This is a genomic window from Pseudomonas sp. FSL R10-2189, assembly GCF_009600325.1.
Lineage (GTDB): Bacteria > Pseudomonadota > Gammaproteobacteria > Pseudomonadales > Pseudomonadaceae > Aquipseudomonas > Aquipseudomonas helleri.
The window spans coordinates 1-44991 of sequence record NZ_WIVZ01000042.1; the positions used below are offsets into that span (position 1 = coordinate 1).

Genomic DNA, 44991 nt, shown 5'->3' on the forward strand with positions numbered 1-44991 from the left:
GCCTAAGCCCTGTGGGATACAGGACTCAGGCTGCGCTGGGCGCTAGTTAATCTGTCCAACTTTTGGGGGGCAGTTCACCATAAGCCACCCGGGCTTAAATTTACTCCCGGGCAGCTCGTTCTATACAGGTCTCCAGCTCATTGATGGGTGCTCTCCATGTCTCCCGCAGCTTTGGTGCAAACTCTGCGCAAACGGCTCAGCAAACCGACCGGCTATCAACTGTTCGACATTCACCTCAAGCAGCGCATTGCCTTGAGTCCTTCGCTCACACGCTTTGTGTTTACGGGCGAGGATGTGGCGCTGATGCACACGCTGGCCCCCGATCAGCGGGTCAAGCTGTTCTTCCCCAGCGCCACTGGCAGCGCGCCCGACTTGCCCAAGGTTGGCGACTGGCAAGCCGCGCGCCGCACACTGAAGCCCGAGCACGCACCGCCAATGCGCACTTACACCATTCGCGCTTTACGCCCCGACATAAACGAACTGGACATCGACTTTGTGCTGCATGGCGAAACCGGCCCCGCTTCGCGCTGGGCGGTGCATGCAAGGCCAGGCGACCCCTTACAAATAGTCGCCCCCAACGCCGCCTATCACGCCGACCCTGGCGGCTATGAATGGATGCCGCCGCAGGGCGTACGCAAAATCCTGCTGATTGGCGACGAAACAGCCCTGCCGGCCATCGCCGGCATCCTCGAACAACTGGCCAGCCATCCCGACGCGCCCCAAGTCCAGGCGTTTATCGAAGTGCCCGAAGAGGCCGATTGCATACCGCTGCTCTGCGGCGTGCACACCAAAGTGCACTGGCTGCCCCGCCTCACCCTGCACAAGCAGCATGGCGATGGCATGATCCTCGCGGCCCGCGAACTGGCGAACTTGCCGCCCACGCGGGCCAACCTCAACGACAGCGCAGCATTGCAAGAGCTGGACCTGAACAGCCAGCGCCTGTGGGAACTGGCCAGCGCCAAGCGCAGCGAGTTCTATGCCTGGGTGGCCGGAGAATCCGCAGCGGTCATGGATATTCGGCGGTTTTTCATCAATGAATGCGGGCTTGATCGCAAAGGGCTGACGTTGATGGGCTACTGGAAACTGGGGCGTTCGCTCGAGTAACACTTTGCTGCAACCGCGCTAAAACCTCCTCTCCCAAACCCACAAAACTGCGCCCGGCACACCTGCCGGGCGCAGCTTCGTGGTGTCTTCACATGGTCAATCAGCACACACTCAAGGGCCTTTCGCAAAGCGGTGCCCGTGGTTTTTAAGAATCGTCTGATTACTCCTGGTGGTGATTTTTCTTACTGTTGTCAGGCCTGGTCAAGGCCCGCTTATGCCAAGCAAGGCGAGTGCGGGACAGCGTCAGCACATCAGCACCACTACCTCATTTCATCAGGAGTTTCATCGTGAAGCGCATTGCTTTGATCCTAGCTACTACCTTCCCAGTCATGGCTTTCGCAGCCTCCCAGAACACCATCACCTTCAAAGGTCAGGTTTCCGCTCAAACCTGTTCCGTCACTGTCAACGGTAACGCTGCCAACCCAGTGATTCTGATGCCTACCGTCAGCACTGCTGCGCTGGCCGCTGTAAACAGCAAAGCCGGGGAAACACCTTTCACCATCGGTGTCAGCGGTTGCCAGGCTCCGGGTGCAGGTAACACCTTGGCCATTAAAACTGCATTTCTGGGCAGCAACGTGACCAGCGCCGGCAACCTCGTCAACGCAGGCACCGCAGCCAATGTGCAGGTTCAATTGCTCGACGGCGCGGGCGGTGCTGCCGTAACGCTCAATGGCATCACTTCAGTCGCTGGCCTGGTCCTGAACGGCACAGATACCAGTGCCAGCCACGATTTCGCCGTGCAATACGTCAGTGAAGCCGGCACTGCTGGCGCCGGTACCGTTTCTGCTACCGCGCAATACGCACTGGATTACCTGTAAGCGAAATACATTGCCGGGCCTCTGCGCCCGGCAGTTCCAGCCCCGCCCTTTCACGTCGCAAGTTTTGCGCCTGATGGACGAAAAACCCATGACTCGCCTCAATAAAATTGCCTTAAGCCTGGCTTTGGTACTGGGGGCCGCTATGCCCCATTTTGCCAATGCCAGTGTCGTAATGACCGGCACCCGCGTGATCTATCCGGCTCAAGCCCAAGAAAAAGTGGTGCAACTGACCAGCCAGGATGCCTACCCCAATCTGGTGCAAATGTGGGTCGACAGCGGTAACCCCGAGGCCACTGCACAAACGGCCGAGGCTCCCTTTATCGTCAGCCCGCAAGTCTTTCGCATGAACCCCAATGCCGGCCAGGTCGTGCGCGTGGTGTTTACCGGCAGCAACCTGCCAAAGGACCGGGAGTCCTTGTATTACCTGAGTTTCTTGCAGGTACCTGCGATGAAGGCCAGCGAACTGCAAGCCAACAAGTTGCTGCTCAGTGTCAGCAGCCGAATGAAGCTGTTTTATCGGCCTCAAGGGTTGGCCGGTGACCCCGAGAATTTGAGCAAGTCTCTGGATTTCAAAGTACAGGGCCAATCAATCATCACCACAAACAACAGTGGCTACTTCGCCATCGTGCGCAACGCACAGGTGGTCAGCCAAGGCAAAAAACAGCCGCTTAAAACCGCTGAAATCGTGGCCCCGCTTAGCCAGGCGCAATGGACGCTGCCCGCTGGCACCAACGCTCACGCGGGCGACTCGCTGCAACTGACCTTGGTGAATGACTTTGGTGCCGATGTAACCACAGTTGTGCCTCTGCATTGATACCCCAGGACGAACGTCATGACTGCGTATCACGTTTCAAAACTCAAGAAGGACCTCAGGGTTACGAAACTCCGCCATGTTCGCGGTTTCGCTGAGATAGTGACGCTCGCAACCGCCAGCCTGCTGTTTAGCGAGCTGGCGCAGGCTCAGACAGACAGCCTGGCTTCGAATGACCCTTATGTGTTTGACGACAACATGCTGTTTGGTGGTGGTTCGCTGTCGCGGTTCAACAAGGTCAATGCCATGGAGCCCGGGCAATACAAGGTTGACCTGTTTCTTAACGGGCATTTTGTCGACCGTGTCGAGCTTAAATTTGCCGATCAGGGCCAGGGCGACGTTGAACCGTGCCTGCCCGCTTCATTGCTGGAGAGTTCAGGCGTTCTCGCCAGCTCGATTGATAATGCCGACAACAGCCAATGCCTGGTGCTGTCCAAGGTCGTGAAAGGCGGCACCACAGCCTTCGACTTTGGCCAAATGCGCCTCGACCTGAGCGTTCCGCAGAGCTTGATGCTCAATACTCCGCGTGGATACGTGGCCCCGCAAAACCTTGATGCGGGCAGCACCCTTGGCTTCGTCAATTACAGCGCCAGCCAATACCACGTCACCCGCACCGGCAGCTATGGCGGCCACTCTGACTCTTCTTACCTGGCGCTCAACAGTGGCTTGAACGTCGGTATGTGGCGTTTTCGCCAGCAAGGCAACCTGCGTTACGACACCGACGCCGGTAAACACTGGAACACCACGCGCACATATGTGCAGCGGGCTCTGCCGGATATAAAAGGCGACATGACCGCTGGCCAGGGCTTTACTTCGGGCCGGTTCTTTTCGGGCCTGAGCTATACCGGCGTGGAGGTTGCCTCCGACGATCGCATGCTGCCCGAGTCCATGCGCGGGTATGCGCCCACGGTGCGCGGCATTGCCAAGACCAACGCCCAGGTGATCGTGCGCCAGAACGGTAACGACATCTATCAGACCACTGTGGCGCCAGGTCCCTTCGAGATCAGCGACCTGTACTCGACCAGCTACAACGGCGACTTGCAAGTGTCGGTCATCGAAGCTGACGGCACCGTCAGCACGTTCACCGTGCCGTTTTCGGCCATTCCAGAATCACTACGCCCCGGCCTCTCCCGCTATAGCGTGGCGGTGGGCCGCACCCGGGATTTGGGCGACCACGACCCGTTCGGTGAAATGACCTATCAGTACGGTCTGACCAATAGCATCACCGCCAACAGCGGCCTGCGGGTTGCCGAGGGCTATCAGGCGTTCGTGGTCGGTGGTGTCTATGCCAGCAGCATTGGCGCATTCGGCCTGGACACAACCTATTCAAAAGCCGACCTGCCTAGAGAAGGCAAGCTGGATGGCTGGATGGCGCGTCTGTCCTATAGCCGTACCTTCCAGCCGACCAATACCACGCTTTCGATTGCCGGCTACCGTTACTCCACTGAAGGTTACCGAGACCTCGGGGACGTGCTCGGGGTTCGCGAAGCGTTGCGTAATAACGAGACCTGGGAATCGACGAGCTACATGCAACGCTCGCGCTTCGAGGTGTCGATCAATCAAAGCCTCAACCAGTATGGCAGCCTGTTTGTCTCGGGTTCGACCCAGGACTACCGCAGCGGCCGTGAGCGCGACACCCAGTTACAAATGGGCTGGGCCAACACCCTGAAGAACAACGTCAACCTCAACCTGTCGGTCTCCAGACAGCAGACCGGCAGTTACCTGAACCGCCAGAGTGGCGGCTTCAACGACCAACTGGGCAACTCGGTACCCAACAACGGCGTGGGCACAACGCGCAGCCCCGGCAGCAACGAGACCGTCACCATGCTGTCGGTGTCCTTCCCGCTCGGCAGCCCGGCCAAAGCCAACGTGCCGACCCTGAGCACATCGGTGACACACAGCACCAACTCGGGCAATCAGTACCAGACTTCCCTGTCCGGGACCCAAGGGGATGACCAATCGCTGAGTTACAGCATGGACGTGTCCCATGACGCGCAACAAAAACAGAACGTGTGGAGCGGCAACGTTCAAAAGTACCTCCCCAACACATCGCTCAGTGCCAGCGCGTCCAAAGGCCAGGATTACTGGCAAGCCTCCGGCAGCGCCCGGGGCGCCCTGGCCATTCACAGCGGTGGTGTCACGTTCGGGCCGTATCTGGGCGATACCTTTGCCTTGATCGAAGCCAAGGGCGCCAGCGGCGCAACCGTGATGAACGGCCTGGGCTCCAAAATTGACAGCAACGGCTATGCCCTGGTGCCGGCACTAACGCCCTACCGTTACAACACCGTGGCCATCAACCCGGAAGGCATGAATGAAAAAGCCGAGCTTGATGACGGCCAACGCCGGGTCGCGCCGTTCGCCGGGGCAGCGGTCAAGGTGGCGTTCAAGACCCGGGTCGGTAACGCGATTCTGGTCAAGGCGCAACGCAGCGACGGCCAGGCCGTGCCGATGGGCGCCGACGTTCTGGATGACAGCAACAGTGTCATTGGCATGGTTGGCCAAGGCAGCCAGGCGTACCTGCGCACCGAGAAGCTCAAAGGTGCTCTGACCGTGCGCTGGGGCGATGGCCCTGACGAGCGCTGCACCATGAACTTTGACTTGGCCCAACAAGATGTCAGCCAGGCCCTGATCAAGGTCAACAGTGCGTGCCGCATCCCATGATGCCGCGCACTTCCCTCAAGACTTCTTCACCAGACGAGCGAATCATGACTCTATCTCGCCCCTTGCTGTCTCTGCTGTTGCTGACATTGAGTGCGGCAGTGGTGCCGGTGGCTCAAGCCACTTGCACACGCATCTACAGCGGCGTCCAGGTTTTGGATGGCAACTCGGCACAACTGCCCTTCGGCCGGGTCAACCTGACCTCCACCTACCTTCAACCCGTGGGTACGCCCTTGGGGTCGGTGGTGGTCTCCCCCGCCTCGGCACCGGGGCTCAACAGCGAAACTGTGCTGTGGCAATGCGACCTCAGCGATGCCAACGATATTTATGAAGTGTTTGCCACCAACGGCGATGACCGCGTGGGCGGCTTCTGGGAAATCGGCAACGGTGCCGGTACTACGGTCAACGATGGCTTGCCCGGCTACTACGCCACCTGGTTTCCCTATGTCGGGGTCAAGCTGACTCACCTGAACTCGGGTCGCGTATTCACCCGTTTCTGGCAGCAATCAAAAATCACCCAGTACGACACCGTCGGCAACAAAATCCAGATCAAGGCCAAACACCTGAGCATGGTTCAGGCTGACCTGGCCCGCGTGTCCAGCCGCCCGCCCAACACGGGCTCGGGCAGCAACTATTGCGGGGACAATGCTGCCACCTCAGGCAGCGGCGTTTACACCTACAACTGCATTCAACCCAATGGTTATGTGGTGTTTCGTGGGGGCGGCATTTATTCCGACCCTATTGGTTCAGACTCCAATACAGCGATTGCTTTTTGGGGGCAAATGAACGGTATAGCCTTTGGCATGCGCGCTGCCTCATCCATCAGTTACACCGCAACCTGTGTGGCGCGAAACGTCACGCCTGTCGTGAGTTTCATGCCCATTACGGCTTCAGAGCTGAACCAAGGCATCACCCGCAGCAGTAACTTCACCATCAACCTTGAGTGCAGCAACGATGCACGCTCCGGCACGGCGACCAATCAGACGGCGCTGGGCATTCAGGTGGCCTACAACGCCTATGCCCAGGCGCAATCTCTGGGGTTGCTGACCAGTGGCGGCGGCGTCAGTTACCTGGTGTCCAACGGTTACGGGACAGACCCGTCAGTGGCCACCGGGGTGGGGATCAGTTTGAACAATGCCAGCAATGGTACGGCGATGAATTTTCTCGGCTGGTCCAACACCGGGACCGGCGCGGCCGGTGGCTGGTACCCGGTACTGGCAGGGGCCAGCACCACGGGCAGCAACCTTTCGGGGTACACCAGCTACTCGCAGACCATCACCGCGACCCTAGGCACCTTGCCGGGCAAGCGCGCCACACCCGGCAAAGTCGATGCCACCGCGTACGTGCTGGTGAAAGTGCAATGAGCCGGTTCATGTTCGTCATGATGCTCATCGTTGCCGCCCTGGGGCTGGGCACGGCGCATTGTGTCCAGGCCGGGATCATGCCCGAGCAGACCCGCCTGATCATTCATGAAGGCGATTCACAGCGCTCATTGATGCTGGCCAATACCAACACCTACCCGGTGGTGGTGCAAACCTGGATCGACAACGGTGAAGGGACTCAGGCCCCCGAAAACGCCAGCAACGCCATGCTCGCCCTGCCCTCGGTATTTCGCATGCAGCCGGGCGCCGTGCAGGGCTTGCGGATTGTTTACGACGGTAGCCCGCAACCCAAGGACCGCGAGTCGGTGAGTTGGCTGAATATTTACGAAATCCCCCCGACCAAGACCGAGGTGCCACTTGCCACCACTCAGGTGGCCGTGGCAATGAACACCCAGATGAAAGTGTTCTATCGCCCGGCCAACTTGCCCGGTTCCCCGGAAAAAATGGCGGCGGCGCTGACTTTCAGCATCGAGCGTCGCGGCACTGGTTGGGTGCTGCTGTGCCACAACTCGACGCCCTTTCACGCGTCATTCTCATCACTGCGCCTGAGCGTTCAAGGCCGCGAATTGCCGGTGTCTAAAACCCTCGACATGATGGCGCCGCCGCTGGGCGACAAGGTCTACGCACTGGACGGATTCACTGCAGGTGCAATGACCTCGGTCGGGGTGAATTACACGCTGATCGATGACGGTGGCCATTATCAAGACGGTGTCAGTCAGGCGCCCATACGCTGAACACAAGCTAAAAGACGGTGACGTTTAGGAATCGTCTTATTACCCAAAACAGGGGGATTGATTACTTTCCCCCGAATGAAACTAAAACAATTTATCCGCCCTTTCGACGCCTCATTCTCGACTCCCAAAGCGGCCAGAAAACTCCTTCACCTGTTTGCCATCGCCCTCACGGGCGGTGTCGTTGCCATTGCGTTCAGTTATGTGCGCACCACGCTGAATGATGAAATTTCCGCGCGCCGCAGTGACATGAACCAAGGCGTTGCCGAAGCGCAGCTGTTTTTTGTCAGCCGTGAAATGCTCCTGAAAAGCCTGGTGTTGTCGGCGGTCAGCAACGTCACCCAGCCGCCCCCTAACAACAATGAAATACGCACCGAAGAGGTGCACATCGTTTTGGGTGACAGCCGCCATAACTGGAGCCTGTGGCTGACGAATCGAATGCGCGACTACCTGCGCCAGCATCAGGTCAATCTGTTGTACGTCTCGGACAAAGGCCAGCCGACAGTTACCCGGTTATTCAATGTCACCTCATCACCAGACAAGGTTCCCGACGTTGTACTGCGTCAGCTTATGGCCCAGACCCAGGGTGATTTCTCGTTGCGCGACGATGTGTGGTTGAGGGATGCCTCGCTCACCGATTCGCCCTTGTATGCCTTTTCGCGGCTGGACGACCGGGTGCTTGGCTCAGGCTGGCTCGGCCTGGAAGTTCAGGTCCCGGACATGGTGGCGGCTTTGCATCACGAAGGTGCCGGTGACTTCATGTTGCTGGACGGGCGCGGCAATGTCCTGTTCAGCAGTTCAGACGAACCCGTGGGCAATCTGCGTCATCAACTTCAAGCGATTCGTTCATTTGGCTTTATCGGCACCGGGCTGTTCCCTGAAAAACTGGCAATACGCAAACGCATGGATTACTCCGACTGGCAAATTGTCTATGCCCTCAATATCAAATCGCTGTTACCGGTGCTTGCAGGTCCGCTGTTGATCTCCACCCTGCTCTGCAGCCTGTTCGCCTGGCTCATGCTGTGCCTTGTTCGGCGCATAGACCGGCGCCTGATTACTCCGGCCAATGACCGCATCGAAGGGCTGATCGAAAGTGAGGCCTTCAGTCGTACGGTTATTCATATCGCCCCCGTGGCCCTGTGTGTGCTGCGTCGCGTGGATGGCAGCGTAGTCCTGGAAAACTCACTCGCGCAGCAATGGCTGGGAGCCGGTCACGAACGCAATCAGTTAAGCCGGGACTGGATCAAGCGAGCCTTTGAAGATGTAGAGCAAAACACCACCGATGAATTCGAAATGGCCGATGGCCGACACCTGTATCTGAGTTTTGCCCCGACACGCTACAAGCGCGAGGATGTATTGATTTGCGCCTTCAGCGACATCAGCGCCCATAAACAGGTCGAACTGGCGCTTGAACAGGCGCGTCAATCGGCAGACAGCGCCAACGAAGCCAAAAGCCTGTTTCTGGCCACCATGAGCCATGAAATACGCACGCCGCTGTACGGGGTGCTGGGCACCCTGGAGCTGCTGGGCCGTACTGAGTTGAATCGCCAACAACAGAACTACTTGCAAGCTATCGAAGGATCGTCGGCCAATTTATTGCAATTGATTTGCGATGTGCTGGACGTTTCAAAAATCGAAGCCGGGCAATTGTCGCTGACCCTCAACCGTTTTTCGCCCGTGGAACTGATTCAGGGCGTGGTCCAGAGCTATGCCGGCGCGGCGCATGCCAAGGGCGTGCAGCTGTTTGCCTGTATTGACCCCAAAGTGCCGGACTGGCTGAACGGTGATGCTTCGCGCATTCGCCAGATTCTCAACAACTTGCTCAATAACGCCCTGAAGTTCACCGATCATGGGCGGATCATCTTGCGCCTCAAGCTCGATAGCCGTGACGACGAACGCGTCACCCTGAACTGGCAAGTCAGCGATACCGGCAAAGGCATCAGCCTGGAAAACCAGCGGTTTCTGTTTGAGCCCTTCTATCAGGCCAGCGGCTCCACCAATGTGGTCGCGGGCACCGGCCTGGGGTTGTCCATTTGCAAGCGCTTGATGCATTTGATGAATGGTTCGATGCGCGTCGTCAGCGAGCCCGGGCTGGGCAGCAGCTTCACCTTGCAACTACCGCTTGAGCAGTTGAATGCGCCGCCCACAGACCCTGGCTGCCAGCCTTTGCTGGCCGAAACGGTCTACGTGGTCGCCACCGTGCGCGAATTGGCAGAAAACTTCAGCGGCTGGTTGAACCGTTGGGGCGCGCGCGCCGAAGTGCGACGCCCTGGCCTGCTCGCCTACACCCCCGGCGCAGTGTTGCTGGAGTTGCATGTCGGGGCGTTTAAATATGCCCTGGTCCCGGGATGGCAAGGCCAAAAAGTCATCGCCGGAACCGAGGACTATGTCTGCACGGAATCGTCCAGCAACCATCGCCACGTCAATCTCAACAACTTGTCCGACGTGCATCACGCCGTCAGCGAGGCCCAGGGGCAATCAATGGTTCAGATCAACGCACTCACTGACAATCGCCTGGATGGGCACCTGGGCATTCATGTTCTGGTGGCCGAAGACAACGTCATCAACCAGCTGATTTTGCGCGATCAGCTCGAAGACCTCGGTTGCACGGTCGAACTGGCAGGTGACGGCCAGGAGGCTCTGGCGCTATGGCGTGCAACGCCCTTTGACCTGGTCCTCACGGACGTCAACATGCCCCGTATGAATGGCTATGAACTGGCTGCCCGGCTGCGTGAACTGAACAGCTCGATTCCAATCATTGGCGCCACGGCCAACGCCATGCTCGAAGAGGCTGATCGCTGTCGGGCAGCCGGCATGAACCAGTGCCTGATCAAACCTTTTTCAATGCGCGCGCTTTACACCTGCCTGCTGGCCTACAAGAGGAACGCTGATGAAGCCCTATAAGGTACTCATTGTTGAGGACCACCCGTTTCAACATGAGTATTTGCTCAAACTGTTCCGTAACGACGGCGGGTTTGAAGTGGACTCTGCCTGGAGCGGCTCTAGCGCTTTGAACCTGCTGCAACGCTATGAATACGATCTGATGGTCAGCGATCTGTTCATGCCGGAGATGGATGGCGTGCAACTGTTCCAGAAAATCACCTCACTTAAAAAACGCCCGGCCATTGCCCTGATGAGCGTTGCTTCGCGGCGCCTGTTGGTCAGTGCCGGGCTTTCGGCGAAAAACCTGGGGTTGAAAGTTGTCGGCCTGATCTCCAAACCGGTCGTGCCCAACGCGGTGATCCAGTTGCGCTCACGCCTCGATGCACTGGCCAGCCAAGCTCAGGAGTACGCAACCATTTCTCTGAGCCTGGAACGCAATACCCTGCTTCAAGCCATGAGCAATGGGCAGATACAAGCGTGGTTTCAACCTAAAAAGTCCCTGCGCACCGGCAAGATCTGCAGCGCCGAAGCCTTGGTCAGATGGTGCCACCCCACTCTGGGCGTACTGCCGCCCAGTGATTTTTTGGGCGCTATCGCTCAGTTCAACCTGGAGGACGCCCTTGTCGGCTTGATGTTGGAGCAAAGCCTCAAAGCCCAGGCTCTATGGCGCAGCGAAGGGTTTGATGTGCCCGTTTCAGTCAACCTCCCCACCCATTTGCTCGACAGCAATGATCTGGCTGATCGCCTTTACCAGAAGGTACTGGACGCGGGTGCCGAACCGCAGTCGATCTGCTTTGAACTGATGGAAAGCTCGACCACCGAGAAAATCAGCAACTTTTATGCTGGCGCCTGTCGCCTGCGGATGATGGGTTTTGGCTTGGCTCAGGATGATTTCGGCAAAGGCTACAGCTCGTATTTCAACCTGGTGTCCACGCCGTTCAGTGAACTGAAAATCGACCGCTCACTGGTTCACGGCTGTCTGGAGCGAGAAAGCCTGGCGCTCGCCCTGGAAAGCATTGTCGATCTGAGCCACAAGCTTGGCCTGATTGTCACGGCAGAAGGCGTTGAAACCCAGGAAGAGCTCGAGTTCCTGCGCCGTATCGAGTGTGACCTCGCTCAGGGCTTCATCATCTGTGCCGCCATACGCGCCGAGGACTTTATTGAATTATTACTCGAAGATAGCCCAAAGCCAGCACTTACCTGAATCACTGCTGTCTATTCATTCAGTTGCACCTCTCAAGCGCTATCCTGTCGGGTTTAATCGGCTGTTAGCGCCTTCCCTAAAGCACCTTTTACTTAAGCCTCTACGGTGTGAACCATGAAGTATGAAAGCTCGCGCCTTCGAGCATTGGCCACCAGCTCACAGCGGCTCAACAAAATGTTGTTGCTGCTGACCAGTCTCGCCCTGTTGCTGGTGAGCATGAGCTATTGGGCCGTAGGCCGGGTATTTGAAGAAGAAAGCGACAAGGTCGACTTTCATTTTGCGCGTCTCATCGAAAGCATTCATGAGCACGAGTCTTTCTTGAAGCTGGCAGCACAGGGGTACAGCCGTGCCCATCAGAATGTGGTCACGTATGTGCAGCCCTTCTCCAACAAGCTGATCATGCTGGGGGACGATGAAGAGGTCTATCAGGTGAAGGGGCTGGCCATGTCCATTCCCTTTACGCTGGCCAAGCGTAACGAATACTCGGATGAGGCCATGCGCGGGGCGCTCTCGTGGGGGGTGCAACTCACTGACTTCTACAGTTCATTCTGGGCGAGTTCGTTTTACTCATCGCCGCAATTGTTCATGTTCTCGCCTTCGCCACAATTCAATGTCGCCATTCCCGGCGTGGGCAGTTCACGCCGCCAGCTCCTGCTGGAGAAAAGCAATTTTTTCGAGGTGACGCAAAGCCTTTACACAAAGCTTGCGGCTGAGCGCAATAAACTCAGCGAAACCCATGTGGGCTGGATGCGCGCACCACATGGCCTGTTCCAGGACACCAAAACAATTGTTGGCTACATTGGCATCGACCTGACCAATGAGGTGATGCCCTCGGGGAAAGATCAAGGGTTGTCGATCCTGACCGCCTTGCTCGATGCCAGTGAAATCAATGAGCTTGAACGTTTATTGGTCCGCCCGATAAACAACCGTTTCACCCTGATTTCGCCTGAAGGTGATGTATTGCTGGGTGAGCCAAGCCGAGTGGCGGATGTGAGCGATGGCTTCAGCCTCGATCGTTATGGCCTGTGCTTCAAGCTCAAATCCGCCGGTGAGACCCCGTGGGTGGGCCTGTACAGCATCAGCTATGAGAACTTCTTTCGTTACGCGCTATGGCCGCTGCTGGGCGTAATAGGGTTGTTCAGCCTGTTGTTGATGGTGGGCTGGCGTATTACCCGCTGGTTTCGTACCCGCATTGTTGAACCGGCAGAACGGGCCAACCAATCCTTGATTGAAAGCGAGGCGTTTAACCGGGTCATTCTGGAAAACGCCCCTGTGGCGCTGTGTGTGGTGCAACGCAACAACAACCAGGTACTGATTGAAAACCAGCGTGCCATGGAATGGCAGTGCACGGCCGAAATGATCAACGTGCTCAAACTGGATCGTCGCGCCAATATTCAGGGCGAAATGCACATGGAAGTCGCCGGCCGCTACCTGCAAGTGTGCTTTGTCTCAACCCGCTATAAAGGCGAGGACGTGGTGCTCTGTGGCTTTAACGACATTACCCGTCACATTGACCAGACCAACCTGTTAAACAAGGCGCGGCGCTCGGCTGACGAGGCCAGCCAGGCCAAGACCCTGTTTCTGGCCACCATGAGCCACGAGATACGCACCCCCTTGTACGGTTTGCTGGGCAACCTTGAATTGCTGGGTTTGACCGACCTCAACAAGCGCCAGCGTGACTACCTGAGCACGATTGAACGATCGTCCTCGGTGCTGTTCCAGTTAATCAGCGATGTGCTCGACGTCTCCAGGATCGAGTCCGGCCAGATGTCTGTCGAGTCAGTCACCTTCTGCCCGCTGGATCTGTTTGAGGATTGCATCCGCGCTTACTCGGCCGCGGCGACCAATAAAGGCTTGAAGATTTACGCCTGCGCTGACGGCACGTTGCCCGCCTTGATGCTGGGTGACCCCGGGCGAATCCGGCAGATCATCAACAACCTGCTGAGCAATGCGATCAAATTCACTGAATCAGGGCAAATCGTGTTGCGGGTCAAGGTCGTCGAGCAAGACGACACATACGCCTCGCTGCAGTGGCAAGTGTCCGACACCGGTGTCGGCATCAGCGAGAAAGCACTGGCAAACCTGTTCACGCCGTTCAATCAACTGTCCGCAAACAACATTGCAGGCGGTGCCGGGCTGGGGCTGTCGATCTGCTCGCGCCTGAGCGAATTGATGGGCGCGAGCCTGCGCGTGGTCAGCGAACCGGGTCTTGGCAGCAGTTTTTCACTGAACATACGTTTACCGATCATCCCGGGAGAGCTGCCTGACTGCCGCGATATCGACATCCAGGGCATGCCGGTTCGCGTGCTGGCGCCGCTCAAGGAGCTGGAGCAAAGCCTGATCGACTGGCTCAATCGCTGGGGAGCCTACGCCTTGCCCGCCACACAGGAAGCCGTGGACGACCCGACCTTCACCCTTCTGGAGGTCACAACCCAGGCAACGGGCGCCGTGGCGCACAGTGAGCGGGTGATCATCCGCGGGGCTTCGCCTGATAAAGACAGCAACAGTCCCCAGATCCTGGAGATCAACAGCTATGACATTCGGGCAATCGGTCGCGGCCTTACCTTGATTTTTCAGGGGGCCAGACCCACTAAACGGCTTGAACACACATTGGCCCCGGTACGTATCGGCTTGCGCATTCTGGTGGCAGAAGACAACCCCATCAACCAGGCCATTCTTCGCGAACAGCTGGAGGCGCTGGGGGCCGAAGTCACCACCGCCGACAATGGCGAACAGGCCTTTAAACTGTGGAATGCGCTGGATTTTGATCTGGTGATTACCGATGTGAACATGCCGTTCATGAATGGTTATGAGTTGGCCCAGGCGCTGCGTCAGCAAGGCGCGGACATCCCTATTCTCGGCGTCACGGCCAATGCCTTCCGTGAAGAGGGCAAGCTTTGCCTGGCCGCCGGCATGAATGCCTGGGTGGTCAAGCCCCTCACGCTCAAGCAACTGCGCGAGACCCTGACCACCTGGTGCCCGACTGATGCTGCGACCGCGCAAGCCCCGTCAGCACTGCAACCCGGCGACATGGACAACTGGATTACGTTGTCTGCCCAGATGCGCCAATTGTTCATCGACACCATGAACGAAGACTTGCTCAACACCGAGCGGGCGTTGCATGCGAATGATGTACAGGGTCTGGTGCGCCACTTGCACAGGATGAATGGATCGCTGGCTTCGGTTCGCGCCCAGGCCCTTTGCGCCGCCTGCAATCATTTGGAATTTACCTTGCACAGCCACCCTCTTACTGACGATACCCGGCGCGAGTTAGTGGCTTTTATGTCGCGACTTCGCGCTGCTCTGCTCTGCTCATCCTGAGCGAAGACCTTATCACTTAAGAGTTTCATTGAATGACAGGAAGCTCATGCTAGAAATCAAAGTCGTGATTGCTGATGACCACCCCATCGTGCTGTTTGGTGTACGCGAAATCATCATGCGAGACCCCCGGTTCAAACTCGTTGCCGAGGCCACCAATTCAAGCCAGTTAATTGCTCAGCTTGAGCAATACCAGCCGGACGTTGTGATTACCGATTTCAATATGCCGGGCGATGCGACCTATGGCGACGGGCTCAAGCTGATCGACTACATCATTCGCAAGTTTCCCCACATTCAGGTCGTGGTCTTGACCATGATCTCCAATAACCTGATTTTGTCGCGTTTGCATGAGTTGGGCGTGGCGGGCGTTATCCAGAAAAATCACCTGCACGAGGAAATCCTCAATGCCCTGGCGGCCGTTGCTGCAAACCGCAACTATCAAAGCCCGGCTCCGGCGCCGACCTCTGTGCTCATGAATAAACAGGAGGTCGATGAGCGCTTTGCCAGCCTTTCCCCGCGTGAAGTGGAGGTATTGCGCATCTTTGTTGCCGGCTACAGCGTCAGCGAAGTGGCGCGCTTGCTTAAACGCAGCGTCAAGACCGTCAGCGCGCAGAAGGTGTCAGCCATGCGCAAATTGGCGGTAGAAAGCGATCAGGCGTTGTTGACCTACTGCATCAAGGCAGGTCAGTTTCAGTAACGCGCACTCTGGCTAAACCGTTCACGCGTATTTCTCGCAGGTTTAGCCAGTGGCCTTTCGACAAACAACTCCCCTGCGACCGGTCCCGGGTAAATTTCAAACGGTTCTCAACGTCTATCAGAAGCAGCAGTGGGCATTGCGCTCACCTCCGCTGATTTCTGCCTGTGAGCGCTCATGGCCAGCCCGGCCGAATTTCGAAACACTTTTTTACAACTCTACCTTCGGGTTTTCGACATCTCATACGTCCTACATGGATAGCAATCGCATTCTCAGTTGCGATTAAACATGCTCAGCCGTGAGTCTGCCGTTCCCCATGTCCAAAAAATCCCGCTCCAAGGTCTGGTTCCTGGTCCACAGCTGGTTAACGCTGCCGATCTGGTTCTTTGTATTGATTGTGTGTGTTACCGGCACATTGGCGGTGGTCAGCCAGGAGATTGTTTGGCTGGCGACCCCTGAAGCCCGTGCCACACAGCCCTCGGATGATGCGCCCTTGCTGACGTATGAGCAGGTGTTGAGCGCCATTCACAAGGCCGAACCGGCGCTGGCGGTGCAGTCGATCAGCCGCCCGGATGAGTCGCACTTTGCCCTGGTCGCCAGCGTGGTGTACCCGGACGGGCGCTCGCCGGCGCTGTACATCAACCCATATACAGGGGCCATTCAGGGCGAGAGTTCGAGCTTTGACTTCCGCCAGTTCACCCGCGCCCTGCACGGCTGGTGGCTGGTGCCGTTCACCAACGGTTATAGCTGGGGCTGGTACTTGGTGTCTTTCCTCGGCCTGCCGTTGCTGGCGTCGCTGATTACCGGGCTGGTGGTGTACAAAAAATTCTGGAAAGGCTTCCTCAAACCCACGCTGCGGTTAAAACACGGCGCGCGAATCTTTTGGGGCGACTTCCATCGGCTGTGCGGGATCTGGTCAATCTGGTTTATCGCGGTGATTTCCATCACTGGCGTGTGGTTTTTAATTCAGGCCTTTATGTTCGATAACCAGATTTCAATCTCGACTGCGGGCAACCCGCCGGTGGTGGCGCGTCAGGATGTGCCGATCATGCCGGACGGCCAACCGGCGCCGATGATCAATCTCGATCAGGCCGTGAGGATTGCCGCCGAGAGCATTCCAGGCCTTGAAGCGAGCTTTGTCAGCTTGCCAAGCAACGCCTACGGCCATATCGAAGTGGGCGGCCCGGGCTGGTACCCGCTGCTGTTTCAGACCGCCGACATCAACCCCTACAACGGCGTTATCGAAGGTTCGCGGATGATCGCCGACCGTTCCGGGCTGGAGTTGGTGACCGAGTCCATGCGCCCGCTGCACACCGGTGATTTCGGCGGGCTGTGGGTCAAGCTGATCTGGTTCTTCTTCGGCCTGGTGCTGAGCATGATGGTGTTGAGCGGCCTGCTGATCTGGACCAAGCGCACCGCCCTGGCCACCGCCAACGCGCTTAAACGCAGCCATAAACCCGCCCGTGTACCGACCGGCAGGCAAACCGTCACCGCGCGCAGCGCACAGCCCGAGGAGGCCAATGTATGAGTAAGGCAGCGGCGGTAGCGCCCTCTTCTGCATTGGGTCGCTGGTGGCTCAAATGGCGGTTTCACATCAACATTCTGTTGTTGCTGATCCCGCTGGGGTTTATGCCCAAGTATTTTCATGAGGCGTCACTGTTTCGGGGTGACAGCGGCCTGGGCGAGCGCGAGATCGGCACCGTGCAAGTGGGTCCATGGAGCCTGCAACTGGCAGAACTACGCAACGAAGCGCCGCGCCCCGACGGCCCGGCCGGTTATATGAAGAGCTTTAACGCAGCGCTGTGCGACACCTGCATCGACCAGGTCAAGGCGGCTTATTTGCGCATCGGCAAACCGCGCAGCTTGCGCGCTGCCGGGGTGATTTTTTTCGGCACGCCGTACCGCATGGGCGCCACCTTGCCGATCCCGGAACGTACCAAAGACGATGCCGAGCTGTGGATCACCCTTGAGGGCTGGGACGGCTCAATGCATCAGGCATCCATCCCCCTGAGCGAGGCCTCACCGGCAACCATGGCCTGGCTGGCTCAACAAGGAGGTAAACGATGAGTTCGCATCTGTTTAAACACCCCGCGCGCCGTGTCATGGCCGCGGGCTTTCTGGCCTTGCTGGGGTTCAGCGGCCAGGCCCTGGCACACAACCCGATGTGTGAGTGCAAGAGCCTGGGCGACGACCAGATCCGCTGCACCGGCGGGTTTTCTGATGGCAGTGGCGCACCGGGGGTGACGCTGGATGTGATCGGTTATGACGAAACCATTCTGGTGCCCGGCAAGTTGGGCAGCGATTCGACCCTGACCTTCAAACGCCCGGATGGCGAGTTCTATGTGCTGTTTGACGCAGGCCCCGGCCACATTGTTGAAATCGACCAAGCCGATATCGAATGAATACTCACGTCGTGCGCCCGGCCGGTGCCGGGCATGAAACCCTTTATGTGCTGCTGTTGTGCCTGTTGATTCTGTGCGTCGCGGGGTCGGTTGTGGCCTGGCGTCACGAGTCCCATGAGGCAAACTCAGTGGCGGCCCACCAGCTGGATGCCCGGCTCGATCTGAATGCCGCCGAGCAAGGAATCTACGCCGATCTGCGGGTCACCCTGGACGAGATCAACCTGCTGCGCGAAGAAAATGGCGCCCTGCCCCAACCCGGGCAATTGGCCGAAGAAGGATTCGCGCCTTTTGCCAGCGACGCCAGCTCGGTGAGCCGTGGCAACCATACCTGGCAATTGCTGGGCGACCAGGCCTACCTGGGCGTGAGCCCCAACCCTGAGGTGGCCGGCTCGTTTTTGATGCGTATCAACGAGCAGCCCGATGTGTGGCTTAACCGCAACAGTAACGTCAGCGCCCCCACCGACTTCAGCGATGGCGCCTTGCTCCAGAACGGCTGGAAGCAAGTGATCGCCCAATTCGATGCCGGGGTGACTCGCCAGCATCGGCACTGAACCCACCGCTTTACCTGAGAGAAGACTGCTCGCCATGTCCATTTCATCTGTGTTTCGACGCCGCACCTTGTTGCTGGCCGGCCTCCTGGCCCTCTGCCTTTCACCTCTGACGCACGCTGAAACCGCCGCCCCGGCGCCGCTGGCCAAACCGTTGCGCATTGGCATCACCTTGCACCCGTATTACAGCTACGTGAAAAACATTGTTGGCGACAAGGCTGAGGTAGTGCCGCTGATTCCGGCCGGTTTCAACCCGCACGCCTATGAACCCCGCGCTGACGACATCAAGCGCATCGGCACGCTGGACGTGATCGTGCTCAATGGCGTGGGCCATGATGATTTCGCCGACAAGATGATCGAAGCCAGTGAAAAACCGGACATCCCGGTCATCGAGGCCAACCAGAACGTACCGCTGCTGGCTGCCACCGGCACCGCCGCGCGGGGCGCTGGCAAGGTGGTCAACCCGCACACCTTCTTGTCGATCAGCGCCTCGATTGCCCAGGTCAACAACATCGCCCGGGAACTGGGCAAGCTCGACCCGGCCAACGCCAAAACCTATACCGCCAATGCCCGCGCTTACGGCAAGCGCCTGCGCCAGATGCGCGCCGACGCCCTGGCCAAACTCACCGAAGCCCCCAACGCGGATTTGCGGGTCGCCACCGTGCACGCCGCCTATGACTACTTGTTGCGCGAATTTGGCCTGGAAGTGACCGCCGTGGTTGAACCAGCTCACGGTATTGAGCCGAGCCCCAGCCAGTTGAAAAAGACCATCGACCAACTGCGCGAGCTGGATGTGAAGGTGATCTTCTCCGAGATGGACTTCCCGTCGACGTACGTTGAGACCATCCAGCGCGAATCCGGGGTCAAGCTGTATCCGCTGTCGCATATTTCCTATGGCGAGTACACCGCCGACAAGTACGAAAAAGAGATGAACAACAACCTCAATACCGTGGTCAAGGCGATTCAGGAGTCCGGGGCATGACGGCGGCTGAACCTCTTGCGGTGCGGGCCCGCGGGCCGGGTGTGGAATTTGATCAGGTATCGCTGACCTTGGGCAGCACGCCGATTCTGGACCGCGTCAGTTTCAACATTCAGGCGGGCAGCGTGCATGCGCTGGTAGGCCCCAATGGCGGCGGTAAAAGCTCGCTGATCAAAACCCTGCTCGGGCAAATGCCGCATCAGGGCGAGTTGCGCCTGAGCTGGCATGGCGAGCCGGGGTTGATTGGCTATGTGCCCCAAGCGCTGGAGTTTGACCGTGGCTTACCCATGACCGTCGACGACTTTATGGCCGCCATGTGCCAGCGGCGCCCGGCCTTTATGGGCTTGTCGCGCAAGGTTGCCCCGGCCATTGGCGATGCGCTGGAACGGGTGGGCATGCAACACAAACGCAAGCGCCGCATGGGCGCCTTGTCGGGCGGTGAACGGCAACGGGTGCTGCTGGCCCAGGGGCTGATCCCGGCCCCGCAATTGCTGGTGCTGGATGAGCCGATGTCGGCGCTGGACGAAGCCGGCGCGCAGGTGTTTGAACGTTTGCTCAACGACTGGCAGCAGTCGGGCGTCACGGTGGTGTGGATCGAGCACGATCTGGCGGCCGTCAAACGTCTGGCGGATCGCGTCACCGGGCTTAATCGCCAGGTGCTGTTCGACGGCCCGCCCGCGCAAACCCTCAGCCCCGAGCGCCTGTTAAGCCTGTTTTCAACCCACCCTAAAGCCTGCGGGAGCGCCCAGCCATGAGCTATGAAGCCTTTCGTTTGATGATTCAGGGCTGGGCCACCGCCGGGTATTTGCCCGAGGTGCTGGCCTATGGTTTTGTGGTCAATGCGCTGCTCGCCGGTTTACTCATCGGCCCCGTGCTGGGCGGGCTTGGCACGCTGGTGGTGGTCAAGCGCTTCGCGTTCTTTTCTGAAGCCGTGGGCCACGCAGCGCTGACCGGGGTGGCCATCGGCATCCTGCTCGGCGAACCCTACACCGGGCCTTATGGCAGCCTGTTCGGTTATTGCCTGCTGTTCGGCATTTCGCTCAATTACCTGCGCAATCGCACAGGCCTTGCCCCAGACACGCTGATCGGGGTTTTCCTCTCGGTGTCATTGGCGCTGGGCGCCAGCCTGCTGCTGATTCTCGCGGGCAAGATCAACATCCACATCCTTGAGAACGTCCTGTTTGGCTCGGTGTTGACCGTCAACGGCAACGATCTGTTGGTGCTGGCGGTGGTCGGCGCGCTAGTGCTGGGCCTGAGCCTGCCGCTGTACAACCGCATCATGCTGGCCAGTTTCAACCCGCAGTTGGCCGCTGTGCGCGGGGTGGCGGTGAAATCCCTGGATTACCTGTTTGTGATTCTGGTGACGCTGATCACCGTGGCGGCGGTCAAGGTGATCGGGGCTATTCTGGTGGGCGCACTGTTGGTGATTCCGGCTGCTGCGGCGCGCTTGCTCAGCCAGTCGTTGAAGGGCTTTTTCTGGATTTCGGTGCTGATCGCCACGGTCAGTACCTTGTGCGGGATTTTGCTGCCTATCGTTCTTGACCTACCGATTCCGTCCGGCGCCGCGATCATTCTGGTGGCCGGTATCGCCTTCGCCCTGGCCGCCATTGCTCGTGGCGTGGTGCCAAGCCTTAAAGGGAATATTGGATAAATGTTCACGCTGCGCAAACTCACCCTGGCAATTGCCATCACCGGCCTGCTCAGCACCCCGCTGCTGGCCGCCACCCCGTCACCGCAACCGGTGCGTATTCTCGCCAGCTTGCCGATTACCTATGGCTTGAGCGAGCTGCTGCTCAAGGACAGCGGCGTGACCCTTGAGCGCGCAGCGGCGGCCAACCTGCCCGGCAGTCGGCAAAGCGCCTACTTCAGTGGTCGCGGCGCCCCGGCTCTGCAAAAGCTCGCAGAAAACGCCGATGCGGTGGTCGGCCTGCGCTCGCTGTGGAGCGACGATCCGCTGTACCCGATGGCTAGGCGCAGCAACATCCGCATCGTCGAAGTGGACGCCGCACGCCCGGTGGACGGCAGCTTACCGGGCATTGCCGTGCAACCTGGCGTACACAGCGATGGCCTGAATAGCCAGCCGTGGCTGTCCAGCAACAACATGGGGCGTATGGCCGACGTGATTGCGGCGGACCTGGTACGTTTGGCCCCCGCCGCCAAGCCCAAAATCGAAGCCAACCTGGCCGAGCTGAAACAGCGCCTGCTCAAACTCAGCGCCGAGAGCGAGTCACGCCTGGCCAAGGCCGATAATTTAAGCGTCGTGAGTGTGTCCGACCGGCTGGATTACTTGATCAGCGGGCTGAATCTGGAACGCGTTGACGTGGGCCATAACAGTGAAGACCCATGGACACCGCAAGCCCTCAAGGCGCTGACGCAAACCCTCAAGGACAACGAGGTGGCGCTGGTGCTGGACCATCGCGAACCTTCGCCCGAGTTGAAGGCGGCGATTACCGAGGGTGGCAGCCAACTGGTGGTGATCGGCGCTGACGGCGCAGATCCGGTGGCGCAGTTGCAGAGCAATATTGATGCGATTGTAAAAGCCTTGTAACGAGGTTGCTCGCGATCTTTTCAAGGTCAAAAGATCGCGAGGCAAGCTCGCTCCTACAGTGATTGCGCTTAGTGCGTGGCCACTGCATCCATCTTCTGGCGCAGGCTCAAGGGCCGCATGTCGGTCCAGACTTCTTCGATATACGCCAGGCACTCAGGCTTGAGGCCGCTTTTGCCCACGGCGCGCCAGCAGTTGGGGATGGCTTTGTAATCCGGCCAGATCGAATACTGCTCTTCATGGTTCACCACCACTTGGAAGAGGATGTCGTCGCGGTCAAATACTGAACTCATGTGCGGGTCTCCATCGCTGTAAAAGATATGAATCTAACGAGTGATCACGGGCAGAAATTAGAGCCGGGGGATCGCTGCGGCCATGGCATTGCCAAAGATGGCCGCGACCTGGTCGATTTCACTGGCGGTGATGATCAGCGGCGGCAAGAAGCGCACCACGCTGCCTTGGCGCCCGCCCAACTCCAGAATCAAGCCGCGCTTCAAGCATTCGCGCTGCACCAGCGGCGCCAGCCGGGCAAAGGCTGGCGGGTGGCCCAAGGCGTCGGGGCTGCCGTTGGGGTCAACCAGTTCAACCCCCAGCATCAGGCCGCGACCGCGAATATCGCCCAACTGCGGGAAGTCGCGCTGGAGGATGTGCAGGTGTTCGCTGAGGCGCTCGCCCATGGCGGTGGCGTGCGCGGCAACGTTGTGCTGCTTGAGGTAGCGCATCACCGCCGAACCTGCGGCCATGGCCATCTGATTGCCACGGAACGTCCCGGCATGGGCGCCCGGCAGCCAGGTGTCGAGCCACTCGCGATACACCACCACCGCCAACGGCAAGCTGCCGCCAATGGCTTTGGACAGCACTACTACGTCCGGGATGATGCCGGCGTGCTCAAAGGCGAACATTTTGCCGGTACGGGCAAAGCCGCTCTGAATTTCATCGACGATCAGCGCCACGCCGGCTTGCTCGGTAATCCGGCGCAACCCGCGCAGCCAGTCGAGGTCTGCCGCAATGACGCCGCCCTCGCCCTGCACCACTTCAACAATCACCGCGGCCGGTAGCTGCACACCGGCTTCGGGGTCACTGAAGAGGTTTTGCAGGTAGTGCAAATTGGCTTGTACGCCCTGCTTGCCGCCCAGCCCGAACGGGCAGCGGTAATCGTAGGGATACGGCATGAATTGCACGCCATTGCTGAGCAAGGCGGCCAACGGCTTTTTCGGCCCCAGGCTGCCCATCAGGCTTAAGGCACCCTGGCTCATGCCGTGATACCCGCCGGTAAATGACACCACGGTGTTGCGCCCGGTGGCGGTGCGCACCAGTTTCAGCGCGGCTTCGACGGCATCGGTGCCGGTCGGGCCGCAGAACTGGATCTTCGCTTCGCTGGCCAAAGCACCGGGTAGCAGGCCGAACAGGTCTTGAACAAACTGGTCTTTGACCGGGGTGGTGAGGTCGAGGGTATGCAGGGGCAGTTCATCACTCAGCACCTGCTGGATGGCGGCGATCACGACCGGGTGGTTGTGCCCCAGCGCCAGAGTCCCGGCACCGGCCAGGCAATCGATAAAGCGGCGGCCCTCAACGTCTTCAACGTACAAGCCCTTGGCACGCTTGAGGGCCAGCGGCAGGCGCCGCGGGTAACTGCGCGCATTGGACTCCTGGCGGCTTTGACGGGCCAGCAACGGAGACTCTTCAAACTCGTACAGCGTTTCAACCGGATGATTTTCAGCAAGGCTGGTAGCGACTGACATTCCTGGGACCCTCAATTCGCCGATGAGATTGACCAAAACATTCCTGTTTTGAAAACGCATCAGCGTGGTGAGGATTTAGCCAAGCCCCAAAGTTTCCCGGTTTCTGTAGCCGCTGCCGCAGGCTGCGATAAGGGCCGAAGGACCTTCACCCCATAGAACAGGGCCGCTTCGCGCCCCATCGCAGCCTTCGGCAGCGGCTACAAGGATCGAGGTGTTCAAGCCGTCTGCAGCGGCATGCGCAGTTCAACCCGCAAGCCATCGGCCTGGCTGTCGAAATTCAGTTCGCCCGCACACCGTTCAACAATGGCCTGCACAATCGCCAGGCCCAAGCCGCAACCGTTGCTGTTGCCGTTGCGCCAGAAACGTTGGGTCATGTGCTGTAAGGTCTCAGGCGCGAGGCCGGGGCCGTGGTCACGCACCACGAACACGACGTGGTTGCCCTCGGCATGCACCTTCAGTTGCACTTGGGTGTCCGCCGGGGTGTGGCGCAAGGCGTTGTCGAGCAGATTGCGCAAGGCGGCGATTGCCAGTACCGAAGGCACGTGCAGACGGGTGTCCGGGAGGTCATCGGCCAGTTGCAAATGCACACGGTCAGCCGCGCCGCTGGCCGCGTCGTTGATGGCCAGACGCGCCACTTGTTCAGCCGAACACTCTACGCCGTCATCAAACGACAAGCTGCCTTCAACCCGCGCCAGCAGCAGTAACTGCTCAAGGGTCCGGTGCAAACGGTCTGCCCCGGCTTCGGCGTGGGCCAGGGACTGTTCGCGCGCCGCGCCATCGGTCATGCGCGCCACTTGCAGGTGGGTTTTGATAGCGGTCAGCGGGCTGCGCAGTTCATGGGCGGCATCACCGGTCAGGCGCCGCTCACGTTCGATGGCTTTGGCTATTCGTGCCAGCAACTGGTTCTGGGAGTCCAGCAACGGCTTTAATTCGCTGGGCAGCGGGCTGATTTGCAGTGGTTGCAGCGAGTCGGCATCGCGGCGCATCAGGGCATCACGCATACGGTTGAGCGGCGCCAACCCTTGGCCGAGGCCCAGCCACAACAGCAGCAAGCACACGATCAAGGCCATGCCCACCGGCACCGAGGCGGCGAGCAGCACAGAAAGGTTCAGGGCTTCGCGCTCGACTTGGCGGTCGGCGGTGGTAATGCGCACATCGCCCCGGTCGAGGGTGAACGTGCGCCAGGCAGCGCCATCAATGGTCTGGTCATGAAAACCCGCCGACTCGGAGCGCATCGGTTGGTCAGGGTTGTTGTGGCTGCGGGCCAGCACTTCACCGCGCAACGAACTGACCTGGCACGCCATACCGCCAGGGATGGTCAGTTGTTCCGCACTGAAATGGGTGCCCTCGCCCTTCACCGGCAACTGCGGCAATTGCTCAAGCAGCCCCGCCACCATGCGCGCGGACGCTACCAGACGCTGGTCAAGGGAGAACATCATTTGCTGACGCAAGTCACTGAGCATCCAGGCCGCCGCCAGCGCCCAGATCAACACAAACGCCGAGCCAATGGTCAGGCTCAAACGCAGACGCATGCTCATCATGGTCGCTCGGTACCGTCGGCAGTGCCCAGACGATAACCGAGACCGCGCACGGTTTCGACGATGCCTTTGCCCAGTTTGGAGCGCAGGTGATGGATATGAACGTTCAGGGCATTGCTCTCCAGTTCGTCGCCAAAGCCATAGATGCTGTCTTTGAGCTGCTCGGCCGACAACACGCGTCCGCGGTTATGCAGCAAAGCTTGCAGCAGTGCCTGCTCACGTCGCGACAGGTCGACCGGCTGACCGCCCAGCAAGGTAATGCGGCTGCTGGGGTCGTAGCTCAATTGCCCGTGTTCGATCAAATTGACGCTGCGCCCGGCCACTCGACGCAACAAGGTGTGCAGGCGGGCGGCCAGTTCGCGCAGGTCAAAGGGCTTGAGCAAATAGTCATCAGCCCCGGCTTGCAGGCCATCTACCCGGTCGGTGACCGAGTCACGGGCGGTCAGCACCAGCACGGGCAGCTCAAAGCCTTGCTGACGCAGTTGCTGCAACAGCTTGAGGCCGTCTTCGTCCGGCAACCCCAGGTCAAGCACCATCACGTCAAACTCGGCGGCCTTGAGCATGGCTTTGGCTTTGCTGGCGGTGCCGACATGTTCAACCGTCAGCCCCTGCGCCGTCAGCCCGGCCACAATGCCGCTGGCAATCAGTTCATCGTCTTCGCAAACCAGTACGTGCATGCTCATACCCGCGTAAATAGGCTGATTAAAAAATTATGGGATTAAGGGCGGATTATCCACCCTATAAATGTAGTGCACCTGCTTTGTTTAAAGCGCTTGTCAGTTTCGCGACCCTATTAACACTCGGTTAATCATGTGTCGCCAAGGTGTTGCCTATTCATAAAGACCAAGGCTGGGCGTATGCACCGTTTGTTTATTTTTTTGTTTCTACTGCTGACGGGCTTCAGCCAGGCGCAAGCCAGTAATGATCCTTTTGCCCAGAAAGTCGACTTTTTGCCGGTGGCCAAGGCGTTCGCCTTCAGCAGCGAAGCGTTGCCATCGGGCGAAACCCGGCTGAGCTGGCAGATTGCCAACAACTACTATTTGTATCAAAAACGCTTCAAGTTTGACGGTCTGGACGCCGCGCATACCCCCGCCTTGCCCCAGGGTGAGGAGCACAATGACGAGTTTTTTGGTGCCAGCCAGGTCTATCGCAATCAGGTCGACGTCCTGATCCCGGCGGGTGCCAGCGGCCAGGTCAAAGTGAGCTGGCAAGGCTGCGCTGATGCCGGTCTGTGCTACCCGCCGCAAAGCCAGGTGGTTGATCTGGGCGGCGCACAACCCGTCGCCGCTCAAGGCCAGGCCCAGGACCAGTCACTGGCGGCCAGCTTGCAGCAGCGTTCGTTGGGCTGGAGCTTGTTGCTGTTCTTCGGCCTGGGCTTGTTGCTGGCCTTTACCCCGTGCTCATTGCCCATGCTGCCGATTCTGGCCGGGCTGGTGGTGGGCAGCGGTGCCAGCGCCGGGCGCGGTTTTGCCGTCGCCAGCAGTTACGTAGTGAGCATGGCGCTGGTGTACGCAGGCCTGGGCGTCTTGGCCGCCATGCTGGGCGCCAACTTGCAGGCCCTGCTGCAACAACCCTGGTTGCTCGCAAGCTTTGCCGCCCTGTTTGTGGTGCTGGCGCTGCCGATGTTCGGCTTTTTTGAATTGCAGTTACCCGCCGCTCTGCGCGACCGCCTAGAAAACGCCGGCCGCGGCCGTAAAGGCGGCAGCCTGCTGGGTGCAGGCATCCTCGGCGCCTTGTCGGGTTTGCTGGTGGGCCCGTGCATGACCGCCCCGCTGGCAGGCGCCCTGCTGTACATCGCGCAGAGCGGCAATGCGGTTGAAGGTGGCCTGGTGCTATTTGTGATGGGTGTCGGGATTGGCATGCCGTTGTTGTTGCTGGTCACAGTGGGCAGCCGCTTTTTGCCCAAGCCGGGCGCCTGGATGGATCTGACCAAAGGGCTGTTTGGCTTCCTGTTCCTCGCTACGGCCCTGCTGTTGCTGCGCCCGGTGGTCAGTGAAACCCTGTGGCTGGGGTTGTGGGGCGTGTTGCTGATTATTTTTGCCAGCAGCCTGTGGCAACAAGCGCAGCACTTCGCCCGCGCCAAGCCGCTGTTTAACCCCTTGAGCCTGCTGGCCGGGATTTGGGGTGGCTTGATGCTGATAGGGGCCGCCGGTGGCGGCACCGACCTGGGGCAACCGTTGCAGGTGTACACCGCTAAAACCGTGATCGGCACCACGGTCAGCAATGACCATGGCGACTTCATTACCCTCAACGACCCGGCCAGCCTCGATCGTGAACTGGCCAACGCCAAAGCCGAGGGGCAATGGGTGTTGCTCGACTATTACGCCGACTGGTGCGTGTCGTGCAAAGTCATGGAAAAACAGGTGTTCGCCAAACCTGAGGTGCAATCAGCTTTGCAAGGTGTGCGGCTGTTGCGTCTTGATGTGACCGCCGATAATGTCGCCAGCCGCGAATTGCTCAGCCGTTATCAGGTGCCCGGCCCGCCCAGTTTTGTCTGGATAGGTCCCAATGGGGTTGAGCGTCGTGGGCAGCGGATCACCGGCGAAGTCAACGCCGAGACTTTTTTGAACAATTGGAACGCCACTCGGGAAACCCCATAAATGCTCACCCTGACCATCGGTTCGTTTGCCTTGGCAATTAACCACCTGCTGCTGATCCTGGCCCTCGCCCTGGCGACGCTGGTCGGTTGGCGGGTGGCCAAACGTGGCGGCGAGAACCCTGAGTCAGTGTTATTTGCCCTGTTTTTGCTGGGCTTGCTCGTGGCGCGTATCGGTTTTGTGCTCGTTTTCTGGCCGCACTTCCAGAACAGCCCGTTGAAAATGCTCGATTTGCGTGACGGCGGGTTTATGGTCTGGCCCGGCCTGGTGGCCGTGGTGGCGGGTGCGGTGCTCTGGGGTTGGCGCCGTGCGGGCTTGCGCCGCCCTTTGACTTGGGGGCTGAGCACCGGCCTGACCTTCTGGATCTTGGCCAGCCTGTCTTCCAGCCTCTATGAGCAGGGCTCGCGCCTACCTGAACTCACCTTGCGCACAGCCAATGGCGAATCGGTGCAACTGAGCAGTTACCAAGGCGGCCCGCTGGTCATCAACTTGTGGGCCACCTGGTGCCCGCCGTGCCGCCGGGAAATGCCGGTGCTGCAGAACGCGCAAAAACAGCATCAAGACGTGACGTTTTTATTCGTCAATCAGGGCGAAAGCATGCAGAGCGTCAGTACGTTCCTCGAAACCCAGGGTCTGAGCCTGAGCAACATCTTGTTCGACAGCAGCGGGCAACTGGCCCAGAAAGTCGGCTCCATGGCGCTGCCGACTACGCTCTTCTACAGCGCTGACGGGCGTTTGCTGCGCAGCCACTTGGGCGAACTGTCCGATGCCAGCCTGGCGCAGGCCATGCAAGGTTTTACCAAAGAACATTCAAAGTCGGCCCAACAGGTCGACCCTGCAAGGAATACGCAAACATGCTTAACCGCAAACTGTTAACCCTTAGCCTGACCTCTCTGATTGGCGCTGCCCTGCTGCAGTCGCCTGCGCTGCAGGCTGAAGAACTGCCTCCAGCCATCAAGAAAATCGAGGCCAAAGGCGCGAAAATCGTCGGCAGCTTTGATGCCCCAAGCGGTTTGAAAGGCTATGCCGCGCAGTACCAGAACCGTGGCATGGCCTTGTACCTGACCGCAGACGGCAATGTGCTGGTCGGTAACCTGTATGACGCCGACGGCAAAGACCTGAGCCTGGCGCCGTTGCAAAAGCTGGTGTACGCGCCGATGGCCAAAGAGGTCTGGGCCAACATGGAGAAGAGCAACTGGATCCAGGACGGTAAAAAGGATGCGCCGCGCACTGTTTACCTGTTCAGCGACCCGAACTGCCCGTACTGCAACATGTTCTGGGAACAGGCCCGCCCGTGGGTGGACTCCGGCAAAGTGCAATTGCGCCACATCATGGTGGGCATTATCCGCGAAGACAGCCCGGGCAAGTCTGCCGCCCTGCTGTCTGCCAAAGACCCGCAGCAAGCCCTGCTGGCTCATGAAAAAGCCGGCAAGGCCAGCACCCTCAAGGCTTTGAGCGCAATCCCGGCTGACGTACAGGCCAAACTCGACGCCAACGCCCAGCTCATGAACGACCTTGAACTGTCGGCAACCCCGGCAATTTTCTACCTGGACGACCAAGGCAACCTGCAACAGCAGCAAGGTGCACCGTCGCCAGACAAGCTGGTGCAGATTTTGGGGCCCAAGTAACTATCGCAGCCTCGTACCTCGGCAGCGACTACGGGGTTAATGGCGTCAAACACCACCAACGTGGTCGGATATCCTCGAACGAGTGGTACAACGGCGCCAGCTCGGCGCCGTTATTGTCATCAAAACCGCCAATCAGCAATGCAATCGTTGGCTCATCATCGATTGCGCCAATCGAACTTCCGCACGTTGGGCAAAAGGCCCTGCTGGAGTAATCCGAGGTGCTGAAGACCGAAGGAGCACCCCCGGCCCCTACCCACTTGACCCGTTCTTGCGCAAACTCCACCCACACGACGGTCGGTGAGCCTGTATGCCGCTGGCAGGTTTTGCATGAGCAGGTATGAGCGTTTTCTGCAGGGCCCAAGGCTTCATAACGGATCGAGCCACAAACGCATCCGCCACTGTAATGAGTGTGTTCCATGCACATTCCGTTGGCTTGCTGTCGAAATGCCAAGCGTAGCGAGAAGCGAGCAACTTGCAACGTGCAGTTCACACTGAAGCTGCCGCAGGCTGCGATCTGTTGATGGTTAAGATCAACAGATCGCGAGGCAAGCTCGGCTCCTACAGGGGGTGTTGTTACAGCCCTTCGAGTTCGGCCATCAGGTCGCTCAGGCGATCGACTTTTTCCTCGTTGATTTCGCTGCTTTCCAGCCCTTCGATGTACACCGCCAACTCGGCCACGCAACTGCATTCAAACATCGCCCGTAACGGCACGTTGCGTTGCAGTACTTTCTGTACCCGCGAGGCGATTTGTGTCGCCAGCAAGGAGTGGCCGCCCAGCTCGAAGAAGTTGTCGTTGACCCCTACCCGCTCGACGCTCAGAACTTCACTCCAGATGCCTGCCAAGGTGTGTTCCAATTCTGTGCGTGGCGCCAGGTAGTCCTCACGCTGCAACTGGCCGATGTCTACAGCAGGCAGTGCCTTGCGGTCGAGTTTGCCATTGGCGTTGAGGGGCAGTCGCTCCAGCCACAGCCAATGCAGCGGCACCATGTAGTCCGGCAGTTCAGCGCGCAGGCGCTGTTTGATCCGGTCCAACCGCTCGCTCAGGCCGAGGGCCGTTTGCGCGGCCACCAGATAGCCGACCAGGTATTTGCCATTGGGCCCTTGCTGCACACTGACCGCGGCATCACGCAGCTCAGGTTGCTCGTGCAGGCGCGCTTCGATTTCCCCCAGTTCGATCCGATAACCGCGAATTTTCACTTGATGGTCGATGCGCCCGACGTACTCCAGCACCCCGTCGCTGCGCCGCCGCGCCAGGTCGCCGGTGCGGTACAAACGCTCACCCGGAGCACCGAACGGGTTCGGTACAAAGGCCAGCGCGGTGCGCAGCGGGTCACTGACATAACCCCGGCCCACGCCGGTGCCTGCCACGCACAACTCACCCACCGCGCCGAGTGCGACCAGTTGCAGCGCGTCGTCGAGCAGGTACAGACGGTTGTTGTCGGTCGGCGTGCCAATCGGCAAGTAGCTGCCTTGGGTAGCCCCATGATCAACGCGAAAGAACGCCACGTCATCCGAACATTCGGCCGGACCATAGGCATTGACCAGGCCAATCTCGGGGTAACGCATCAGCCATTGCTGCGCCAGTTCTGGCGGCATGGCCTCGCCGGTGGGCAGCATCCAGCGCAAGCCGTTCAGTTCAACAGGGGCATCCGCCAGCATGCCTTGAATCAGCGACGGCACGCTTTCCAGCACGCTGATGCCTTGGACATTGACCTGCGCCAGCAGGGCTTGCGGGTCGTGGGCGATGGTGTTCGGAACGATCTCGACCCGCGCACCGAACAAGGGTGCTGCGAGGAACTGCCACACCGAAATATCGAAGCTTTGCGAAGCAGTCTGCGCGATCACATCCGCCTCGCTCAGTTGCAGGTACGGCACTTTGCTCAACTGGTTGTTGAGCATGCCACGTTGCTCGACCATCACGCCTTTGGGCAACCCGGTGGAACCCGAGGTGTAGATGACGTAGGCGAGGTTGTCCGGGCCGCTGTAGACCTGCGGGTTGTGATCCGCCCACTTCCCGGCTTGCACGTCTTCCCATACCAGTAGCCGTGGACGCACGGCGCAACCTGACTCATCGAGCAAGGCTTGCGCCTGCTCGCGACAGGCCTGGGTGCAGACCAGCAACGTCGTACGGCTTAAGTCCAAGATACGGCTCAGACGCGGCCCTGGCAGCGCCGGATCCAGCGGCAAATAACCCGCACCGGCTTTGAAGCTGCCGATGATCATGCCCAGCAAGTCCAGCCCGCGCTCCGCCAGCAGCGCCACCGGCTGGTCCATACGCACACCGCCTGCGATCAAGGCATGACCCAGGCGGTTACTGCGCTGGTTCAGCTCGCGGTAACTCCACTGCTGCTCCAGGCAACCGGCCGCGATGCGCTGCGGATGCGCTGCCACCTGGGCTTCGAACAGTTCGGCATAGCTGTGCTGCAACGGGTACTCGCGCTCGCTTTGGTTGCAGCCTTCAATGAGGAACTGCTGTTCGGTCTCGCCCAGCAAGGGCAAGTCGGCCATGTCGCCATTGACGCCGTCCATCAAAGCCAGCAAAAAGCGCTTGAACTCACTGAGCAGGCGCTCAACGCTGCTGCGCTCAAAAAAGCGCTGGTCGTAAGACAGGTGCAAGCCCAGGTCATCGCCGGGGTAGCACACGGCGGTGAGCGGGAAGTTGGTGTGGGTACGGCCCGAATCCGAGGTGGCGTTCAGGCTCTGGGCCCGGTCCAGCACCGACATATCGACCGGCGCGTTCTCGAACACAAACAGGCTGTCGAACAGCGGCTGGCCTTTGGGCAGTTCGCTGCGCTCCTGAATCGTCACCAGCGGCAAGTACTCGTACTCGCGCAACTCCATATTGTGTTCCAGCAAGGTGCTCAACCATTGCCGAACGCTCAGCACCTGACCGTCTTCGGGCATCTGCACACGCAGCGCCACGCTGTTGATAAACAGCCCGACCGTCTGCTGCATCTGCGGCAATTGCACCGGGCGCCCGGCCACGGTAACGCCAAACACCACGTCACGCTCACCGCTCACGCGCCGCAGCAGCAACGCCCATGCCGCCTGGGCAAAGGTGTTGATGGTCAATTGGTGCTGCTGCGCCAGTTCACGCAACCGCACGCCATCCCTGACCTCCAGCCGGGTGTAGCAATCGCCCACCAGCATGCCGCCGCTAGCGCCCGCATGCTCGCGCAGCAAAGGCCGGTCGGTGGGGATGTAAGTGGTCCGTTCAAAGCCTTGCAGGTTGCGTTGCCACCAGGCATTGGCCTGCTGCAAGTCTTGCTGTTGCAGCCAGCCGATGTACTCGCGATAACGCGGCGGCGTGGCCAGTTGCGGGGCGCGACCTTCGCCCAGCGCACTGTAGATTTCGAAAAAATCGCTCATCAACAGCGAGCGGCACCAGGCATCGATGAGGATGTGGTGGTTGCTCATCATGAACCAGTAACGCGCCTCATCCACACGGATCAGGCGCAGGTGGAACGGCGCCTGATTGAGCAGATCAAAACCGGCTTCGCGCTCGCGCTTGAGCAGCGCCTGCAGACGCTCTTCATGGCTCTCTTGTGGCTCGCGGCTCCAGTCGAGGTAGTCGACGTCAGTGTTGCCGGGGCGATGGATGATTTGCAGCATGCCTTCGCCCGCGTTCCAACAGAACGACGCGCGCAAGGCCTCATGCCGCGCCACCACCGCCTGCCAGGCCTGGGCGAAACGTTGCGGGTCTAGGGCGCTGTCAATCCGGTAGCGGTCCTGCATGTAGTACAGCCCGGTACCCGGTTCGAGCAAGGTGTGCAGCAACATGCCCTCTTGCATCGGGGTCATGGGGTACACGTCTTCAATCTGGCCTGCCGCCACCGGCAAGCTGTCGAGTTGTGCCTGGGTGAGTTTGGCCAGCGGGAAGTCCGATGGCGTCAACCCGCCCGCATCGCTGCTCAGGCAGTGGGCAATCAGGCTTTCAAGCTCCGCGAGGTAGTCCCGGGCCAGCGCTTCAATGGCTAGGGGCTGATAGCGCTCGGCGCTGAAAGTCCAACGCAAAACCAACTCGCCGCCATACACCTGGCTGTCGATGCTCAACTCGTTGGGTAACGGCGCCTGCGGGTCGTGGGCTGCGCCGGTCGGCTCGTCCAGCGGGTGGAACAGCGCATCGCTGGCAAAACTCTGGTCAAACTGGCCAAGGTAGTTGAAGGTGATCGGTACCTCGGGCAACGCGGCCAGGGCTTGCCCCGTGGCCGGGTCGCTCAGGTAGCGCAATACGCCGTAACCCAGGCCTTTGTGCGGTACGTGTCGCAGTTGCTCTTTGATGGCCTTGATCGAAGCGCTCTGCCCCAGGTGGCTGTTCGGCGTCAGTCGCAGCGGATAAGCGCTGGTGAACCAGCCCACGGTGCGGCTCAAGTCGATGTCATCGAACAGGGTTTCGCGGCCGTGACCTTCAAGTTGCACCAGGGTCGATGGCTGGCCGGTCCAGCGGCAGATCACCCGCGCCAGCGCGGTCAGCAGCACATCGTTGATCTGCGTGCGATAGGCGCTGGGCACCTGTTGCAGCAGTTGCCGGGTGCGCGTCTCGTCGAGCCGCACACTGAGCGTTTGCCCGTGCAGATGTTGCCGCCCGCCATGGTGGTTAACGCCCGGTAGCTCCACCGCTGGCCACTTGAGGTGCTCTTGCCACACGCCCAGCTCTTCACGCAGCGAATCACTGCTGGCATAAGCGTGCAAACGATTGGTCCACGCCCTGAATGCGCTGGTTTTCGCGGGCAGTGGCTGCTGGCGATACAGCGCCTGCAAGTCTTCCAGCAAGACCCGCCAGGACACCCCGTCGACGGCCAGATGGTGAACCGCCAGCAACAGGCGTTGCTCCCCGTGCGGGCCATCGACGAGTACCGCGCGCAGCAGAGGCCCTGCGTGCAAATCGAGGCTGCGTTGCGCGTCGTTAAACAGCCCGGCGCAGTCTTGCAGGTCCGCCACGCAGGCTTGCCACAGCAACGGTTGCGGCGCAGCGCCCAGGTACTGCGCCTGCCATTGCCCGTTGCGTTGCTCAAAGCTCAGGCGCAAGGCGTCGTGATGCATCACCAGGGCCAGCAGCGCCCGCTCCAGCAAGGCAGGCTCAAGAGGTTCGGCAGGTTGCAGCAGCACGCACTGGTTCCAGTGCCCGCGTTGCGGCATGTCGGTATCAAAGAACCACTGCTGAATCGGCGTCAGTGCCGATTCGCCAGTGAGTACGCCCTGCTCGGCAGTCAGTTGCTCGGTCTGGGTCGCAACGCTGGCCAACGCTTGCACGGTTTGATGCTGGAACAGGTCACGGGGGCTGAAGTGAATCCCCAATTGCCGGGCGCGGCTGACCACTTGAATCGACAGGATCGAGTCGCCGCCCAGCTCGAAAAAGTTGTCATTGAGGCCGACATGTTCAAGGTTCAGCACCTCGCCCCAGACCTTGGCCAAACTGGCTTGCAGCGCATTGCGCGGGGCCACGTAATGCTGGCGATTGAGCTCAACATCGGGCGCCGGCAAGGCGCGGCGGTCGAGTTTGCCGTTGGCGGTCAGCGGCATGCTATCCAGCAGCATCAGCTGCGCGGGCACCATGTAATCCGGCAGTTGCGCCTTGAGCCGGGCCTTGAGCGCTTCGCGCAACGCCCCCGCCTCAACCTGTTCATCACACACCAGCCAGGCCGCCAGTTGCTTGCCACCCGGCATGTCCAGCGCCAGCACCACGGCTTCACGTACCGCTGGATGCCCGAGCAAGTGGCTTTCGATCTCGCCCAGTTCGATGCGAAAACCCCGGATTTTGACCTGATGATCGACTCGCCCCAGGTATTCCACCAGGCCGTCAGCGCGCTGGCGCACCAGATCGCCAGTGCGGTACAAGCGCCCGCCATTGCGCGCAAACGGGTCTGCCACAAAGCGTTCGGCCGTCAGCCCGGGGCGCTGGTGATACCCCTGCGCCAGCCCTGCGCCGCCGATATACAGTTCGCCGGTGGCGCCTTGGGGCACCAGCGCCAGATGGCTGTCGAGAATGTAGGCCACCCGCGCACCAATGACCTCACCGATTGGCACAGTGGCGGCGCCATCGGCCAGCTGTTCCGGTGCCAGGCTGGCCAACGGCATGACCACGGTTTCGGTCGGGCCGTAGGCATTGAAAAACACGCTCGGCTGGAAGGCCGAACGGATGCGCTGCAAGTGCTCGCCGGTCAGTGCTTCGCCGCCAGTGATGCACATGCGCACCGGCAATGTCTGCACACGGCTGGCCAGCCACTGGGCCAATTGGCTGCCGTAGCTGGGAGTGAAACCCAGAATGCTGACCTGTTGCTCACGGATCAGCTGGCAGATTGCTTCGGCGTCCCACTGCCCTTGCGCCCTCAGCACCAGCCGCGCACCACTGAGCAACGGCACCAGCAAACGCTCGGTGGCAGCGTCGAAGTTGATCGAATAAAAGTGCAGTTCACAGTCATCCGCACGCATGCCAAACCGCTCAATCACCGCCTGGCAATGCATGGCGATTTCGCCGTGGGACACCACCACGCCTTTGGGCTGGCCGGTGGAGCCCGAGGTGTAGATCAAATACGCCTGATGCTGTGGCAAATTGATAAACGGCAGGTCGCTGGACGGGTACGCGGCCAGTTGCGGGCCGTCGTCTTCGAGTCTCCAGCGCACCACGTTTGAGGGCAATTCACCCAGCGCGGCAAACAGGCTGCGATGGCTCAACAACACGCTGATGCCGCTGTCTTCGATCATGTACTGCAAGCGTTCTAGCGGGTATTCCGGGTCGAGCGGCACGTAGGCGCCGCCCGCTTTGAGGATCGCCAGCAGGCCGACGACCATGTCCAGCGAACGTTCCAGTGCCAGCCCCACCCGCACCTGCGGGCCTACGCCCAACTCGCGCAGCTTCCAGGCCAGTTGATTGGCGCGGCATTCAAGTTTGGCGTAGCTCAAGTGCTGCCCGCCGAAGGTCAAGGCGATGGCCGCAGGACGCATTCGGGCTTGCTCGGCAAACAGAACATGCACGTAGTGATCGAGACGCTGCGCACCCGCTAAAGGTGCCAGCCCGTCCAGCAAGCGCTGTTGTTCAGCGCCATCCAACAGCGGCAACTCGCTTAGCCGTTGTTGCGGGTCGGCCAGCAGCGCGTGCAGCAGATTGCGCCAGTGCACGGCCATGTTGGCGATACGCGGTTCATCAAACAAATCTGTGCTGTAGGTGAGGCAGCAGCCCAAGCGGTAGTCGAGATCGGTGACTTCCAGATTGAGGTCGAACTTGGTCGCCCGCGCATCGTTGGGCAAAAACTCCACTGTCATGCCTGCCAGCGTCCGGCTTTGCTGGAACTCCCAGCGCTGCACGTTGCACATTACTTGAAACAGCGGGTTGTAAGCGGCGCTGCGCGGGGGTTGCAGGGCTTCGACCAGATGATCAAACGGCAAGTCCTGATGCGACTGGCCTTCGATGACGGTCTGGCGCACCTGCTCCAGCAGTTCAGCCACGCGCATATGGCCATCCAGCTCACAGCGCAGTACCTGGGTGTTAAGAAAAGCCCCGATCAGCCCTTCGCTTTCCGGACGGATGCGGTTGGCCACCGGCGCGCCGATGCGCAGGTCGGTCTGGCCGCTGTAGCGGTAGAGCAGCAGCGCCAGGGTGGCGGTCACGGTCATGAACAGGGTCAGGCCGTGTTCGGCATTGAACCCTCGCAGTTTCGCCGCCAACTCGTCACTGAGGTCAAAGCGGTACAACCCGCCCTGATGGCTCTGCACCGCAGGCCGAGGCCGGTCGCCGGGCAGTTCGAGCAGCGGATGCTCGGTGCCGAGTTTGGCGGTCCAGTAATCGAGCTGGCGCTGCCGTTCGCCCGACTCCAGCCACTGGCGTTGCCACACGCTGTAGTCGAGGTATTGCACGGCCAGCGGCAGTAATGGCGAGGCGCGATCATCCACAAACGCTTCGTACAACTCGCCCAGTTCGCGGGCAAAAATATCCATCGCCCAGCCTTCAGTGACGATGTGATGCAAGGTCAGGACAAAGTAGTGCTCGCGGGCGGCGGCCTTGACCATATGGGCGCGCAGCAACGGCCCGCGCTCCAGATCAAACGGCTGATGCGCCTCGCTGTCGGCCAGGGCCTGCAAACGCTGCTCACGGGCGCCGTCGCCGAGGGTGCTGAGGTCCAGCCAGCCCATACTCAGGCGCGTGTCGCGGTGCACCTGTTGGCAAGGCACGCCATTGACGCTGGGGAACGTGGTGCGCAGGGTTTCGTGGCGCATTAGCAATGCCTGCAATGCCGCCTCGAAACGCTCGACGTCCAGCAAGCCGGTCAAACGCGCCATGCCGCCGACGTTGTAGGCCGGGCTGTCGGGCTCCATCTGCCAGAGGAACCACATGCGCTGCTGAGAGTACGACAGCGCCACCGGCTGGCTGCGATCCGCCAACTGAATCGGCCGTTGCGTGTTGCGCTGGCCGCTGGCCTGGATTCGCTCTACCTGCTCGACAAATGCGCCCAGCTCACTGGCTTCAAACAGGATTCGCAAGGCCAGTTCAACGTCACAAGCCTGACGCACGCGGGCAACGATTTGTGTAGCCAGCAGCGAGTGCCCGCCCAGGGCGAAGAAGTCGTCATTGAGGCCAATTCGGGCCTGCCCCAGCACTTCGCGCCAGATTGCGGCGATGCGTTGTTGCAGTTCAGTCTGAGGCTCGACGTGCTCGCGCACGTGCCACACCGGCTCCGGCAAGGCCCGGCGATCAAGCTTGCCACTTGGGCTCAGGGGCATGCGTTCAAGGCGCAACAACTGCGCGGGGACCATGTAATCCGGCAGTTCGGCGGCCAGTGCGGCTTTAAGTTGCACGCTGTGTTCGGCCTCGGGCAGCGCCCCGTCGAGCGCCGTGTAGTAGCCGATCAATTGCGGCCCGGCCTGGGTGTCGCGAATCAATACCGCCGCCTGCGCCACCTCAGGCTGGGCCAGCAAGCGCGCTTCGATCTCTTGCGGCTCGACGCGAAAACCGCGCAGTTTGACCTGCTGATCCAGACGCCCGAGGTAGTCGAGGGCGCCATCGCGGTTCCAGCGCACCTGATCACCGGTGCGGTACAGCCGCGCCCCCGGCTCGCCCAGCGGGTCGGCAATGAAGCGCTCAGCCGTCAGCCCCGGACGCTCCAGATACCCCCGCGCCATACCAATGCCGCCGATGCACAATTCCCCAGGCACACCCACCGGCAGCGGGTTCAATTCGCTGTCGAGCACCCGGCACACCACGTTGCCCAAGGGGCGGCCAATGGGCGAACGCTCGCCGTCATCACGTGCACACTGCCAGTGGGTGACGTTGATCGCGGTCTCCGTCGGGCCGTAGCGGTTATGCAACTGCACGGCGGGCAATTGTTGCAGCACGCGATTGCGCAGTTCGGCGGGCAAGGCTTCGCCGCCACTGAAAAGCCGACGCAACGTGCGGCACTGCAAGGCCTGCGGTTCATCGACAAACAGGCGCAACAGCGGCGGCACAAAGTGCAAGGTGGTCACCCCGAACTGCTGCACCAACTGCGCGATGCGCTGCGGGTCGCGGTGCTCTCCCGGCCCGGCCAGCACCAGACGGCAACCGGTGATCAACGGCCAGAAGCACTCCCACACTGACACGTCAAAACTGATCGGGGCCTTTTGCATCAGCACATCGTCGGCGCCCAGGCCGTAGGTGGCTTGCATCCACTGCAAACGCTCACTCAGGGCCGCATGGGTGTTGCCGACGCCTTTGGGTTGGCCGGTCGAGCCCGAGGTGTAAATCACGTAGGCCAGGTTGTCGCCGTGCAGGTGCAGCCCCGGCGCATGGGCGGACCAGCTGTCGAGATTGAGGCCGTCCATAGCAATCACACTAAGGGCCTCGATACTCGGCAAGCGCGGCAGCAGATGGCTTTGAGTCAGCAACAGTGCCGCACCGCAATCCTGCAGCATGTAGGCCAGACGCTCGGGCGGGTAGTCCGGGTCGAGCGGCACATAGGCGCCGCCCGCCTTGAGAATCGCCAGCAGGCCGATCAGCAGTTGCGGCGAGCGTTCAGCGGCAATCGCCACCGGCACATCCGGGCCCACGCCCTTGTCACGCAAGTAGTTGGCCAGGCGGTTGGCGTGCCCATGCAGATGGGCGTAATCGAGGCTGCCGCCGTCCCACAACAGGGCGATGTGGTCCGGGGTGAGCTGCGCTTGCTGTTCAAGCTGCTGTGGCAGCCATTGCTGCGCGGGAGCACACGGCGCTTCGCTCCAGCGCGCCTGTTCAAGCAACTGCTGCGGGCTGAGCAGATGCAGGTCAGCCAGGGCCTTATGGCTGTCGGCGCAAACTTGGCGCAAAAGGCTGACAAAATGCTCGGCCAGTTGCGCAATGGTGCTGGCCTCAAATCGCTCATCGGCGTAGTCGAACGACAGTTTCAGGCGGCCCTGGCGGTCTTCTTCGCTGTGCAACTGCAAGTCGAATTTGGCTTCGCGGCTGTGCCATTCCAGCTCTTCGGCGAGCAAGCCCGGCAAACGCCGCAAAGCACTCAGGTCGCGTTGCTGATGATTGAACAACACCTGGAACAGGCCGTGTTCGCGGGCCTGCGGGAAGGCTTCCAGCAGTTGCTCAAAGGGCAGGTCCTGATGCGCTTGGGCATCCAGCGTGGCAAGACGGGCTTGCTGGAGCAATTGGGCAAACGGCAGGCGCCCGTCCAGTTGCGCACGCAGCACCAGGGTATTGATAAAAAAGCCGATCAGGCCATGGGTTTCCTGACGCGGGCGGTTAGCGCTTGGCACGCCAATGCGGATATCGCGCTGGCCGGTATAGCGATACAACAAGGTCTGGAACGTCGCCAACAGCAGCATAAATGGCGTGCTGTCATGGGCCTTTGCTGTCTCACGCAAGGCCTCGGCAAGCGGTGCGTCCAGGCGCACGCTGTGGCGCGACGCGCTGTGTTGCTGCGCGGCCGAACGCGGGTAATCGGTGGTCAGTTGTAAGGTCGGCTGCTCGTCGCCCAGCTGTTGTTTCCAGTAACTGAGCTGGCGCTCGGCTTCGCCCTGGGCCAGCCATTGGCGCTGCCAACTGCCGTAGTCGGCGTAGTGCAAAGCCAGCGGCGCCAGCTCTAACGGTTGCTCCAGGCAGGCCGCCGCATACAGGCGCGAGAACTCGTCGATGAGCAGGTTGAGCGACCAGCCGTCCGCGATGATGTGGTGCAAGGTCAGCAGCAGTTGGTGCTCTTCGTCATCGAGCTTGACCAAGGTGACCCAGAACAGCGGGCCGTTGCTCAGGTCGAACTGGGTGCGGGCTTCGTCTTCGCGGATCTGCTGCGCCCGCGCTTCTCGCTCGGCGGCGGGCACGTCGCTGATGTCGATGACTTGCAGGTCAAAATCCGCGGCGGCCTCAACCCCTTGCCAGGCTTGGCCATCGCGCTCATAAAAGCGCGTGCGCAGGGCTTCATGGCGTTCAACCAAATGCGCGAAGCTGCTGCACAGCGCGGTTTCGTTCAACTCGCCGCGCAAGCGCAAGGCGCCGGGAATGGTGTAGGCGCTGCTCTGCGGGTCGAGCTGCCACATAAACCACAAACGGTTTTGCGCCAGCGACTGTGGCAGCGCCTCATCGCGGCTCAAGCCGACGATGCTGCCTTGGGCCAGACCGCCATCCTGGTGCAACGCCGCGACCCGAGCCGTGAATGCGCTCAAGGTCGGGGCCTCGAACAACAGGCGCAGGTTGAGTTCCAGTTTCAGTTCTTCACGCAGGCGGGCGATGGTTTGCGTGGCCAGAATTGAGTTACCGCCCAACAGGAAGAAATGATCATCAGCGGCCACTTGCTCGACCTGCAAATGCTCGCACCAGATCCACGCAATCAGCGCCTCCAACTGATGGGCTGGCTGCGCCGGGTCATGGTTGGCCGGCTGAGCGTCGTCACACGGGAACTGCGCGTAGCTGTCGAGGCTGCCGTCGGCCAGACGGCTGCGGCAGGCCGAGCGTTGCAGTTTGCCGCTGGAGGTTTTTGGCAGCGCCCCCGGATTGAGCAGCACGACCACGCTCGGTGCTTGTTGGCAGGCTTCGGCCACGGCCTGACGAATGGCCGTGATCAGGGCGTTGGCGGGCATGATTTTTTGCACGCTGCGGCTGATTTCGGCGGCAATGCCGATCCCCTCCTCGCCTTTAACATTGACCGCGAACGCCGCCACACGGCCTTTGCGCACCACTTCGACTTCACGCTCGAGGGTGGCTTCGATGTCTTGCGGGTAGAGGTTATGGCCGCGCACGATCAGCAGGTCTTTCAAGCGTCCGGTGATGTACAGCTGGCCTTCATGGATAAAACCCAGGTCGCCGGTGCGCAGCCATGTGGCGCCCTGATGTGCAACAAACGTTTGAGCGCTGGCGTGCGGGTTGCGCCAGTAGCCGTGGGCGATGCTCGGCCCGCTGGCCCAGACTTCACCGACACGGTTATCCGCCAAGGGCTCGAACGAGTGCGGGTCGACGATTTGCACCGCATGTTGCGGCTGCTGAGTGCCGCAGCTCATCACCGCGCAGCCGTCGCCCGGCACGATGCGGTTGTTGGCCAGCTCCAGCTCATTCAGGTTGAGGGCCGGGATGCCCTGCCCGCGCTGCCCGCCTGCGACAAACAAGGTGGCTTCGGCCAGGCCATAGGAGGCGAAATAGCTGGCAGAGTCAAAACCGCACAGAGCAAATTTTTCGGCGAAACGTACCAGGGTGTCCTGGCGGATCGGCTCAGAGCCTGAATAGGCCACGCGCCAACGGCTTAAATCCAGCCCGGCCAGCGCGTTTTCACTGACTCGCTCGCTGCACAGCCGATAGGCAAAATCCGGCCCGCCGCTGATGGTCCCGCCGTATTCGCTGATGGCTTCGAGCCAACGCAGCGGGCGGGTCAAAAAGTACGCGGGCGACATCAGGATGCACGGCACACCGCTGAAAATCGGTTGCAGCAGGCCGCCGATCAAGCCCATATCGTGGTACAGCGGCAACCAGCTGACAATCACGTCGTCGGGGTTGAGGTCGATGCCAAATCCACGGCGAATCAGCAACTCGTTAGCCACCAGATTGCCGTGAGTGACTTGCACGCCCTTGGGCATGGCGGTGGAGCCTGAGGTGTATTGCAAAAAGGCGATGTCATCGGCCTGCAACGCCACCGGCTGCCAGCCTTGCGCCAGGCTCGGTTCTAGGCTGTCGACGCACAGCAACGCGGGCGCCTCGGCACGGCTGAGTTCGGGCAGGGCCAGCAAGGACTCGCGCAAATGGCTGCTGGTCAGGAGTACGCGCGGTTCGGCGTCGCTCAAAATCGACAGCAAACGCTCCTGATGATGGCGGCGCGACGACTCCGGCGGATACGCCGGAACGGCGATCACTCCGGCATACAGGCAGGCAAAAAATGCCGCGACGTAGTCCGGGCCGCTGGGCAACAGCAAGACCGCGCGATCACCCACCGCTGCATTGGCCTGCAAGGCTGCGGCAAAAGTCCGCGCACGTAAGTCCAGGTCAGCATAGGTCAGCACCTGGCTGGCACTCTGGTCATCGCTCAAAAAGCGTAATGCCAGTCGATCCGGGGTCTGGGCTGCACGTTGTTGCAGGGCTTGGGCCAAGGTGCCAGGGAGTTCGAACGCGTCCATCATGGGATTTCCTGCCTGAAGTCGGCTTTGCATAAATTCGGTGTATTTGAGAGACGAGAAAGCACGGCGCCGCTTTAGCCGGGCACCCGCCGAGCCTGTTGCTGACGCTGGCGCAGCAGGTGTTCTTCGGCGTAGCGGCGCAGGCAACGCAACAAGGCGGTTTCTTGCTGGTGCAGAAAAAAGTGATGGCCTTCAAACATGTCCAGGGAAAACGCGCGGCTGGTGTCGGCCTGCCAATCGAGCAGTTGCTCGGCGCGCACGCTGTCTTGCTTGCCACCAAACACGTGAATCGGCAGCGACAACGGCGCCCGCCGGTCGTGCCTGAAACTGCCGCACAAGAGGAAGTCGGCGCGCAGTATCGGCAGCATCAGGTGCATCAGCTCGGCATTGGCCAGCACCTCTTCAGGGGTGCCGTTGAGTTCGCGCAAGCGTTCGATCAGTTGCGCGTTGGTCTTGGCCACCGCGTACTCGCTGACATCTCGGCGGGCCGGACCGGCCGTGGCAGATGCAAACAAGGCCAGCGGCTCGGGCAGCCCGCGCTCACGCAGGGCGTGGGCCAGTTCAAAGGCCAACAGACCGCCCAGGCTGTGGCCGAACAACGCGTAAGGGCGGTCCAGTTCCGGGCTGATTTCATCGGCCAACTGGCCGGCCAATGCGCGAATATCGCTCTGCAAGGGCTCGTCCATGCGCATCCCGCGCCCCGGTAATTCCAGCGGCCGCACCTGCATCCAGGCGGGCAGCAAGCGGCGCCAACGGCTGTATGCCATGGCGCTGGCGCCGGAGTAAGGCAGGCAAAACAAGCGCAACTGAATGACTTCAGTCATGGTCTGCGCCCCCGCCGTAAAACGCCGCCCGTGCACATGCAAACGCCATATCACCCTCCTGTGTTAACCGTTCATCGCGGGTCTGCAACACAGACCTTAGCCCCTTGTGAACGGTTGACCCGGGCAAATAATTAGCCCTCGCGATAGTGGCTTTTTGTAGCAAAACGCGCGGGATGTGAGGCTTTTCTCAATCTCTTGAAAGGATCGGTATTAATTACCTTTCTCAATTGACAATCATTATCATTAAGCCTAGTTTGTTTCGCACTGTGACGGCGCCAACCGAGCAATGGCCCGCACGTTTTCACTAGCCACAGGTGATCTCCATGACGGAACAAATGTCCACAAGCAGGTGTGACTCACCCTTACTTCAAGCCTTTGTCGACAACCGATTAATCCTGGTCAAAATTGCAGCGCGGATCACCGGCTGCCGATCACGGGCCGAAGACGTGGTGCAGGACGCTTTCTTCCGTTTGCAGTCCGCGCCGCAGATCACTTCGTCATTCAAGGCGCAGCTGAGCTATCTGTTCCAGATCGTGCGCAACCTGGCGATTGATCACTACCGCAAGCAGGCACTGGAGCAGAAATACTCGGGCACAGAAGAGGAAGGCTTGAATGTGGTGATCAATGGCGCCTCGCCAGAAACCTCGCATATCAATTTTTCGACCCTGGAAAACATCGCCGACGCGCTGACCGAGCTGCCAAGCCGCACCCGTTATGCGTTTGAGATGTACCGCTTGCACGGTGTGCAGCAAAAGGACATCGCCAAAGAGTTGGGGGTGTCGCCGACACTGGTCAACTTCATGATTCGCGACGCGCTGATTCACTGCCGCAAGGTTTCGGGCAGCCAGCCAGATACCTTTAGTCGCCGCTGAAATCAGCTTCTTTGTGAGAGGGCTCGCGATCTTTGAAGATCTAGAGAAGATCAAAAGATCGCGAGGCGAGCTCGCTCCTACAAAATGAACTGCCCCCCAAAAGTTGGACAGATTAACTAGCGCCCAGCGCAGCCTGAGTCCTGTATCCCACAGGGCTTAGGC

General features: G+C 60.2%; 29 protein-coding genes. 22 read left to right on the forward strand and 7 right to left on the reverse strand.

The window, feature by feature from the left end; translation table 11 throughout:
* The first annotated feature begins 156 nt into the window (after positions 1-156).
* The 18 genes from GHO32_RS22535 (at position 157) to GHO32_RS22620 (ending at position 22080) form a co-directional block, all read left to right on the forward strand.
* Positions 157-1104 carry a siderophore-interacting protein gene (locus tag GHO32_RS22535; RefSeq protein ID WP_153334812.1) on the forward strand — a complete coding sequence of 316 codons (948 nt, stop codon included), beginning with the start codon at positions 157-159 and terminating at the stop codon, positions 1102-1104.
* A 287-nt stretch (positions 1105-1391) separates the two neighbouring features.
* Positions 1392-1922 carry a fimbrial protein gene (locus tag GHO32_RS22540; protein ID WP_206540855.1) on the forward strand — a complete coding sequence of 177 codons (531 nt, stop codon included), beginning with the start codon at positions 1392-1394 and terminating at the stop codon, positions 1920-1922.
* Between the two features lie 88 nt (positions 1923-2010).
* Positions 2011-2736, forward strand: a complete 726-nt coding sequence (locus tag GHO32_RS22545) for a molecular chaperone (protein ID WP_153334813.1) — start codon at positions 2011-2013, stop codon at positions 2734-2736.
* Positions 2737-2754: 18 nt separating this feature from the next.
* Positions 2755-5394: a fimbria/pilus outer membrane usher protein gene (locus GHO32_RS22550; RefSeq protein WP_153334814.1), complete on the forward strand. Its 2640-nt coding sequence runs from the start codon at positions 2755-2757 to the stop codon at positions 5392-5394.
* Between the two features lie 44 nt (positions 5395-5438).
* On the forward strand, positions 5439-6755 hold the full coding sequence (locus tag GHO32_RS22555) for a fimbrial protein (protein WP_153334815.1): 1317 nt from the start codon (positions 5439-5441) through the stop codon (positions 6753-6755).
* Positions 6752-7507: a molecular chaperone gene (locus GHO32_RS22560; protein ID WP_153334816.1), complete on the forward strand. Its 756-nt coding sequence runs from the start codon at positions 6752-6754 to the stop codon at positions 7505-7507. Before GHO32_RS22555 ends, GHO32_RS22560 begins: the two co-directional genes overlap by 4 nt.
* A gap of 75 nt (positions 7508-7582) precedes the next feature.
* Positions 7583-10408 (forward strand): ATP-binding protein, encoded by a 2826-nt coding sequence (locus GHO32_RS22565; RefSeq protein WP_153334817.1) that lies wholly within the window; start codon positions 7583-7585, stop codon positions 10406-10408.
* Positions 10395-11591, forward strand: coding sequence for an EAL domain-containing response regulator (locus tag GHO32_RS22570; RefSeq protein WP_153334818.1), 1197 nt, complete (start codon positions 10395-10397; stop codon positions 11589-11591). Before GHO32_RS22565 ends, GHO32_RS22570 begins: the two co-directional genes overlap by 14 nt.
* A 114-nt stretch (positions 11592-11705) precedes the next feature.
* Entirely contained in the window at positions 11706-14912 is a 3207-nt protein-coding gene (locus GHO32_RS22575; protein ID WP_153443009.1) for a hybrid sensor histidine kinase/response regulator, read from the forward strand.
* A gap of 46 nt (positions 14913-14958) precedes the next feature.
* On the forward strand, positions 14959-15606 hold the full coding sequence (locus GHO32_RS22580; RefSeq protein ID WP_153334820.1) for a response regulator: 648 nt from the start codon (positions 14959-14961) through the stop codon (positions 15604-15606).
* 313 nt (positions 15607-15919) lie between these two features.
* Positions 15920-17131: a PepSY domain-containing protein gene (locus GHO32_RS22585; RefSeq protein ID WP_153334821.1), complete on the forward strand. Its 1212-nt coding sequence runs from the start codon at positions 15920-15922 to the stop codon at positions 17129-17131.
* Positions 17128-17670, forward strand: coding sequence for a thiamine pyrophosphate-binding protein (locus GHO32_RS22590; RefSeq protein WP_153334822.1), 543 nt, complete (start codon positions 17128-17130; stop codon positions 17668-17670). The genes GHO32_RS22585 and GHO32_RS22590 overlap by 4 nt, the downstream gene beginning before the upstream one ends.
* A 35-nt stretch (positions 17671-17705) precedes the next feature.
* Entirely contained in the window at positions 17706-18005 is a 300-nt protein-coding gene (locus tag GHO32_RS22595; protein ID WP_178113928.1) for a hypothetical protein, read from the forward strand.
* On the forward strand, positions 18002-18556 hold the full coding sequence (locus tag GHO32_RS22600) for a DUF6162 family protein (protein ID WP_153334823.1): 555 nt from the start codon (positions 18002-18004) through the stop codon (positions 18554-18556). The genes GHO32_RS22595 and GHO32_RS22600 overlap by 4 nt, the downstream gene beginning before the upstream one ends.
* A 34-nt stretch (positions 18557-18590) precedes the next feature.
* A complete protein-coding gene (locus GHO32_RS22605; RefSeq protein WP_153334824.1) occupies positions 18591-19535 on the forward strand; it encodes a metal ABC transporter substrate-binding protein in 945 nt (314 codons plus the stop codon).
* On the forward strand, positions 19532-20287 hold the full coding sequence (locus GHO32_RS22610; protein ID WP_153334825.1) for a metal ABC transporter ATP-binding protein: 756 nt from the start codon (positions 19532-19534) through the stop codon (positions 20285-20287). Before GHO32_RS22605 ends, GHO32_RS22610 begins: the two co-directional genes overlap by 4 nt.
* Positions 20284-21183, forward strand: a complete 900-nt coding sequence (locus GHO32_RS22615) for a metal ABC transporter permease (protein ID WP_048368854.1) — start codon at positions 20284-20286, stop codon at positions 21181-21183. The genes GHO32_RS22610 and GHO32_RS22615 overlap by 4 nt, the downstream gene beginning before the upstream one ends.
* Positions 21184-22080 carry a metal ABC transporter solute-binding protein, Zn/Mn family gene (locus GHO32_RS22620; protein WP_153334826.1) on the forward strand — a complete coding sequence of 299 codons (897 nt, stop codon included), beginning with the start codon at positions 21184-21186 and terminating at the stop codon, positions 22078-22080. It begins immediately after the preceding gene.
* A gap of 68 nt (positions 22081-22148) precedes the next feature.
* Here the strand turns inward: GHO32_RS22620 and GHO32_RS22625 are convergent, their stop codons facing one another.
* From GHO32_RS22625 to GHO32_RS22640, 4 genes are all read right to left on the reverse strand, one after another.
* On the reverse strand, positions 22149-22370 hold the full coding sequence (locus GHO32_RS22625) for an MbtH family protein (RefSeq protein ID WP_153443011.1): 222 nt from the start codon (positions 22368-22370) through the stop codon (positions 22149-22151).
* A gap of 57 nt (positions 22371-22427) precedes the next feature.
* On the reverse strand, positions 22428-23819 hold the full coding sequence (locus tag GHO32_RS22630; protein WP_153334827.1) for an aspartate aminotransferase family protein: 1392 nt from the start codon (positions 23817-23819) through the stop codon (positions 22428-22430).
* A 215-nt stretch (positions 23820-24034) separates the two neighbouring features.
* A complete protein-coding gene (locus GHO32_RS22635) occupies positions 24035-25360 on the reverse strand; it encodes an ATP-binding protein (protein ID WP_178113927.1) in 1326 nt (441 codons plus the stop codon).
* Positions 25357-26034: a response regulator gene (locus GHO32_RS22640; RefSeq protein WP_153334828.1), complete on the reverse strand. Its 678-nt coding sequence runs from the start codon at positions 26032-26034 to the stop codon at positions 25357-25359. Before GHO32_RS22640 ends, GHO32_RS22635 begins: the two co-directional genes overlap by 4 nt.
* Before the next feature lie 180 nt (positions 26035-26214).
* Between GHO32_RS22640 and dsbD the strand changes: the two genes are divergently transcribed.
* Genes dsbD through dsbG form a run of 3 tightly spaced genes read left to right on the forward strand, consistent with a single transcriptional unit; the run spans position 26215 to position 29582 of the window.
* Positions 26215-27957: a protein-disulfide reductase DsbD gene (gene dsbD / locus GHO32_RS22645; protein WP_153334829.1), complete on the forward strand. Its 1743-nt coding sequence runs from the start codon at positions 26215-26217 to the stop codon at positions 27955-27957.
* The gene (locus GHO32_RS22650) at positions 27958-28830 is read left to right on the forward strand and encodes a TlpA disulfide reductase family protein (protein ID WP_153443013.1); all 873 of its coding nucleotides are present in this window, start codon (positions 27958-27960) and stop codon (positions 28828-28830) included.
* Entirely contained in the window at positions 28809-29582 is a 774-nt protein-coding gene (gene dsbG, locus GHO32_RS22655) for a thiol:disulfide interchange protein DsbG (RefSeq protein ID WP_153334831.1), read from the forward strand. Before GHO32_RS22650 ends, dsbG begins: the two co-directional genes overlap by 22 nt.
* 28 nt (positions 29583-29610) lie before the next feature.
* Here the strand turns inward: dsbG and GHO32_RS27090 are convergent, their stop codons facing one another.
* The 3 genes from GHO32_RS27090 to GHO32_RS22670 all read right to left on the reverse strand — a co-directional run bounded on the left by GHO32_RS27090 (position 29611) and on the right by GHO32_RS22670 (position 43957).
* The gene (locus tag GHO32_RS27090) at positions 29611-30270 is read right to left on the reverse strand and encodes a GFA family protein (protein ID WP_306108913.1); all 660 of its coding nucleotides are present in this window, start codon (positions 30268-30270) and stop codon (positions 29611-29613) included.
* Positions 30156-43136: a non-ribosomal peptide synthetase gene (locus tag GHO32_RS22665; protein WP_153334833.1), complete on the reverse strand. Its 12981-nt coding sequence runs from the start codon at positions 43134-43136 to the stop codon at positions 30156-30158. The genes GHO32_RS27090 and GHO32_RS22665 overlap by 115 nt, the downstream gene beginning before the upstream one ends.
* Before the next feature lie 71 nt (positions 43137-43207).
* Positions 43208-43957: a thioesterase II family protein gene (locus GHO32_RS22670; RefSeq protein WP_153334834.1), complete on the reverse strand. Its 750-nt coding sequence runs from the start codon at positions 43955-43957 to the stop codon at positions 43208-43210.
* A 323-nt stretch (positions 43958-44280) separates the two neighbouring features.
* On the opposite strand from GHO32_RS22670, the gene GHO32_RS22675 reads away from it, so the two are divergent.
* A complete protein-coding gene (locus tag GHO32_RS22675) occupies positions 44281-44829 on the forward strand; it encodes an RNA polymerase factor sigma-70 (RefSeq protein ID WP_048368846.1) in 549 nt (182 codons plus the stop codon).
* Positions 44830-44991 lie beyond the last annotated feature (162 nt).

Excerpts from the sequence above, each read along its gene's own strand:
- GHO32_RS22535 (WP_153334812.1), top strand. The coding sequence starts at position 157 with ATGTCTCCCGCAGCTTTGGTGCAAACTCTGCGCAAACGGCTCAGCAAA.
- GHO32_RS22545 (WP_153334813.1), top strand. The coding sequence starts at position 2,011 with ATGACTCGCCTCAATAAAATTGCCTTAAGCCTGGCTTTGGTACTGGGG.
- GHO32_RS22550 (WP_153334814.1), top strand. The coding sequence starts at position 2,755 with ATGACTGCGTATCACGTTTCAAAACTCAAGAAGGACCTCAGGGTTACG.
- GHO32_RS22555 (WP_153334815.1), top strand. The coding sequence starts at position 5,439 with ATGACTCTATCTCGCCCCTTGCTGTCTCTGCTGTTGCTGACATTGAGT.
- GHO32_RS22560 (WP_153334816.1), top strand. The coding sequence starts at position 6,752 with ATGAGCCGGTTCATGTTCGTCATGATGCTCATCGTTGCCGCCCTGGGG.
- GHO32_RS22565 (WP_153334817.1), top strand. The coding sequence starts at position 7,583 with ATGAAACTAAAACAATTTATCCGCCCTTTCGACGCCTCATTCTCGACT.
- GHO32_RS22570 (WP_153334818.1), top strand. The coding sequence starts at position 10,395 with ATGAAGCCCTATAAGGTACTCATTGTTGAGGACCACCCGTTTCAACAT.
- GHO32_RS22575 (WP_153443009.1), top strand. The coding sequence starts at position 11,706 with ATGAAGTATGAAAGCTCGCGCCTTCGAGCATTGGCCACCAGCTCACAG.
- GHO32_RS22580 (WP_153334820.1), top strand. The coding sequence starts at position 14,959 with ATGCTAGAAATCAAAGTCGTGATTGCTGATGACCACCCCATCGTGCTG.
- GHO32_RS22585 (WP_153334821.1), top strand. The coding sequence starts at position 15,920 with ATGTCCAAAAAATCCCGCTCCAAGGTCTGGTTCCTGGTCCACAGCTGG.
- GHO32_RS22590 (WP_153334822.1), top strand. The coding sequence starts at position 17,128 with ATGAGTAAGGCAGCGGCGGTAGCGCCCTCTTCTGCATTGGGTCGCTGG.
- GHO32_RS22595 (WP_178113928.1), top strand. The coding sequence starts at position 17,706 with ATGGCCGCGGGCTTTCTGGCCTTGCTGGGGTTCAGCGGCCAGGCCCTG.
- GHO32_RS22600 (WP_153334823.1), top strand. The coding sequence starts at position 18,002 with ATGAATACTCACGTCGTGCGCCCGGCCGGTGCCGGGCATGAAACCCTT.
- GHO32_RS22605 (WP_153334824.1), top strand. The coding sequence starts at position 18,591 with ATGTCCATTTCATCTGTGTTTCGACGCCGCACCTTGTTGCTGGCCGGC.
- GHO32_RS22610 (WP_153334825.1), top strand. The coding sequence starts at position 19,532 with ATGACGGCGGCTGAACCTCTTGCGGTGCGGGCCCGCGGGCCGGGTGTG.
- GHO32_RS22615 (WP_048368854.1), top strand. The coding sequence starts at position 20,284 with ATGAGCTATGAAGCCTTTCGTTTGATGATTCAGGGCTGGGCCACCGCC.
- GHO32_RS22620 (WP_153334826.1), top strand. The coding sequence starts at position 21,184 with ATGTTCACGCTGCGCAAACTCACCCTGGCAATTGCCATCACCGGCCTG.
- GHO32_RS22625 (WP_153443011.1), bottom strand. The coding sequence starts at position 22,370 with ATGAGTTCAGTATTTGACCGCGACGACATCCTCTTCCAAGTGGTGGTG.
- GHO32_RS22630 (WP_153334827.1), bottom strand. The coding sequence starts at position 23,819 with ATGTCAGTCGCTACCAGCCTTGCTGAAAATCATCCGGTTGAAACGCTG.
- GHO32_RS22635 (WP_178113927.1), bottom strand. The coding sequence starts at position 25,360 with ATGATGAGCATGCGTCTGCGTTTGAGCCTGACCATTGGCTCGGCGTTT.
- GHO32_RS22640 (WP_153334828.1), bottom strand. The coding sequence starts at position 26,034 with ATGCACGTACTGGTTTGCGAAGACGATGAACTGATTGCCAGCGGCATT.
- dsbD (WP_153334829.1), top strand. The coding sequence starts at position 26,215 with ATGCACCGTTTGTTTATTTTTTTGTTTCTACTGCTGACGGGCTTCAGC.
- GHO32_RS22650 (WP_153443013.1), top strand. The coding sequence starts at position 27,958 with ATGCTCACCCTGACCATCGGTTCGTTTGCCTTGGCAATTAACCACCTG.
- dsbG (WP_153334831.1), top strand. The coding sequence starts at position 28,809 with ATGCTTAACCGCAAACTGTTAACCCTTAGCCTGACCTCTCTGATTGGC.
- GHO32_RS27090 (WP_306108913.1), bottom strand. The coding sequence starts at position 30,270 with ATGCAGTTGCGTGGCCGAGTTGGCGGTGTACATCGAAGGGCTGGAAAG.
- GHO32_RS22665 (WP_153334833.1), bottom strand. The coding sequence starts at position 43,136 with ATGATGGACGCGTTCGAACTCCCTGGCACCTTGGCCCAAGCCCTGCAA.
- GHO32_RS22670 (WP_153334834.1), bottom strand. The coding sequence starts at position 43,957 with ATGACTGAAGTCATTCAGTTGCGCTTGTTTTGCCTGCCTTACTCCGGC.
- GHO32_RS22675 (WP_048368846.1), top strand. The coding sequence starts at position 44,281 with ATGACGGAACAAATGTCCACAAGCAGGTGTGACTCACCCTTACTTCAA.